Consider the following 54,114-nt stretch of genomic DNA (forward strand, 5'->3'; position numbering starts at 1 on the left):
TTGCTACCGCCATCGGGGGAGGGTGCATAGGCTATGCTCGGGGTGCGAGCGCCTCCAGCACCTGCTGTTGGACCGCCGCCGTATTACTTGCCACCAGGGACACCGGATGCACGCCGGAGACTGAAACGCCCGCGTGCTCGGGCAGGTCACCCTCCAGGGTGGAGGCGACGCCGCCAGCCTCACGAATCAGTGGTAGAAGCGCCGCCACCTCGTAGAACGACAGGGACGGATCAACCACGGTATCCACGGCACCCTCAGCGAGCATACACGCCGCCCAGAACGAACCGTACGCACGGGAACGACCAACTGACCCCAGAAGCTGTACAAGCTCGCCAGAGCGGTCCACAGCGCCTTCAGAAGCCCCCTTCCAGGAGGCGAGGTCGGTGTACGCGGCAGACAGCTGATCCAGCTGAGTCAGCGAGGACACCTCAAGACGAGTCGCTTGTGCCAAGGACTTACCCGTGTACGCGCCCGAACCGCGAGCAGCCCACCATCGGCGACCCAGCGCGGGTGCAGACACCACACCCACCACCGGCTCACCCTGATCCAGCAGAGCGATCAGAGTCGCCCACACCGGCACGCCGCGGCGAAAATTATCCAGCTCAGCAATCGGCGCAATCACCCACTGGCGCGACGCCTGACCGTTATAGCCGGCATGCTCACCGGCAATACCGTCACGAGTACGCACACGCGACAGCTGAGCGCGCAGAAGCTCCTCAACCTCCTGCGCCACACCCGAAGCGTAATCGGCAGGTTCCTGCTCCTGTACTTCCGGTTCTGCGGGCTGCTGAGTAGCCTGCTGCCACGGAGCCAACGGTGCCGCGGCGGGTGCCGCCTCAGTGGGCTCTACCACCTCAGAAACGGGGGAGAAGACCGGGCGGTCACGAAAACGCATAGCGCTCACACGATCGACGCTATCGGCAAGAATATGCGCAAGACGCAAATCGTCGGTGTACTGCTGGGGACGGCTCATAGTAATGCTCTTCTTCAGTATCGGTGATGTAGTCAGCAAAAATGTGTGTGCGGGAGGGGCAGAGAACCCTGCAGAGAACCCTAGACGAGAGCGCCCAGTTCCTTCTCCGAATCGCCCTCTTCAGGAGTCAGCAACAGCAACTTACGCAGCGACTCCAGGCGGGCGGGGCCGCTCTCACCGGCGTGACCGGCGGCAACGTACGCCTCCAGACCGCACTCGGGAGCCTGCGCCGCGTGAGTACACGCCTTCGGGCAATCCGCCGCGCCGGGTGCCAGGTCCACGAACGCCTCCACCACGGTCTCCGGGGGCACATGCGCCAGACCGAACGAACGAATACCAGGAGTATCAATAATCCAGGTGCCCGGCTCCAACGGCTCGCCATTCGCATTCACCGGACGCAACGCCAACGCCGACGAGGACGTGTGGCGGCCACGGCCCGTCACCGCGTTCACATGGCCAGTCGCACGCTCAGAGCCGGTCAGCGCATTCACCAGGGTAGACTTACCCACACCCGAGTGGCCCAGAAGCACCGACACCTGACCCAGCAGCTCCTGCAGAAGCTCCTGAACAGGCGCAGACTCCAAACCCTTCGCGCCCTCCTGGCTCGGAGCCAAACCATCCGAAGACGAAGACAACACAATCTTCAAACCGCTCGCCGCATAGTAATCCAGCAGGTTCTGCGGGTAGCGCACATCGGTCTTCGTAATGCACAGAATCGGCTCAATCCCGGCATCAAACGCCGCCACCACGGCACGGTCAATGAAACCGGTACGCGGCTCCGGGTTCGCCGCAGCAACCACAATCACCAGCTGCTGAGCGTTCGCCACAACCACGCGCTCCGACGGGTCAGTGTCATCGGCGCTACGGCGCAGAACGGAGGTGCGCTCGCCCAGCCGCACAATGCGCGCCAGGGTATCCTTCGCGCCGGAGGTGTCACCCACCAGATCCACAAAGTCACCGGTCACAATCGCGGTGCGGCGCAGCTCCTTAGCGCGCGCCGCAACGAGGGTACGCTCCTTCTCGGTACCCTCATCAACGACGACCGACCAGCGGCCGCGGTCCACCGTAATGACCCTGCCACGAATCGCTTCTTTGAAGGTCGGGCGGTCCTTCGTGCGGGGGCGGGAACCCTTCTTGTTCGGGCGCACGCGCACATCCGACTCATCCCATTCGGAGAAATCGCGCACGTTCATGCGGGAAGAACCCATTTAGATGACCTCCTGGTCAGCGGTAGCATCAGCGGTGGAGACGCCGGCCTGCCATTGCGCCAGCATGTCCTCCCACATTGCGGTAAATTCGGGCATGGTCTTAGCGACGGTGGCTACGTTCTGTACCACCACATTGCCGCGGCGCAGACCAATAATCGCCGCGAAGGTCGCCATGCGGTGATCGTCGTAGGTGCGCGCCAGAACCTGCGCAGCCTCAGTGTCAGCGGGGATGGGCGCCTCAATCACCAGCGAATCAGCGGTGTCGTGGGCGCTACCTCCCAGACGGTTAATCTCGGCGGCAAGCGCTGCGAGGCGGTCCGTCTCATGACCGCGCAGATGCGCAATACCGGTCAGCTCCACGCGGCCCTTCACGAAAGCACAGGCAGCCGCCATGGTCGGCGCCAGCTCACCACCGGCAGACAGATCAAAGGAGAAATCGCCCTCGGGAAGCTGCGCCGGACCGGTCACGGTCAGACGGCCCTCAGCGTAGCGAACCTGCGCACCCAGCGCGGGCAGAAGCTCACGCCACATATCGCCCACCTGGGTCGTACCCGCCGAAGAATCAGCCGCGGGTGCAGGCCAATGAGGAATAGTCACCGACTCGCTAGTAACCACGGCAGCGGCAAGGAACGGACCGGCATTCGACAGGTCCGGCTCAATGGTCATCTCAAAGCCGGGGAAGGAACCGGGGTGAACCGTCCAACGGTACTCGCCACCCTCTGCTTCGTTGCCTTGGTTCGGGTAGTGCTCCTGCACCCGGATACCCATCTGGCGCAGCGCCTCCACGGTCATCTGAACGTGCGGGATGGACGGCACCGAAGAGCCCTCATGCACCAGCACCATGCCCTGCGGCAGGCGAGGCGCCATCAGCAGCAGAGCCGAAACGAACTGGGAAGACGTCGAAGCATCAATACGAACCACGGGCGCCTCAGAGACACACTCAGCGGAAGCCAGGCCGGGGGAGCGCAGCACAAAGGGCAGAGCGTTTTCGCCCTGCTCACAATCCACCTGCACACCCAGCTGACGCAGACCCTCTAGGACCGGACCCATCGGACGCTGACGGGCGTGCGGGTCACCGTCAAAAGCGAACTCACCCGGCAGAAGCGCCGCCAGGGCGGGCACAAAACGCATCACGGTACCGGCAAGACCGCACTCAATCGACACGGTGCGCGGCTGGGCGGAATTTGCCTGCGCGAAGCTCAGGGGAGTGACTTTTACATCCGGACCGAACGGCGAATCGGTCGGCACCAGCTCAATACCCGCACCCAGCTGGCGCAGCGCCTCAATCATCAGCGCCGAATCGCGCGAATGCAGCGGCGCACGCAAATACGAGGGGGAATCAGCCAGAGCAGCAAGCAACAGATAACGGTTCGTGAGCGACTTAGAACCCGGAATATGCACCAGCGCGTTCTTGCCAGCGGCTTCGCTGGAGGCGGGTGCCAGGGGAGCGGACCAATCACCGGGGGAAAGCTGCACTGCTGCGTCGCTCATACATCCTCTTCTGGTTCAAATTATGGGGAGGGCGCAGACTCAGAGACGCTGCGCCGGTTGACGTCTACCCCTATTCTACCGGTTGAGGGTTTGCGAGCCGCTGAGGGCTCCAGCGGTGAGATAGGCAGCGCGAACCAGACAGCGCGAACCAAACAATACGCGTAAAGGCGGCGCACCGTTATTGGTGCACCGCCTTCACTCATCATCAGATGTCTATACCCCCAGCGGGGTAAGAGCCTGAGGCAGCTTAGAGGTTAGCCTCGGCGCAGAACTTCTGCACATCCTGCAGCAGACGCGCCTTCAGCTGCTCGGGCGCCTGCTGAGCGCACGAAGAACGCATCTTCTCACGAATCATCAGCTCAAAGTCCTTCACATCCGCGCACTCGGGGCAGGCATCCAGATGCGACTGAACCGTGCGCAGCTGCTCGGGGCTCAGCTCCCTATCGAGGAATTCGTAGAGGCGCTTGAGGGCCGCCGAGCAGGGCTGGCCGCCGCAATCCTCCAGCGGCTCAGAAGCCGCGGAGGCTTCAGGGACAGAAGAATTCTTGTCTGTGGTTGACATCGGGGTTCCTTTCACACGGAAGGTATAAAGCGTTAGGGGAGTCTAGCCCCAACCTCATGGGGCTAGCTCACGTGTAGAAGAGCGAAGCTAAGAATCCGCAGGCGCCTCGGAGCCAGAGCCCGCCGGAGGGGACTTTACGCCCTTGGCCGCCTTAGCGCCCTTGGTAGCCTTTGCAGGTTGCGCCTTAGCGCTCGCCTTTGCAGCGGCTTTCGCCTCAGCCTTCGCTTCTACCTTTGCGATGGTTGACGGGCGCAGACCGTTCTCACGCGCATAATCGAGCAGCTTCTCACGCAGAATACGGCGGCCACGATGCAGGCGAGACATCACCGTGCCCAGGGGGATATCCAGAATCTCCGCAATATCCTTGTACGCGAACCCCTCCACATCGGAGTAGTACACCACCATGCGGAAATCCTCAGAGAGCTCGTTCAGAGCCTCACGAACCTCCGTATTCGGCAGGGCACTCAGCGCCTCCGCCTCGGCAGAACGCAGACCCACCGCATCATGCTCACCGGCCTGAGCCAGCTGCCAATCCTCCACCGTCTCACCCTGAGACTGCTGCGGCTCACGCTGACGCTTACGGTACAAATTGATGTACGTATTCGTCAGGATGCGGTACAGCCACGCCTTCAGATTCGTACCCTCGGTGAACTGGTGGTACGAAGCAAAAGCCTTCATGTAGGTTTCCTGCACCAAGTCTTCAGCATCGGCAGAGTTGCGGCTCATCCGCAGGGCGGCAGCGTAGAGCTGATCCACATACTGCATAGCGTCCGCGGTAAAGCGTTCGCGTAGCTCGCGGGTATCCGCCGCGGTGTTGGTTTCAGCCATGTTTCTCCTCTACAGGAACGCGCCAGGCGTTCACTTCCATAACGTAGAATTCTTCTCTTTATTCCGCAGAATGCGCACAAACATCTGCGGGTAAAGCAAAACCCCGGGTCCGAATAATATCCGAAACGCCGGGGTTTTAAAGTGTATGCAAGATACCTTATGCGTTGGGGCGCTTACCGTGGTTTGCGCCGCCCTTACGACGGTCCTTGCGCTTACGACCGCGCTTGCTCATCAGAGCCTCCTTATAGTGTTCATGGATGCACGCCCCACCTTCGCGGTGCGTGCTCCCTATTACCTGCCCTAGCAGAGGCGGTCACCGAAACCGGTGGTCCACGCTATAAGGGCAACGCCGTCTATTTTTTCATAGAAACGGCATGATTGCATCTTGGAACCGGGATATGAGCTAAAAAACACGAACTTTCTTCGCCTCAACTCACCGTCCCAGCCGGGGGAGCGGGCTCTTAGCCGTGCTCAGGAATGTTCAGCCAGTTGTACCAGCCGCGGTGCAGAACCAGCCACGCCATCAGACCGTAACCGGACTGACCCGGGCGGCCGTCATTAGCGGCAAGGTCGTTGCGCCACTGCTCATGGTGAAGCAGCGGGTTGAACGTATCCACGTACACGTGGTTACGGCGGGTCACCACATCCGCGTACGCCGCCGACAGGTCAGCGATACGGCGGTTACGCTCAGCGTCCAGGGTCGGCGGAGGACCAACAACCAGAACCTTAATATTGTTCTGCGACGCCATGTCCACAATGTTCGCCAGGTTCAAACGCGAACGAGCGCTGGTCAGACCCAAATCAATGTCAAAGGTCGACGGAGCAATAATGAGGCGGTTATCAGCCCCGGGAACGAAGCGGCGGCGCGCCTCCTCGAACCAGCGTGCATTCAGCTGCTCGCTACCTTCATTGGGTGCGGCAAGGTTATATGCCGCAATGGATGCAGTGGTCTGCGGGGTGCGCGCCATAACACGGCCAAACCAGCCGAGGGTACGGGGATCGCCAACACCGGCGAGCAGGTCATCGCCGACTGCCACAATTCGAATATTGCGTTGCTCCACGGAATTCTTTCTTCTGCAGTATGCGCCCGCCGTGAGAGGCGGCAAGGCACGTGAGTAATAGTCTTTATATCTAGGATAAGCGCTTACCGGCCTCTTTTCGAACTTAATACCCTATCCGGCAAGTATCCGAGACTAAAAAACCCGTCTTCCCGCCAGAAACATCTGACGGGAAGACGGGTTTTGAAGAGCTAAATCATGAGCCGATCAGCTATAGAAGACCTTAGCCTTCGAAGACCTGCTTGAGCAGAGCCTCAGCCTCAGCTGCGTGCAGCTTACCGGTACCGGCAGCCGGGGAAGCAGCTGCGGGGCGGGAAGCCAGGCGCATACGGCGGTCAATCAGCGGCTGCAGGTTGAGAGCCATGAACGGCCACTGACCCTGGTTAGCAGGCTCGTCCTGAGCCCACACAACGTCGGTAGCGTTCGAGTACAGAGCCAGCTGCTCCTTAATCTCCTGCTCGGGCAGCGGGTACAGCTGCTCCACCGAGACAATAGCAGTCTTGGTGTCGCCGCGGCGCTCGCGCTCCGCCTCCAGATCGTAGTAGAGACGACCGGATACGAAGACCACACGCTCAACCTGAGCCGGGTTAATACCCGAACGGTCACCAATCACCGGCTGGAACGAACCCTCGGTGAAGTCCTCGATGGAGGACGCAGCAGCCTTCAGGCGCAGCAGCTGCTTGGGGCTGATCACCACGAGCGGCTTGTACGGACGGTGCTGCGAGTGGCGACGCAGCAGGTGGAAGTGCGAAGCCGGGGTCGAGGGGCAAGCCACAGTCATGTTGTTCTCAGCGCAGAGCTGCAGGTAACGCTCAACACGAGCCGAGGAGTGGTCAGGACCCTGACCCTCGTAGCCGTGAGGAAGCAGCATGACCAGCGAGGAGCGCTGGCCCCACTTCTGCTCGGAGGAGGACACGAACTCATCAATGATGGTCTGAGCACCGTTCGCGAAGTCACCGAACTGAGCCTCCCATACCACGAGCGAGTCGGGGCGCTCCACCGAGTAGCCGTACTCGAAGCCGAGAACGCCGTACTCAGAGAGGAAGGAGTTGTAGATGCGGAACTTGCCCTGGTTCTCAGAGAGGTGCTCCAGCGGCGACCACTCTTCATCAGTGATGTGGTCGTGCAGAACAGCGTGACGCTGAACGAAGGTACCGCGCTGAACATCCTGACCGCTCATACGAACGTCGGTGCCCTCCATCAGCAGCGAACCGAAGGCGAGCAGTTCACCCATACCCCAGTTCACGTTGCCGGTGCGGCCCATCTCAACGCGCTGCTCCATGAGCTTCTTCAGCTTCTTGTGGATGGTGAAGCCCTCAGGAGCCTTGCCGAACGCATCAGCAATGTGCTGGAAGGTCTCCAGCGAGATGGCGGTCTTGCCAGCGTGAACGACCTCGGTGTTCTGCTGAGCAGCCGGCAGTTCCAGACCGGAAACGTGCGGAGCAGTCGGAGCCGGTGCCGAAGACTGAGTCTCGACGAAGATAGCGTCCAGCTTCGAGTGGTAGGAATCCAGAACCTCGTCTGCCTCCTCCTGGGAGACATCGCCACGACCGACCAGGTCCTGTGCGTACAGGGTGCGGGTCGAAGGCAGAGCGTCGATGTCCTGGTACATCTTCGGCTGGGTCATCGACGGATCATCAGCCTCGTTGTGACCGCGGCGGCGGTAGCAAATCAGGTCAATGACAACGTCGCGACCGAAGCGCTCACGGTACTCGAATGCCAGGCGTGCGGCGCGAACCACTGCATCCGGGTCATCAGCGTTGACATGGAAGACCGGAGCCTTAGTCATACGCGCAATGTCGGTAGCGTGGGTTGCGGTGCGGCCGTCGTTGGGCAGGGTGGTGAAGCCAATCTGGTTGTTCACCACAACGTGTACGGTGCCGCCGGTGGTGTAAGCCTTCAGGTCAGCCATCTGCAGGGTCTCCATGACGATGCCCTGGCCAGCGAACGCTGCGTCACCGTGAATCAGGATCGGCAGGACCGGGTGGCCCTCAACGCCCTGCTCGCGGTAGACGTCCTGCTTAGCGCGGACGATACCCTCGAGCACGGTGTTTGCAGCCTCAAGGTGCGAGGGGTTAGCGGCAACGTACACCTGGGTCTGCTTACCGGAATCGGAGGTGAAGACACCCTCGGTACCGAGGTGGTACTTCACGTCACCGGAGCCACCCTCGTAGGGTGCTGCGGTGCCGGAGAACTCACGGAAAATCTGAGCGTAGGACTTACCAGCAATGTTGGTCAGCACGTTCAGGCGACCGCGGTGTGCCATACCAATGGCAACGCCCTTCAGGTCGTTGTTAGCGGCCTTGTCCAGAACAGCGTCCAGCAGCGGAATCAGGGACTCGCCGCCCTCCAGGGAGAAGCGCTTCTGACCCAGGTACTTGGTCTGCAGGAAGTTCTCGAATGCCTCAGCCTCAACCAGCTTGGAGAGAACACGCAGCTGCTCCTCGCGGGTGGGCTTAGCAGCACCGCGCTCCAGGCGCTCCTGGAACCATGCACGAACCTCGGGGTCCTCAGAGTACATGTACTCAACGGACAGGGAACCGGAGTATGCCTCGTGCAGGCGCTCCAGGATGGTGCGCAGCGGCAGACGCTCGGAACCGCCGAAGCCACCGGTCGGGTAGACGCGGTCCAGATCCCACAGGGTCAGGCCGTAGTTCTCCAGCTTCAGGTCCGGGTGCGAACGCATCTTGTAACCAACGGGGTTGGTTGCTGCGGTCAGGTGGCCGTGCACGCGGTACGCGTGAATCAGCTGCTGGATACGTGCAACCTTGGAAATCTCGTGAGCGTCATCGACGTGGTTGTCGCGTGCCCAACGAACCGGCTCGAAAGGAACCTTCAGATCGCGGAAGATTGCGTCGTAGAAGTCGTCGCCGCCGAGCAGGTAGTGCTCAACCAGCTTCAGGAACTCACCGGAACCTGCACCCTGAATGACGCGGTGGTCGTAGGTGCTGGTCAGGGTGATGATCTTGGACAGACCCTGCTGGGTGATGAGCTTCTCGGACAGGCCGCGGAACTCAGCCGGGTACTCCAGAGCACCCACACCGATGATGGCTGCCTGGCCCTTAGAAAGGCGGGGCACCGAGTGGACGGTACCAATACCACCGGGGTTGGTCAGCGAAACAGTGGTGCCGCGGAAGTCCTCAATGGTCAGCGCGCCGTTACGGCCACGCTTAACGATGTCGTTGTACGCATCCCAGAACTCGCGGAAGCTCAGCTGCTCAGCACCCTTAAGGTTCGGAACCACCAGGTTGCGGGAACCGTCGGGGCGGGGCAGGTCAATAGCCAGACCAAAGTTCACGTGCGCGTTGTGGATTGCAACGGGCTTGCCCTTCTCATCCACGCCGTAGGTTACGTTCATCGAGGGCATCGCTGCCACTGCGCGAATCACAGCGTAACCAATGATGTGGGTGAAGGAAACCTTGCCGCCGCGGGTGCTTGCCAGGTAATTGTTGATCGCTGCGCGGTTCTCGATGAGCAGCTTTGCGGGGACCGCACGAACGGTGGTTGCGGTGGGGACAGTCAGCGACTCTTCCATGGTCGTGACGACTGCCTTAGCAGGGCCGCGGAGGGGGACAATCTTGTCTTCAGCAGGTTCCACAGTTTCAGCCTTCTTGGTAGCAGCGGGAGGGGTGGGGGTAGCAGGCGCAGCCGCAGGCTTCGGTGCCGCGGGAGCGGGAGTTGCAGCAGGTGCGGCAGGTGCAGCCGGTGCGGCGGGTGCCGCAGCAGGAGCTGCACTAGCGGTACCGGCACCTCCCAGCGCCTTGTCGATGGTCTCAAAAATGGGCCACCATGAAGGGTCCACGAGGTTCTTGTCCTTCTGGTAACGCTCGTACTGTTCTTCAACGAACCATTCGTTACCGGCAAATTCCTCAGGCACCAGATGTTCTGGCAGATTTGGCACGTTAAACGCCTCTTCCAATTAGTGTGAATTTATCCGTCGCGTCCGGGACTCTCCCCGGCATAGACGACCCGCGTCTTCGAGGGGCGAATCATCACGCTGAGCATGTGCGCATCGCCTATGGTGGTGGCCGTATGTGCGGGGTGTGCACCGTACAAACCTGCCTAGCGTGCCGTGAACGTCGGAGTTCATCCGCTTGCATGGCGGCACACTCATGCTCCTATGTATAAGTGTAAAGAGAATCACGGTGAACTTTCCAGCTCATCGCGCCATATCCGCAATGCAATTTTTCACTGTACGCGGTTCAAAGGGTGTTGAAGGTGCACGCGGCCCACGCGTGTGCCTGTGAGAGGGCACCCTAAGACGGGGGATAAGGGCGAAACCTTCGCTAAAATATTGGGTATGGATGACCCTTTGAGTAAGACCCTGAATACTAGTCAACGCAGAATACTGCCCGAATACTCGGCGCTCCGTACCGTGATGTTCCGTGCAGCTACCCGTGAAAACACCCCGCTTTCGAGTGCCCAGCATCTGGACACCTCCCGCGCGGTGGTGCTTCACCAGAACCGAGTCGCCGCACACCAGTCGATGGAGGCGGTGGCTGAGTGGATCTAATCCTCCTGCTCATCGGCCTACTCCTCATCCTGGGAACGGGCTTTTTCGTTGCCGTAGAGTTCTCCCTCGTGGCGCTCGAAACCGCCACCGTGCAGCAGGCAAAGGACTCCGGTGATAAAGCCGCCGACGCCGTCCTGCGCTGCCTCAAGACGCTCTCTACTCAGCTCTCCAGCTGCCAGATTGGTATCACCATCACCACGCTGCTGACCGGTTACACCCTCGATGCCGCCATCAAGGCGCTCACCACCGGTGCCATCAACAGCTTGGGTCTGCCCACCAGCGTGACCGACGTGCTCACCCTGGTACTGGCGATGCTCATCGCAACCCTGCTCTCTATGGTCGTCGGTGAGTTGCTCCCCAAGGGCCTCGCCATTGCCGAACCCTACGACGTGGCACGCCGAGTTGCCCCCGCGCAGCTCGCCTTCACCCGCGTCATGTCCCCGCTTGTGCGCGTCATGAACGGCTCCGCCAACTGGATTCTTGGACGCTTCGGCATGGAAGCCAAAGAAGAACTCTCCGCGGCACGCACCCCCGAAGAGCTCTCCTCCATGGTGCGCCGCTCCGCAGAAGAAGGCACCCTCGACTCCGATGCGGCACGCTTCGTGGACCGCACCCTGCGCTTCTCCGAGCTGACCGCTTCCGAAGTGATGACCCCGCGCGGCCAGGTCGCCATGCTCGAAGACACCGCACCCGTCACCGAGGTCATCGAACTGGCACGCTCCACTGGCCACTCCCGATTCCCGCTCTACAAGGGCGACCACGACAACATCGTGGGCGTCGTGCACGTGAAGAAGGCAGTCGGCGTACCCCCGGAAGTTCGAGAAACCCTCGAAGCCGGAGCCCTCGCAGAAGACGTGCTGCAGGTCCCCGAAACCCTCCACCTGGACGCGCTGCTCACCCAGCTACGCCAGGGCGCACTGCAGCTCGCCGTGGTCCTCGACGAATACGGCGGAACCGCAGGCATTGCAACCCTCGAAGACCTCGTTGAAGAAATCGTCGGCGAAGTCTCCGATGAGCACGACCGCGGCCGCACCGAACGCCCCCTGCGCTACGGCAATGGCGACTGGGTGTTCTCCGGCCTGCGCCGCCCCGACGAAATCAACGCGCTCATCCCCGGACTCGAGGTTGAAGAAAGCCCCGAATACGAAACCGTCGGCGGCTTCATGATGGAACGGCTCGGCCGCATCCCCGAAGTCGGCGACAGCGTCCCCGTACCCGGCGGCACCCTGCGCGTCGATACCCTCGAAGGCCGCCGCGTCGACCGCATCCGATTCACCCCCGCACCTAGCGCACAGGAACAGACCGAGAAGGGAGGCAACGCATGAACGACTGGGTAGCCATCGCACTGCTCGTCATCCTGCTCGCCGGAAACGCCTTCTTCGTCGCCGGTGAATTCGCCATCATGTCCACCCGACGAGCGCAAATCGAACCGCTCGCCGAAGAAGGCAATAAGCGAGCGCAGACCGTCATCTACGCCCTAGAGAACGTCTCGCTCATGCTCGCCACCTGCCAGCTGGGCATTACCATCTGCTCGTTGCTGATTCTGAACGTCTCGGAGCCGGCGCTGCACCACCTGCTGGAAGTGCCCCTGCATCTGGTCGGCCTGCCCCACGCCATCGTGGACGTGCTCGCCTTTGGCGTCACTCTGATTCTGGTCACCTACCTGCACGTGATCTTTGGCGAGATGGTTCCCAAGAACGCCGCAGTGACCCTCGCCGCTCGCGGTGTCGCTCTCTGGATTGTGCCGACCCTGGTGACCTTCTCCAAGATTTTCGCCCCCGTGGTCGCCCTGCTGAACAACCTGTCCAATAAGCTACTGTCGCTCATGAAGGTTGAAGCGAAGGACGAAGTCGCCTCCACCTTTACTCTGGGTGAGCTGCAGACCATCGTGGCAACCTCAACCGCGGAAGGCACCGTGGAAGACGACGCCGGCGTGATTGAAAGCGCCCTCGAATTCACCGAGAAAGACGTCTACGAAATCATGGTGCCCGGCGATAAGCTCGTCACCCTGCCCTTCGGCTGCACCCCCGCCGAACTGGAACGTGCCGTGGCACGTAGCGGCTACTCCCGCTTCGTCATTACCGATAGCGACGGAACCTACATGGGCTACCTGCACGTGAAGGACGCCCTCGCCATCGCCCCCGAACGGTTCGAGGAGCCCTTCCCCTGGTACAAGCTGCGTTCCCTGGACACGCTCACCCCGACCACCGATATTGACGATGCGCTCGCCTCCATGCAGCGCAGCCGCACCCATATCGCGCAGGTTATGGACGAGCACGGTACCACCCTCGGCGTGGTCTTCCTGGAAGACGTGCTGGAGGAGCTCGTCGGCGAAATCAACGACACCACCCAGGACGCGGTGCGTGAGCGTCTACGCCGCCAGCAGGCGCGCGAAGCGCAGTAATAAGCCCAATAGCCGCATCGTGAGATATTCCGAGTAAATCAAGGAAATCTTGAGGCATACAGCCCGCCCGGTGCCCTCGTCAAGGAGGGCTCAGGGCGGGCTGTTTTGCGGTCAAAAACGGCTTATGGATGCACCCCAGGGGCACTCTCAGACGGCGGGATGAAGCGGCAGTATAAAGTAGCGGTGGGGGAGCGCAGTAGGCTGAGCTAACTATCCCTGTTGCATAAGCTACTGACAGGGAAAAGGGTTGCCTAACAGCACCCAAATGACACCAATAAAGAGTTGTTTATACGGGTGTGCGCATGATGTAGTTAAGGAACCTACAGACTAGAACGAACCGAAAGAGAGCCCTCATGTCGCACCCGAAGATCACCCGCAAGCACTTCCTCACCGCAATGGGCTCACTCGCCGCGTCCTCCCTGCTGCTGGCAGGCTGCGCAACCGAGAACAAGACCTCCTCCGGTTCGTCCTCCTCGGCTGGCTCCAACAACGGCAAGGTGAAGGTCGTCGCCTCCACCGACGTCTACGCAGACATCGCCAAGCAGGTCGGCGGCGACTACATTGAGGTCACCGCGCTCATCTCCTCCACCAGCACCGATCCCCACTCCTACGAAGCCACCAGCGCCGACCGCCTCAAGGCAAAGGACGCATCCCTGATCGTCATCAACGGCGCAGGCTACGATCTGTTCCTCGAAGACCTCGCCGGCAAGGACAACGCCTCCCAGAAGATCGTGAACGCGGTCAAGGTCAGCGGCAAGCTCACCGACGCCGAATACACCCACCTGGTCGAGGACCACCGCGGCGGCGAACACCACGAAGACGGCGGCGACCACGCCCACGCACACGAGTTCAACGAGCACCTCTGGTACGACTTCGAAACCATGAAGAAGGTCGCCCAGAAGATCGCTGAAGAGCTCGCAGGCCTCGACTCCGCACACGCTGAGGCATTCCGCACCAACGCATCCACCTTCTCCAAGGAACTGGACGCACTGGACACCACCGCCAAGGCAATCGCCGGTGAAGGCAAGAAGTACATGTCCACCGAGCCCGTGCCGGACTACCTGATCTCCTCCACCGGCGCAGAGAACGCAACCCCCAGCGAATTCGCTGAGGCGGCAGAAGCCGGCAACGACGTTCCCGCCCTCGTCCTGAAGGAAACCAAGGACATGGTCACTGAGAAGAAGGTCCAGCTGCTCGCCTACAACGAGCAGACCTCCACCTCCCAGACCAACGAGGTGCTGCAGGCAGCTAAGGACGCATCGGTGAACTACGTATCCTTCACCGAAACCCTGCCCGAGAACACCAACTACCTGGCATGGATGAAGACCAACGTCAGCAACCTCGAAAAGGCGCTCTCCTAAGTGACTGACAACAATAACGGTGCCGCCCCCGCGATTTCCATTCGCGGGGGTAGCCTCGCTTTCGGGGCCCGCACCCTCTGGAAAGATCTAACCCTCGACATCGGCGCAGGCGAATACTTCGCTGTGCTTGGCCCCAACGGCTCCGGCAAGTCCACCTTCCTCAAGGTCGTCCTCGGCCTGACCGGACTCAACGCCGGCGAAATCTCCGTACTTGGCAAGCCCGCACGCCTGGGCAACGCCGGCGTCGGCTACGTGCCGCAGCAGAAGTCCATCCCCACCTCCACCCCGATGCGCGCCCGCGACCTCGTGGGACTGGGCGTGGACGGGCACCGCTGGGGCATCCGCCTGCACGGCAGAAAGTACCGCGCCAAGGTTGACGAACTCCTCGAAGCCGTCGGCGCGACCGAGTACGCGAACGTGCCGGTGGGTCTGCTCTCCGGTGGCGAGCAGCAGCGTCTGCGTATCGCTCAGGCGCTCGCGAACGATCCGAAGATTCTGCTGGCTGACGAGGCGCTACTCTCCCTGGACCTGAACCACCAGTACGCGGTGGCTGAGCTGATTCACCGTTTCAACCGTGAACGCGGAGTAGCGGTGGTGTTCGTGACCCACGAAATCAACCCCATCATCGAGCATGTGGACCGCGTGCTCTACCTGGCGAACGGTCGTTTCACGGTCGGCTCGGTCGAAGAGGTCATGACGAGCGAGACCCTCACCTCCCTGTACGGAACCCCGGTGAGCGTGCTCAAGTCCAATGGCCGCTACGTGGTGGTGGGTGAGACCCACGCCAGCGACCACTGCCATATTGAGGGCACCGACCAGAACATTCACGGATCCCACCTGAAGTCTGGCCCGTCCGAGACGCAGCGCACCCTACACCTTCCGGGAGGAACCACTCGATGACCATTCTTGCTTCCCTCCCCGCTCTGGCACCGGTTGCCGCCGCGCAGAATGATTTGCTCTCCCGTATCTTCGTTTTTGACCGCTACGGCGAGCTGCTGCAGATGCTGCAGAACTCCATTTTTGCTGGCGCTGTTCTGGGCCTTATCGGTGGTTTCGTCGGTATTTTTGTGATGATGCGCGACCATGCCTTTGCGGTGCACGGCGTCTCTGAAATGTCTTTCGCGGGTGCCGCCCTTGCCCTGTTGCTCGGCTATGACGTGGTGACCGGCTCCATGGTCGGTTCGATTGCCTCGGCTCTGCTGATTGCCTTTCTGGGCTCTAAGGCGAGCAATTCGAACTCGGTCATTGGTGCGCTCATGCCGTTCGGCTTGGGCTTGGGTATTCTCTTCCTCTCCCTGTACCAGGGCCGTAGCGCGAATAAGTTTGGTCTGCTGACCGGTCAGATTGTGTCCGTGGATGCCGACCAGCTGCACACCATGATTATTGGTGCGGTGGTTATTATTTCCCTGCTGGTGATGGTGTGGCGTCCGCTGAGCTTTGCTTCCCTGGACCCGGAGGTCGCGCGCGCTAAGGGCGTGCCGATGCGCTTTTTGTCCCTGGTGTTCATGGTGATTCTGGGTATTGCTGTGGCGCTGTCTGTGCAGGTGGTCGGTTCGCTGCTGGTGCTGGCGCTGCTGATTACTCCGGCGGCTGCGGCGATGCAGGTGACTGCCTCTCCGGTACGCACCCTAATCCTGTCGGTGCTGTTCGCGGAGGCGTCCATTGTGGGCGGTATTCTGCTGGCTCTTGCCGGTTCGCTGCCGATTAGCCCCTACGTGACCAGCATTTCCTTCCTGATTTACGTGGTGTGCCGTGTGATTGGTGGCGTGAAGCGCCGCCATAGCGCGTCGGGCCGCCAACTGGCTGAGAAGGCATAAGACCTATAGAAAGAGCCCCACCTCGGGAATGAGGTGGGGCTCTTTCGTTGTCGTGCTGTGTTAGCGCTACGGGTCATGTACCCGGTGCGCAATGCGGGCTCAACCTGTGTGGCGTTGTGTTGCCTTGTCCAGATGCCCTGTGTGTCGTGCTGTAGCGGCGTCGAAGATTTTTGAAGGCGCCGTATCCTTCGTTGAGAAGGTTTTCCCCGGTGGGGGGAGAGCTCCTCAGATTGAGGGGCTTAGAGGTTGCGGCTTAGCCTGCAACGTTAGCGTGCAGCGCCGCCCTGCGATTCTTCCTCGCGACGTGCCAAAGTGCAGTCCGGGCAGTAACCGGTCACTTCAACCACGTGCTCCAGCTCCGAGAAGCCGTGCTGCTTACCCATCGCCAGTGCCCAGTCCTCAAGGGCGGGTGCTTCCAGCTCAATGGCGGTGCCGCATCGGCGGCAGAGCAGGTGGTGGTGGTGATCTTTCACCCGGCAGTGGCGGTACAGGGTCTCACCCTCAACGCCCTTGACCGAGTCGAGCTCACCGGCGTTAGCCAGCGACTGCAGCACGCGGTAGGTGGTTGCGAGAGAGACCTGTTCCTTGCGGTTCGCGAGGGTCAGGTGCAGATCCTGTGCTGAGATGAAATCGCCGAGCTCTTCCATGGTCGCCTTGATGATGCGACGCTGGCGGGTATTTCGGGCTTCGGCGGGCTTCGTAATTCTCCGTACGGGAATATGAGTGTCCATTGCTGAACCTTTCGGGGCGGAAATCCGTCCCATTGTGTGGTCGATCTTGTCTTACGACTTTACACTAGAGGCGTTCAAAAGGTGGTTGATTTGCGCTTTATCTCAAAAATTGAAGTCATCAACAGGCACGAATGAGGGTTAACGGTAGACTAAAACTATGAAAATGACGAAGTACACCCACTCATGTATCCGCCTTGAGAATGAGGGGCGCACCCTCGTTCTTGACCCCGGCAACTTTGCTGCAGAAGGCGAACACGCCACCGCGCTGGAAGGCGCCGATTACCTGTTCGTGACCCACGCGCATCCGGACCATTTTGACGGCCCGTCGGTGCTGCCGCTGATTGCTCAGCGTGCCGAGTCGCAGACCCCGTTGAAGATTTGGGCTCCCGAGGCTGTTGCCCAGGTCATTAAGGAGGCTGTGCCCGCTGCCGAGGTTACCGTTGTTTCCTCTGATTCTGAGTTCAGCATCCCCGGTTTTGAGGTGAAGACCTACGGCGGTCAGCACGCACTGATTCACCCGCTGATTCAGACCATCGCCAATGTCGGTTACCTGATTAACGGTGCCTTGTACCACCCGGGTGACTCGCTGGTGGTTCCTCACCGCGTGCGTGCGAATACCGTTCTGGTGCCGATTCACGCGCCCTGGTCGAAGGTTCAGGAAGTCATTGATTTTGTGATTGCGACCGGCGCTCAGCGTGTGGTTCCGATTCACAATGGCATGATTAACCAGAACGGCACCGGCATTATTGAGGGTCTGGTGACGAACTTCGGCGCGAAGTACGGCACTGAGCTGAAGCACCTGAACCCCGGTGAGAGCATTGAGGTTGAGGCGTAAGCCTGACCACTGAGCTTCAAACGTGCCGGTGACGGCGCATGAAGGAGATTATTGTGAGCACGATTTTTACCAAGATTATTGAGGGTGAGATTCCCGGCCGCTTCGTCTGGAAGGACGAGCACTGCGTCGCCTTCCTGGACATCATGCCCCTGTCGGAAGGTCACCTGCTGCTCGTTCCCCGCGCAGAGATTGACCGTTGGCCCGACCTGCCGGCTGAGCTGGCGGCGCACCTGTTCGCTGTGGCGCACAAGATTTCTGGTGCCCTGGATCAGGCGTTTGATAAGGACCGTGTGGCTCTGATGATTGCGGGCTTCGACGTTCCGCACACCCACATCCACCTGTTCCCGGCTGACGGCATGGCTGACTACGATCCCGCTAACGCGAAGAAGGATGCTACCGCCGAAGAGCTGGATGCGGCTGCTGAGAAGGTGCGTGCTGCCCTGCGCGAGCGCGGCCACGGCGAGTTCGTGCCGGAGGCATAAGCGCCCTTTACAGCGTGTATAAACACGACAGCGCGTATAACCACGAAGGAGCCGCCCTCTACACAACAGTAGAGGGCGGCTCCTTCGTTGCTATATCCCGTTGCTATGTTCCGGCGGGAAAGAAGCTTAGTGCTTTTCAGCCTTGGAGATCTGCTCAGCCAGGTCCTCGGGGGAGAGGTTAGCGGAGGAGAACTCGGGGGTCAGCGGCAGGTGCAGCTGCAGGCCGGTACCGGGGCAAATCTCGACCTTTGCCGAGCGCAGCTTGAAGTCGACCACGTGGCCGCCCTGAACGCGCTCATCATCGATAAAGTGGGCGTGGCAGCCGGGCACCGAGATGCCCTGCTCGTAGATCGGGGTGCGGAAGCCAACAATCGTGCCGGTCACGTTATCGAACTGGACAATGTCCTCGTTCTCGGTGGCCGCAACCATCTTCGGGTAGGGCTTCTCCTGCTTGATGACGGTGCGGGTGCGGACCCATTCGAACTCGCCGTAAATCTTGATGGCGTACATGTAGTTCTTGGAGACGGTGAAGTCATCCAGAATCTGCGAGGCAGACTTACGGAGTAGGTTATGCGGTAGTTCGCGCTTAATCATGGGCACGAAGTTGGTGACCACGGCGTAGGGGGTCTGCTGGCGCAGGTCGGGCAGGGATACGGAGCCGTCGTGGCGCACCTGGTAGCAGACGCCGTCGAGGACGACCATTTCGCCGTCGAGGCCGTTGAAGGTACCCACACCGAAGTTGCCGTGGCTCAGAAGCTCACCGATGGTCATCTCGCCATCGTAGATGCCGTCCAGCAGCTGGGACATGAGGCCGGTCTGAAAAACTTCGTTACGGAAAACAGTTTCACCGTTTAGGATGGTCGGCTGATATGCCATGAGATTTCTCCTCGTTACAGTGGATGCGGCGTCAGACGGGTCGGTCGGTCATCGGCGATACTCGCCCTAGCTGATGCTAAAAAGGGGAAGGGCGGCGGGGAGAACACGGCGTTGTGATGTCGTTTCTCGCGGAATTCGTAGGTGCCGCCGGCCGGGCGCACGCACTTTCATTGTACGCCCGTGCAGGAAGAACCCCGGGACTAGCGGGTACGACATCTTATGATGTGACCCTTGAACGGATCACCCTGGCGTGAATTACCCAAGTGCGGCTGACTTAGCGCGGCTGATATACCGCAAGCAACGCGAGGGCATAAAAATAGACTGGCGTTCCCTCCGGTTGCACGACAAAAAGGGAGGGAACGCCAGCACCAACAGCTTAGCCCTTAGAGCCGCTCTAAGCGCAACTAAGGCACACGAAGCTCAACAAGGCAGAAAAATATTAGACACGAACCGTCATCAAAATAGTCCGGTGAGCCTGCACCCCGTAGAAACCCTGCAGACACCCAGCAGAAAACACAACAACGGCCTATACGCTCCCAAAGGAACGTATAGGTCGTTGTGCGCTATCTAGAACTTGCCCCAGAACCCACCCCGGAATTTACCTCAGTGCGGGTGCGGGGCAAAGCCCAGAAGGAAAGATGAGACGCCAGCGAATTAGACGCCAGCGAATTAGACGCCAGCGAATTAGACGCCAGCGAATTAGACGCCGTAGTACAGCTGGTACTCAAGCGGGTGCGGAACCAGCGAGAGCGGCTCCAGCTCGTTCTTACGCTTGTAGTCAATCCAAGCCTGAATCAGGTCCTCGGTGAAGACGCCGCCCTCGAGCAGGAAGTCGTGGTCAGCCTCCAGAGCCGCCAGCGCCTCCTCCAGGTTAGCCGGAGCCTTCTTGATGTCCTTAGCCTCTTCAGCGGGCAGCTCGTACAGGTCCTTATCGATCGGTGCCGGCGGCTCAATGCGGTTACGGATACCGTCCAGACCAGCCATCAGCTGAGCAGCAAACGCGAAGTAGGGGTTAGCGGAGGGGTCCGGTGCACGGAACTCCAGACGCTTAGCCTTCGGGTTGGTGCCGGTAATCGGGATGCGGATACCGGCGGAACGGTTACCCTGCGAGTACACCATGTTGATGGGAGCCTCGTAGCCGGGAACCAGACGCTTGTAAGAGTTCACGGTCGGGTTGGTGAACGCCAGAACAGCGGAGGAGTGCTCAATCAGACCGCCAATGTACCAGCGTGCGGTGTCAGAGAGGTTAGCGTAGCCGCGTTCGTCGTAGAACAGGGGCTCGCCGTTCTGCCACAGCGACTGGTGGCAGTGCATACCGGAGCCGTTGTCACCGAAGACGGGCTTGGGCATGAAGGTTACGGACTTGCCCCATGCGTCAGCGGTGCCCTTGATGACGTACTTGAACTTCAGCAGGTCATCGGCGGCCTTGGTGAGGGTGTCGAACTTGTAGTTGATTTCTGCCTGGCCGGCTGCGCCCACCTCGTGGTGGCTACGCTCAACCTCGAGGCCAACCTCATCCATGGCAACGCACATGGCGTCGCGCAGGTCAGCCTGCTTGTCGACGGGGGAGACGGGGAAGTAGCCGCCCTTGACGGGGGTCTTGTTGCCCAGGTTGCCGCCCTCTTCCTTGCGGCCGGTGTTCCAGGGAGCCTCGTCAGAGTCAATCTTGTAGAACACAGAATTCGGCTCAACCTGGTAGCGGACGTCCTCGAAGACAAAGAATTCAGCCTCGGATGCGAAGAACGCGGTGTCTGCAATGCCGGTGGACTGCAGGTATGCCTCGGCGCGCTCAGCAACGCCGCGGGGGTCACGGTGGTAGGGCTCACCGGTGCGGGGGTTCACGATGGAGCAGATGATGACCAGGGTCTTCTCAATGCGGAAGGGGTCAACGTATGCGGACTGAACATCGGGGATCAGCTGCATGTCGGACTCAGCAATGCCCTGGAAGCCGCGAATGGAGGAGCCGTCAAAAAGCTGGCCGTTGACGAAGAAATCGTCATCAATCGCCTTGGCGGGCAGGTTGAAGTGCTGCTGCACGCCGGGCATGTCGGTGAATCGGATATCAACGAAGACTACTTCTTCGTTCTTGATAAAGTCGAGAACTTCCTGGGGGCTGGTAAACATGAGGACTGCTCCTTGTTCGACTGACGGTGCAGGAGGGTATCTTCCCTCATCACATTCAGTCTTTGGTTTAGTTTTTGGCCGCGGGCAAAACCCTGTGACATATCAAGCATAGTGGTTATTTTTTGCGCGTGCGTGACTATCGTGTTTCGGTAATGTTACAAATTGTGGAAAGGGGCTACATCTGTGTTGCCCACCGCGAAGAAGCGGAGGCGCCCGCGCCGCCCTCCAAACCGCATACCGCCCCTCACGCCGCGTGCAGTCACCTGACGCAGGCACACAAAAAGGCCCCGGCCCTCCCCACACGGGAAGAAGCCGGAGCCTTCAAAAGCTTATATCAGCGCCTCGTTTAGCGGCCGCGCATCGCACGACGATCGGGGCGTGCACGCATCGGGTCAACACCCTTCGGCAGGCCGTTCATCGGGTTACGCATAGTGTTCAGGGTGCTCAGACGGCCCGAAACAACCTGCATCTCCTGCTGAGTCAGAGCCTTCGGAAGCTTGTTCATGGTCTTCACAACGTCCTTGAGCTCAACCTGACCCTCATCGTGACCGGTCTCAATCACGTGAACAGGAACGCCAGGAGCCACACGAGCCAGGTGCTTCTTCTCAGTGTTCACCAGCGAGTTCACACGGCTGTGAGGGCCCTCGGTCACCAGCACAATACCGGGACGGCCCAGCGCACGGAACACCAAATCCTGGTGGCGGTTCGCCGCAACGGGCTGCTCCTCAACAATCCAACCGCGACGCACCGAGTTCATCGCCGCACCACTACGACCGGGCTGATTCTCAATCTGAGCAAAAGCCGCAGTCTGCGCGCGGCGACCCAGCAGAAGCATCGCCACAATCGCGGCAACACCCAGACCCAGAATCAGGAAAGTAATCCAGTTATTCAGGGCAATACCGATGAGGAGGAAAACCAAAAGGGTACCCAGAGCCGACAGACTCAGAACCCAACCAATATTCGGGTCGGACTTCTTGGTCATCTGGTAGACCTGCTTCATTTGGGCGAAAGTGCCCGGAGTGCGTTCCTTCTTCTTTTTCTTCTCTTCGCGCTTATCTGCCACGATTCTTCCTCGGCTGGTTCTTCCGCGGCCCCGAGAAGCGCCTCAAACGCTCACGGAACCATAGTGACGTAACGATGCAGTGTATGCCTGCAATTTTTCTAGTTTACCCTACCCGCACAAGGGGCGGGTATAAGGGGAGGGGTATAAGGGGAGGCTCCCCGAACACCGGACGAACACCGGGTTCGAGGAGCCTCAACGCTCTCAGAAAGATTCTGAAAAGGCTTAGTAGCCTGCAGCCACCAGGGAGGAGGCTTCCTGCAGAGCAGCGCCCTCACCCTCAATGTGAGCCAGGTTCTCGGGGATCGGGTAACCGTTCTTGCGCATTGCACGAGCCCACAGGCGACCTGCACGGTACGAAGAACGAACCATCGGGCCCGCCATAACGCCAGCGAAACCAATCTCCTCAGCCATGTTCGCAAAATCCACGAACTGCTGCGGCTTCACCCAACGCTCAATCGGGTGGAAGAGCGGGCCGGGGCGCAGGTACTGGGTGAGGGTAATGATGTCACAGCCAGCATCGTGCAGATCGCACAGCGCCTCGTAAATCTCGTCGTCGGTCTCGCCCATACCCAGAATCAGGTTGGACTTGGTGACCATGCCGCCTTCCTTAGCCTGGGTAATAACATCCAGGGAACGCTCGTAACGGAACGCCGGGCGAATCTGACGGAAGATACGGGGGACGGTCTCCAGGTTGTGCGCGAACACCTCAGGCTTAGCGTCAATCACCTTCTGAACATGCTCGGGAACACCCTTGAAGTCGGGGACGAGCATCTCAACGCCGGTGTTCGGGCACATCTTGTGAATCTGGCGGGTGGTCTCTGCGTACAGCCACGCACCGCCGTCTTCCAGATCGTCACGAGCCACACCGGTCACGGTGGCGTAACGTAGACCCATGACCTTTACGTTCTTCGCAACCTTGAACGGCTCAGCGTAGTCAACAGCAACGGGCTTACCGGTCGCAATATTGCAGAAGTCGCAACGGCGGGTGCACTCGGAGCCACCAATCAGGTAGGTTGCCTCACGGTCTTCCCAGCACTCGTAAATATTGGGGCAGCCAGCCTCTTCACACACAGTGTGCAGACCCTGACCGCGAGCCAGCTCGCGCATCTCGTTGTATTCGGGGCCAACAATAGCCTTGGTCTTAATCCAGTGAGGCTTCTTCTCAATGGGAACCTCAGCGTTGCGGGCCTCCACACGCAGTAGCTTGCGTCCTTCAGGTGCGGTGCTCAAAAGTCTTCTCCTTGGTCTCGGTGTGCCCTCTGTGCAGGTGGGCCACCTTCTATTTTACGCCCGCTCAGGCGTAGGTGAAACTGATTTTCGTATATGACGAACGAACCCGGATGCGCGGTGCGCGGCTCGTTCAGCGTCTAGTTCTGCGCTCTAGCCCTGCGGCTGGTCTTGTGCTTAGTCCTGCGTCGCGACGGGCTCGAAGGACTCCGCCAGACGGTCCTGGTACTTCACCAGCTCCGCCTCCAGCGGCTCCAAAATATCGGCGGGGGTCACCGTGCGACCCAGCTGCTCCGAAATGGAGGTGACACCCGCATCGCTAATACCGCAGGGAATGAACTGCGCGAAAGGCGCCAGGTCGTTGCAACAGTTAATCGCGAAGCCGTGCATGGTGGTGTTACGCGAAACGCGCATGCCCAGGGCGGCAATCTTCTTGTCTTGAGTGATGCCATCGCCCAGAATCCACACACCGCTACGGCCCTCAACGCGCTCACCCTTAATGCCCAGACCGGCAAGGACATTAATGATGATCTCCTCAACGATGCGCACATACGCCACCACGTCAATGGGCTCGGGCAGGCGCAGAATCGGGTACGCGGTCAGCTGGCCGGGGCCGTGCCAGGTCAGCTTGCCGCCGCGGTCAATCTTGACGACGGGGGTGGACTTGTCTGCGGGGTACTCGTGGTCTTCGGTGCGTTTACCCGCGGTAATCACGGCCTCATGCTCAAGCAGAAGAATCGTATTCTGGCGGGTGCGGTTAGCCACCTCATCGTGGATGCGGTACTGCTCATCCAAGCACTCAACATAGTTCACATAGTTCGGGGCGAAGCCCACGCGTTCAATCGTCACAGACATACTTTCTACCTTAGTACTGCCGGTGAAGGGAAGAAAATTAGGGCGCCCTGAATCACGTGATGAGCGAACATGTAGGAATGTTACGGACGGGTGTGGTGGGTTGATAGGGCGAATATTTCGGGTGTTGATTTTAGGGTTGCATGGTTTATTTATGGTGTTTTATTGAGTCTAAACATATTGTTTGATGTTATTTGATAACATGATGGTATGAGAAGCAAAGAAGCACACGTTCTGGAAAGCATCGCCAACCCGGCACTGCCCACCCTGCAGATTGTCGAGTACCGGGGTGGAACCACTGAGAGCGCACCCTCCGTAACTCCCGTATCCCCGGCAACCTCCGTGCGCCCCGGACGCTACACCCTGCGCACCATTTCTGCACCCGAGGGCGCCGCTCCCTCCGCGCCCACTCTGCGCGCGGCAGCCAACGGGTACGGATTCGAGGAAAGCACGGATGCATCCGCTCACGCCCAGACCCCGCAGGTAGCCGCCGCCCTGCGTAACGCGCCCGGACTCGCCAAGCTCCACGCCGTCACCAGCGAGGAACACGACAGCAAGCTGTGCCTCTGGTACGAGCCCCTCGACGCGGGCACCCTCGACAAGCTCCTACGCGCTCGCACCCTCAACCCTGCCGAACTCATGACCCTGGCACGCACCCTGCACCGGGCGCTCGGCAGCCTTAAAAAGGTGGGGGAGGGGCGTGCCGAGCTGAGCTCCGAATACATTGCCCTGAGCGCCTCCGGAGTGCCCAAGCTCCTTCTGCCTGACGTTCTCTATTGCGAGGCGGATACTCTCGACGCTGAACAGCTCACAGCCGCTTACGGTGACTACGCACGTTCCGCCGCCGCCCTGCTCTGGCGTGCCGCCTGCGGCCACAAGCCGGAACCTTCCGCCGCCCGTGTACCCCTCTCGCTGCGCATGGGCGCCACCGGCACCGTCACCGATGGAGCACACAGCGCTGAGTGGATTGAACGCCTCGGCAGAGCCCTCGAATACCTGCTGGATGCACCCGCCCAGGAGGCGGCAGCTGCTGGACTGAGCTCCGTGGTCGCGCTCGCGGAGGAGGTGCCGCCTCGCCCGCTGAATGTGTACCTGAGCTGTTCCGAACGTGCCCGCGCCCTAATTCCCGCTGCAGTAGATCCCGCGCCGGTGCAGAAGCCCTCAAAGCTCCAGAAGACGCAACGCTATCTGGCAGAACGTTTGCCTCGCGTGAGGAAGCCGGTAGCTACCGTAGGCTCTAAGCCGTTGAGCCCTGTGGCGAGATTAGCAAAGAGCGCACCCGCCCCGAAGAATGCAGATGCCGCAAAGAACGCAGAAGCGACGGGTACATCCCGACTGGCGGCGCTACGCGGTGCGCTGAGCCGCCCCTCCGTACGCCTGGGCGTAGCCGCGCTCGCCCTGGGGACTATCGCCCTGCCGCTCGGATTCACCGTCTACGGGCAGAACGCCCCGGCAACGGCACAGCCCGTATCCGCGCAAGCCGCGAACGCAGCGGGGGAGCAGGCACCCGACGGCGCGGAAGAACAGAATCAGGCTGTGCAGAGCGAGCAGATTCTACGCGCCCTCATCGACCAGCGGAACCAAGAACGCCGTGCTCGAGGCGGTGCAGAGCTAACCGTCGACACCACCGAAGAACTCAGCCGCGACGGCGAGAACATCCGCGTCATGGCGGTAGTCTCCGCACCAGGCTACCGAGCCGACAAAACCGAGCAGGAAGCCCGCAAACTCAGCGAAGACAACGGCGTCACCCGTCAGAAAGTCATCTTCGACCTGCACCGCGGGGAGAAAGGCTGGGAGATAGCTCGCGCCGAACCCGTCACGGCATAACCACGGTACACGCTCCGCACCATGGAGCATTCAACGGACATAACAAAAGCGGCGGCCCCACCCACCGAAGTGGATGGAACCGCCGCCTTTATGCTCACTGTCCGGGAAACCCCGGAGAGCTACGCTCGGTTACCCGTCAGGGTACCGCCACAAGGAAACTTCCTTGAATCTATGCAGGTCTTAGAGGCCCAGCTCAGACTCGAAGTTTGCCTCCTCCAGGCGGGTCTTGAGGGTGTGCAGGAAGCGACCAGCGTCCGCACCGTCGACCACGCGGTGATCGTAGGTGAGGGACAGGTAGCACATGGAGCGGATAGCGATAACGTCGTTACCGTCTGCATCCTGGATAACCATGGGGCGCTTCACGATGGAACCGGTACCGAGGATTGCAACGTTCGGCTGGTTGATAATCGGGGTGTCGAACAGTGCACCGAAGGAACCAATGTTGGTGATGGTGAAGGTCGAACCCGACAGCTCCTCGGGGGAGATGTCGCCGGTACGTGCGCGGCCACCCAGGTCGCCAATAGCCTTTGCCAGGCCAGCAATGCCCAGGTCGGAAGCGTTCTTGATGACGGGAACCAGCAGACCCTTGGGGGTGTCCACAGCAATAGCGATGTTCTCGGAGCCGTGGTAAGTAATCTGCTTGTAGTCCTCGGTCATGGACGCGTTCAGAGCGGGGTGCTGCTGCAGAGCCTCAGCGGTTGCCTGGACGAAGAAGGGCAGGAAGGTCAGCTTTGCGCCCTCACGAGCAGCGAAGCCGTCCTTAGCCTTTGCACGCAGCTGAACGATGCGGGTCACGTCAACCTCGGTGACCTGGGTCAGCTGGGTGGAGATGTCCAGGGACTCACGCATGCGCTTTGCAATAACCTGGCGGATACGTGCGGTCTTCTCGACGGTGCCACGCTTGGGGGAAACCTCGAAGGTGTGCGGTGCCTTTGCGGAACCAGCAGCCGGAGCAGCAGCTGCAGCGGGTGCAGCAGCGGCGGGAGCAGCGGAACCCTTAGCAGCGATAGCAGCCTGAATATCCTGCTTGCGGATGCGGCCACCAACACCGGTGCCCTTGACGGTGGACAGGTCGATGCCGTTGTCCTTAGCGAGCTTACGGACCAGCGGGGTCACGTATGCTTCACCCTCAGCAGCTGCCGGAGCGGCAGGTGCAGCGGGAGCTGCAGGAGCTGCGGGTGCAGCCGGAGCAGCAGCGGGTGCTGCGGGAGCGGCAGGAGCCTCAGCAACCGGAGCGGGAGCTGCGGGAGCAGCCGGTGCAGCTGCAACGGAAGCGTCGCCGATGATAGCCAGAACCTGGCCAACCTCTGCGTCCTCATCCTCGGGGATGCGGATCTCGAGCAGGGTACCTGCTACGGGGGAGGGAACCTCGGTGTCAACCTTGTCGGTGGAAACCTCAACCAGGGGCTCGTCAACCTCAACCTGCTCGCCAACTTCCTTCAGCCAGCGGGTAACGGTGCCCTCGGTGACGGACTCGCCCAGTGCGGGCAGTACGACCTCGATGCCTGCAGCAGCAGCTGCGGGAGCAGCCGGAGCAGCGGCGGGTGCTGCGGGAGCAGCAGGAGCCTCAGCAACCGGAGCGGGAGCTGCGGGAGCCTCAGCAGCTGCGGGAGCAGCAGGAGCAGCAGCGCCGGAACCGTCGCCAATGATAGCCAGAGCAGCGCCGACCTCGACGTCCTCGTCCTCGGGGACGAGAATCTGCTCAACAACGCCTGCTACGGGGGAGGGAACCTCGGTGTCAACCTTGTCGGTGGAAACCTCAACCAGGGGTGCGTCAACCTCAATGGTGTCGCCGACCTCAACGAGCCAGCGGGTAACGGTACCCTCGGTCACGGACTCGCCCAGTGCGGGCAGTACTACGGTGTGGGACATAATCTTTCCCGTTCTCCTTGTGAATGCTTGAACTAGAAAAATGTGAGCGGTGACCCGGATACGCGTCGCATGCATCGAAGCACGTCGACGCGCATCCGGATAGGGGCGTTGTTCAGCGGATACGCCCGGCAACCGCTAACGACCAACGGTCGTCAATACTAAGCTGACGCGCTAACGCCAGTCAGCAAAATTTATGCGCTGTGCAGCGGGGTGCCGTTCAGGACCATTGCAGCCTCACCCAGGGACTCGTTCTGAGTCGGGTGTGCGTGGATGAACTTAGCGACGTCCTCGGGGAATGCTTCCCAAGCAACCCACATCTGAGCCTCACCAATCTGCTCACCCATGCGCTTCCCAATAGCGTGAACACCAACGATGGGGCCGTCCTTCTGGCGGACAACCTTCACGATACCGGTAGCACCGAGGATAGAGGACTTACCGTTACCAGCCAGGTTGTACTCAGCGGTCTCAACGTTCTCAGCGCCGAACTTCTCCTTAGCCTTGGGCTCGGAGTAACCAACAGAAGCAATCTCCGGGTCACAGAAGGTGACCTTGGGGATGTTGATGTCTTCAACGATGGTGGGGTTCAGGCCAGCGATTTCCTCAGCAACGAAGATACCCTGCTGGTAACCGCGGTGAGCCAGCTGAACGCCGGGGACGATGTCACCAATAGCGTAGATGTTGCCAACGCCGGTGTGCAGGCGCTCGTTAGCCAGGACGAAGCCGCGATCCATGGGGATGCCCTGCTCCTCGTAGCCCATGTTTGCGGTGTTCGGGCCGCGACCAACAGCGACCAGAACGATCTCTGCCTCGAAGACCTTGCCGTCAGCCAGGGTGACCTTAGCACCGTTAGCGTCCTGCTCAACCTTCTCGAAGAGGGTGCCGGTGTTGAACTTGATGCCGCGCTTCTTGAACGCACGCTCCAGAACCTTGATGATTGCCGGGTCCTCGTTGGGAACCAGGTTCGGCAGGCCCTCGATGATGGTGACGTCAACGCCCATAGCGTTCCACATGGATGCGAACTCGCAACCAATCACGCCGCCGCCGAGCACGATAGCGCTCTTGGGCAGGTAGTCCATCTCCAGTGCCTCAGTGGAGGTCAGCACGCGACCCTCAATGGGCAGACCGAAGGTCTTGGAGACCGAACCGGATGCCAGGATAATGTTCTTACCCTTGTACTCAACACCACCGACGGTGATGGTGTCCTGAGCGGTCAGCTTACCCTCGCCGGGGATAACCTCTACGCCCTTCATCTTCAGCAGGCCTGCAAGACCCTTGAACTTACCGGAGACGATGTTGTCCTTGTAATCGCGAACCTTGCCCATCTCGATGGACTGCAGCACAGCGTTAACGCCAACCTTGGACGCCTCGCGTGCCTCTTCAGCCAGCTCAGCAGCGTGCAGGTACGCCTTGGTGGGGATACAGCCGGTGTGCAGGCAGGTGCCGCCGACCTTTTCCTTCTCGATCAGGCCGACGGTGAAGCCTAGCTGGCGTGCGCGAATAGCTGCGGAGTAGCCAGCGGAACCGCCGCCGAGGATGAGGATGTCGAATTCTTGAGCCACGATATTGCTCCCTTGCATAGTTGTGGGGGCTAAAGACCCCTGCAATGAGTTCTTTACCAATTTATTGGTAGGTTTCCCCAGCATGCGCAGGAGGCCCGCGACCAACAAAAATCGCGCGCCCCTCCGCGTACGCAGAAAAACACTTAATACAACAATACCCCCGTTGAGGGTCGTTTAAGTTCACTCAGGGCGGTTTTAGCCGATTAATCACCCAAACAGCGCAAATTTTTCACCACGCAAGAAAAGAGGCGCGTCATAGAACAGCCAGATGACAGCGCCGGCACAGCGCTATTACAGCGCAGCATCAACGAGCGCACAGAATCGGTCAAGAACAGACAAAGAGGAGGGCTTCCCGGTGTGAAATACCGGAAAGCCCTCCTCTGAGAATCTCCATACCGGGCGGCTACGCGCCAGTGCTATACGCCAGCTAGGATGCGCGCCCAGCGAGATGACAGGCTACTTAGCGTAGGACTGGATGAAGTTCACCAGGGTAGCGGTACCGAAGCCGGTACCCTCCTTCGGGGTGAAGCCGTAGGGAGCCTCCTCGTTGAACGCGGGACCCGCAATGTCCAGGTGAGCCCAGGGGATACCCTCGCCCACGAACTCCTTCAGGAACAGGCCCGCGGTCAGCGCACCACCGTAGCGGGAACCGATGTTCTTGATGTCAGCGACCGGGGACTCCAGGCTCTTACGCAGGTAGGACTCCAGCGGCATCGGCCAGTAAGCCTCACCCGCAGCTGCACCGGCTGCAATCACGCGGTCGCGAATCTCCTCGTCACCGAGCAGAGCCGCAGTGCGCAGACCCAGAGCAGCCATAGCGGCACCGGTCAGGGTAGCGATGTCCAGGATGACGTCCGGGTTCGACTCGGAAGCCAGGGCGATACCATCAGCCATGACCAGGCGGCCCTCAGCGTCAGTGTTCAGCACCTCAACGGTACGGCCATCACGCATGGTGATAATGTCCTCCGGGCGCAGTGCGTGACCGCCGGGCATGTTCTCAGCCAGGCACAGGTAGCCGGTGACAGCAACCGGAACATCCAGCTCAGCAGAAGCAACCACAGCGCTCAGAACCGATGCCGCACCAGCCATATCGCACTTCATGGTCATCATCGAAGCGGCAGGCTTCAGCGAGTTACCACCGGTATCAAAAGTAATGCCCTTACCCACCAGAGCCACGTGAGCCTTCGGGTTCTCCGGAACGTACTTCACAACAGCAAGAACCGGCTTGCGGGGCGAACCCTGACCAACACCGGAAATGCCGCCGAAGCCCTCCTCAGCCAGGCGGTCGTGGTGGAACAGTTCAATCTCAACGTTCGAGTAATCCTCAGCGACCTCAGCCACGAACTCAGCGAAAGTCTCCGGGTACAGGTGCGACGGAGGCAGGTTCACCAGGCGGCGAGCATCCTTAGCGGTCTCGCCCAGAACCAGGGCGTGAACCAGAGCCTCCTCAGCCTCTTCCTGCTCAATCGAGGAAACAATCAGAATGGACTCGATCTCTTCCTTAATCGAGTCCTGAGTCTTGCCGCGCAGGCCCTCCTCAACGAAGTTACCCAGCACGGCGCCGTGAGCAATAGCCTCAATTTCCTCTACCGAAGAAACGCCGAAATCGAAAGCGACCTCCTCAGCAGAACCAACCAGCTGACGAGCCGCAGAACCAGCCGCGTAACGCAGAGCATCCAGGCGCTCCTGACCCTCAGCAGTATCAGAGCCCAGACCCGCCAGCGCCACAATGCCGGCGCCGGTGTCCTCAAGGCCGGGCAGACGCAGCAGCTGATCGGGGGCACCCGAGGCGCCCAGCGCCTCCAGCAGCTCGTTAATACCCTCAACAGACTCCTCAGACAGAGAGCTCGGCGCCAGGTAGGCACCGTCATCGCCCTTCAGAACGCCCAGAACCAGAACGTCAGCTTCGAGCGCTTCAAGGTCGGTGCTGTGAATAGACAGAGACAGAGACATCGTTACTCCTTTGCGTATGTCTTCTCGAAATAGTCGGGGCACATCCTCGCGCCCGAAAAACTCAACTGTAGGCCCTCGAAGAGTGAGGATGAATACCGCCGCGCAAAGCCGCGCGGACTACTGCTTCTACTCTACACGGATATGTAGGAGGGCGTGAGGTTCAGCTCTCACCCCGAGCCGCTGGAAGGGCATGAAAAACGTGCAAAAAGCCGAGCTGTAGCGTCTTAAGAACGTCGGTACAACACTCAACAAGTTCACCTACTGCGAGAAAACCCCGCACACTGTCGATACGGGGCAGTAGTGGCATAAAATGAAAGACTACGGAAAGCGTCAGATAACAGAAGACGCCCCTTCGCCCCAAGCCCAGAACCGTTTAGCTCAACAAGCCCCTGCGCGCGGCGCGAACCAGATAAAAGTGAGGAGGCACGATGCTCAACCCCGAAGATCTCTACTTAGCCAACACCAAAATATTGGACGACCCCCGGATGCACGGGCTGACCCTCGTCATTGCCCTCTCCAGCCCGCAGGACGCAGGCTCCACCGCAGGCCAGCTCGGACAGGTGCTGCTCAGCGAGCTCAAGAACATTGAAATCGTTGAGTTCGACAGCGACCAGCTGCACGACTACCGTGCCCGCCGCCCCTTCATCCGCTACGAAAAAGACCACTTCGAAAAGCCTCAATACCCGCAGCTGAAGCTCTACGCCGTAGAAGACAGCCTCAACAAGCCGTTCCTGCTGCTCACCGGTGCCGAACCGGACCTGCAGTGGCAGCGCTTCGAAAAGGCGGTGCTGACCATCGCCCAGCGGGTCAAGCCCTCCCTGGTCGTGCTGGTCTCCGCATTCCCCATGCCGGTGCCGCACACCCGCCCCTTCCCGATTACCGCGCACGGCTCCCGCAAGGACCTGATTCGCGGCATCTCCCCGTGGAAGCCCAGCGCCGACGTGCACGCCACCGTCACCAACCTGCTGGAAGTGCTCTTCACCGAAAACGGAATCGACACCGTCGGCTTCGGTGTGAACATTCCCCAGTACATTTCGGAGGCGGACCTGCCGCAGGGCACCCTCACCGCCCTCGAACACGTGGGCATGGCGGCGCACCTCTCGCTACCCACCGAGAACCTGCGCGAAGCCGCACGCCACGTGCACAGCCAGATCAACGACCAGGTCAAGCAGAACCCCGAAATTGGTCGCATGATCACGACCATGGAAGAGAACTACGACGAGAACTTCCGCACCTCCGACATTGCGGTTCCCCTCTCGCGACGCGACGCGCACAACGTGCCCAGCCGCGACGAGATTGGTGCGCTCTTCGAGCGGTTCCTCGACGAACAGTAGGGCGTGTGCAGTAAAGTGCGTGCAGTAAAGCGCGCACAGTAGGGGAAAGTACCCGGTGCGCCCTTACTCTGCATGACAGATTATGACGCGGCACCCCGCACCGCTGTGGACAAACCCCGGCGTACAAACGAACAATACGAATAAATCTGTGGAACCTTCGGACCTATGAACCGAAGTATCCACAGATTTATTTGTATAACCTGCGCACCCGTCCAAACCATGCCACCGTGAAGGCATGAACGCAAACAATATCTCCAACGGCAACACCCCCAACAGCAACCGCCTCAACAGCGACCACTTCAACAGCGGCAACTACGACACGCCCCCGCCCATCCGCAACGAATACGACGTGCTCAGCAGTGCCCTCCACCAGCACGGCTACTGGCCCGACCACTCACTCATCATCCTCACCGCAACCGAAGATACCCTCGGCCCCAGCCTGCGTGTCAACCTACCCGACGAACCCTGCACCCTGGCCGAACGCGCCGACTTCCTCCACGAAACCTTCGCCAAACTACCCACCTGCCACAACGGCGAAACCCTCACCCGCTTCTACACCGTCATCGTCGATGGCGACAACACCGTACGCCAACGCCAACTCAACCCCGACACCGCACAACTTGCCGCCATCGAAGAAATCCAACAGGACGTCGACACCCAAATCAACATCAACACCTGGCTCCACCTGCTCCACGACCCGCGCATCGTCAGCGAACTACGTTGCGAAGACGTCATCTACGCAGGAGGCGCCAGCATCTGGGCGCTCGACCCCGAACAGCAAGCGCTCACCCTCCTCGCACCCATCGAAGAAACCCTCCACAGCGGCTACTACACCTGGCTCACCCGCCAGGGCGACACCATCGCCCCCAACGCCCACCACAACTACGCCCACAGCCCCTGGGACACCGACCCCACCGGCAACTCCGAAACCCGCCACGACTGGGAAAACGCCGTAGAACTTTGGGACCACACCCGCACCAACACCGCGCGGGGCGACGACGCCCGCCGCACCAACGTCCACGCCATCTACCACCAAGCCCAAATCGACCTCTGCTACTGGGACGCCGCCATCAACGCCGCCGCCCACCTGCTCACCACCCACCAAGTCGACGACACTAACGCGCCCACCATCGGTGATGCGCTGCGCGACCTCATCCCCGCCGAAGTCGCCGGGCACCTACGCGCCTCCATCGCACCCGCAACCCTCAACCCCATCACCGCCGAAATGCTCACCTACCTCGCCGGCTACGGGCTCAACCACGCCCAAAAAGCGCTCGCCCACATGCACTACGCCGCCCAACACACCAACTACGCCCTCGGCGGTCCCCGACCCGTCGCCCTCCCAGACATCGACCCGCTCGAACCGCCCCACTACGGCACCCGCATCACCCGAAAAACCTACATGCCCGAAAGCTTCACCCGCATGCTCAGCACCGCACCCGGCGCCGACCAGACACACGTACGTGCCGTGCCCGAAAAATGCGTGCAATGGCAAGACTGGATCCGCCGCACCCACCGCGCTATTCAGCAAAACCGCAGCGTCCAACAAAACCGCGGCATCCAACAGGTCAACCTCGACCACTGGGCACTCCAAGAACTCAGCCCCGCCGACCTCGCCGTCACCACCGAACTCAACACCATCAACCGAGAAGTGCTCCCGCGCCTGCTCAAACAAAGAGACTCCAACGACCACACCGCCGCACGCAAACTCGAAGAGATCAGCCAACAAATCGACGACGCCTACACCAACAGCGAATACCTCGCCAACCCCAACCACCAAGCCGTCTACACCCACTACCTCGACGCCCTCAAAGGAGAACTAGGCAGCCCCCACTGGGAGCGCCTCAACGGGCTCGAACTACTCACCAGCCTGCTCACGCCCCACAGCACCGACGGCGAATACGCAACGCTGCGCAACACCCAAGCCTGGGCCAACTGGTACAAGGGATACAGCACCTACGCCCGCCTGCTCCGCCAAGAAGCCCACCGCCACACCACAGGAGAAGACCTCAACATCCTCGACGTACACCTCAACGCCGGAGGCCTACCCGCCTGGATCAAACACACCATCTGCGGCGAACCCGGCGCAAACCGCCAACCCATCAGCACCCTCAAACCACGAAAGGTCTAAAGCTCGGTACCCATAAAGCGAGGCACAAAACAGGGGAGGGGTGCGCCACCACTCGGCATGCCCCTCCCACACACCTCGTACAGGCCTCTCACACACAGCCGCACCCACCCAAAACCAAGCCCACAAGCCACCCAAACAGCGCGTCAAGTTGAAAGCAACCAAAAATCTGCAATACTTATATATTGACCCCGTACAGTCAATGCGCTATAACGCGCCCTCAAACCGCTCCACACAACGAGCAACGGAACCCTGCAAACCGCCCAACGCACGCGGAATAAAACCCGCCCCCACAGCGTTAAACCGGACAAACGCAGCAAACACCCCGACCGAGGACGCCAGCACAGACTTGACAGGGTCTTAGGTGTTTTGCAAACAAAACACCCCACCACAAGCCAGAAAGGGTTCTAGTGGCACCTGCAACCAGCAAGAAGACCGCGACCGGCGACGCAACCGAAGAAACCGTCGCAAAAACAACCACCAAGACCACCCGCACCAAGAAGGCAACCACCAAAGCCGCAGCGGCAACCGAAGACACCACCGGCGCAACCGCCGAAACCGGTGCTGAAACCACTGCCGAAACTACTGCCGAAACCGAGGCAGACAAGCCCAAGCGCACCCGCAAAACCACCACCACCAAAACCGCAACCAAACGCAAGACCGGTGGCCGCCGCAAAAAGAGCGACGACGAATTCGACCTCGGACTCGACGAAGAACTCGAAACCACCGACGGCGAAGACGAAACCGACGAAGAAGACGAAGAAACCGCAGCCAAAATAGAAGAAAAGAAGGCCGCAGAAGCAGTAGCAGCCAAGGGCTCCGGCTTCGTCCTCACCGCAAACGACGACGACGACGCACCCGCACAGCGCGTCGTCACCCCCGGCGCAACCGCCGACCCCGTCAAGGACTACCTCAAGCAGATTGGTAAGGTCTCCCTGCTCAACGCACAGCAGGAAGTCGACCTCGCCATGCGCATCGAGGCCGGCCTCTACGCAGAACACAAGCTCGCCGAAAACCCCGACATGGACAAGGACCTCAAGAAGGCCATGCGCTGGGTCGTCCACGACGGCAAGCGAGCCAAGAACCACCTGCTCGAAGCCAACCTGCGACTCGTCGTCTCCCTCGCCAAGCGCTACACCGGCCGCGGCATGCTCTTCCTCGACCTCATCCAGGAAGGCAACCTCGGCCTCATCCGCGCCGTCGAAAAGTTCGACTACTCCAAGGGCTTCAAGTTCTCCACCTACGCAACCTGGTGGATCCGCCAGGCCATCACCCGCGCCATGGCAGACCAGGCCCGCACCATCCGCATCCCCGTGCACATGGTCGAGGTCATCAACAAGCTCGCCCGCGTGCAGCGCCAGATGCTTCAGGACCTCGGTCGCGAACCCACCCCCGAGGAGCTCGGTAAGGAACTCGACATGACCCCCGAAAAGGTCATCGAGGTTCAGAAGTACGGCCGCGAACCCATCTCCCTGCACACCCCCCTCGGCGAAGACGGCGACTCCGAATTCGGCGACCTCATCGAGGACTCCGAGGCAGTCGTCCCCGCAGACGCAGTGTCCTTCACCCTTCTGCAGGAACAGCTCCACTCCGTGCTCGACACCCTCTCCGAGCGTGAAGCCGGCGTGGTCGCAATGCGCTTCGGCATGACCGACGGCCAGCCCAAGACCCTCGACGAAATCGGCAAGGTCTACGGCGTGACCCGCGAACGAATCCGCCAGATCGAGTCCAAGACCATGTCTAAGCTCCGTCACCCGTCGCGTTCGCAGGTACTGCGCGACTACCTGGACTAGGAAACATCACCTAGATTGAGCGGACGTAGCCGGTTCCCGCTCGCGGGGGAGTGCCCCCTCTGCGGCGCTGAGCGCCTTGAGGACGGAGCCCCCGCTCCGCGTGACCGGCTACTCCGTAAAGGCTTAGTTTTGCTAGTTCTAGCACATACAGAAAAGGCTCTCCGAGATACCGGAGAGCCTTTTCTGCGTATATAAATAGTTTGTATATGCGGCACGCGGGCGATGCTCGCGGCACCGTTCTGTATGGCCGGCTTGCGGACGATGCTCGCGGGGGAGTGCCCCCTCTGCGGCGCTGAGCGCCTTGAGGACGGAGCCCCCGCTACGCATGTCCGCTATGCCGTCAACGTTCAGTTCCACAGAGGCTGAGTATGTCAGGTTGGCTCTGCGGACAATGCTTGCGGCACAGTTCCGCACGACCGGCACGCGGACGATGCTCGCGGGGGAGTGCCCCCTCTGCGGTGCCCCAATAAGTAAATGGGCCAGCCGCCTTGAGGACGGAGCCCCCGCTATGCATGTCCGCTGCGCCGTTGAGGTTCAGCGCCGCTACAGGCTCAGCTGGCGCAGATAGCGGTCCGCCACCGCCTCCACCTGATCCAGCCCGCGCACACGACCCAGCGCCTCCGACCACGCATCAGCTTCACCGCCGCCCACCGGGAAACCAGCCGCCGCCCACAACGCCGCCGTCATCGCACCCACCGAATCCGAATCCGAATCCACCGACACCGCACGGCACAACCCCTCAAACAGGGCACCACGCACCGTCGCATCATCAGCATCAGCCGACAGACTCTTCACAGCATCCGCCGCGCACCAGAGAGCCACACCCAACAGCTCAGGCGCCGTCCAACCCGTACCAAAATGCTCCGCCACAGCCTCCGGCACCGGCACCGTACCGCCCTCCAGCAGCTCGACGGCACGACTCAGCGCCGCCGCCGTACGCGAAGCATCACCCGGAATCGAATCATCCGCCGCCACCGTGCCGCACCAGTCAAGCACACGGCGGGCAGAATCCAACAACGCATCAAACGAGCCAGCCGGAGACGCCAACAAATCACGAACCAACAACGCATACGCCGCCGCCGAAGCCAACGCCTCCGGATGCCCATGCGTCAACGCCGCCGCACGCACCGCCAACAAAACCACCGTACGCTCCTGCGCCACCGGCAACACACCCAACGCCGCCGAACGCACCAACGCACCACTACCCAAAGCATCAGGATTCAACGACTTCGACACCAACTGCATCTCACCCGAACCCAACGCCCGCAACGTCGCCGCACCCGGACCACGACGAGCCGTCAACTCCGACGAACCATCAATCTCACGATCCAACGAAAACGGCGCAGACTCCGGCAGAACCTCACCAATACCGCGGAACCACCGCAAATACGCCAACCACAGACACGCCAACTCATCCGCCGCCGCGCCCTCATTATTCCACTCCAAAACCTCCGTCAGGCCATCCAGAGTGAAACACATCAGCTGCGTATCATCACTGACCAGCAGCTCACCAAACGCCGACTCCCACGGCTTAGGGGCACGCTCCGCAATCTGCTCAGCCGACAACAACTCCAACGGATAACCCAGCGCATCACCCAACGCAGACGCACACAACAGGCCGCGCACCCTGCCCGCAAACTCAGCCGAAACCTCAGGTGCATGCGTGAACTCAACAGAAGAAAAACTCATAGGGCGATTATCCCACGGGTGCTTAGGATGCGTGGGGGATGTACCAGTCGACTTTGTGCTCAGGATGTGCGGGGGTACCAAGTGGCTTCGTGCTCATGCTCGCGGGGGAGTGCCCCCTCTGCGGCGCCGGGGCGCCTTGAGGACGGAGCCCCCGCTCCGCATGAGCACTTACGCCGCGGTAGGATGCCTACTCCGCGGATGGGGAGACACCGGGGAAGGAGCCCTCGCTCCGCATGAGCACCTACGCCGAGGATGGTTGGCTACTCTTCCTCGCCGGGAATGGAGAGGCTTAGACAAAAACGGCTTTGCACTCACGCTCGCGGGGGGAGTGCCCCCTCTGCGGCGCTGGGGCGCCTTGAGGACGGGAGCCCCCGCTCCGCATGAGCACCTACGCCGCTGTGGGGCTCCAACCCCTGAATGACGAACTGTGAGGCGCAAAACATGACGCAGTGCCATACTGAAACCATGAAGATTCTGCACACCTCCGACTGGCACCTCGGCCGCACCTTCCACCGCAGCCCCCTCACCCGCGAACACCAGCAGTTCATCGACGAACTGCTCGAATACGTGCACGCCGAAGGCATCGATACTCTCCTCATCAGCGGCGACGTCTACGACAGCACCATCCCCACCGCCGAAAGCACCACCCTGCTCGACCAAGCACTCACCCGCCTCATGCGCGCCGGCGTGCAAGTCATCCTCAGCTCCGGCAACCACGACTCCTTCCGCCGCCTCAGCTACGGCGCCGCCTTCTTCGAAGCCTCCGGCGTGCACCTGCGCACCAGCCTCGAAGACGCTACCCGCCCCGTCGAACTCACCGACGGCACCTTGCGCGTACACGTCTACGCCATCCCCTACCTCGCGCCGCGCCTCCATGCCACCGCCCTCGGTGTAGATCCCACCCACCACGCCGTCCTCGGCGCCGTCACCGACGCCATCCGCACCGACGCCGCAGAACGTCACGCCCGCGGCGAAGGCGCCGACCGCATCATCGTCATGAGCCACGCCACCGTCAGCGACACCGCCAGTAGCGCTGATACCACGCCCCGCAGCGACTCCGAACGCGACATCAGCGTCGGCGGCATCGACTGGGTACCCGCCTCCCTCTTCGACGGCTTCGACTACGTAGCGCTCGGCCACATCCACAAGCGCTACCCCGTCACCCACACCATCCGCTACAGCGGCTCCCCGATCGGCTTCTCATTCAGCGAAGAACACAACCGCAACGGTGCCTACCTCATCGAACTCAACCCCGGCGAAGAGCCCGCCATCAGCAGCCACGAATGGGCAACCCGCGTACATATGAAAACCCTGCGCGGCACCATGGAGCAGCTACTCAACAGCCCCGAACACACCGACTACGAACACGGCTACTACTGCCGCATCGAGCTCACCGACGAAACCCTACCCGTCGGTGCCGTCGACCGCCTGCGCAGCCGCTACGAAACCATCTCCCACTTCAGCTACCGCAGCACCCAACCCGCCGCCGACAAACCCGCCGCCGCACAACCCACCCGCGACGCCGACCCCGTCGACACCTTCGACCAATTCCACCAATACGTACGCAACCGCCCCCTCACCAGCGAAGAACGCGACGTCATCACCACCCTCAGCGACCACATCAAAAGCCACAAGGACAACGCATGATCCTGCACACCCTCGAATTCGAAGCCTTCATGGCATACCCCAAGCGCCAAGAAATCAACTTCGACACCCTCAACAGCGCCGGCGTATTCCTGCTCAACGGCCCCACCGGCGCCGGTAAAACCACCATCCTCGACGCCATCTGCTACGCCCTCTACGGCGAAACCAGCAGCGACCGCGAATCCGCCAAACTGCACTCCACCTACGCGGCACACAGCGGCACCAAACCGCGCGTGCTGCTCGACGTGACCCTCCACGGCAAGCGCCTGCGCATCGACCGCACCCCCGCCTACAACAAGCCCATCACCCGCGGCGCCCGCAAAGGCCAGATGCGCGAAGAAAGCGCCAAAGCAACCCTCGCCGAACTCGCACCCGGCGCCGACCCCGCCGACGAAAAAGCCTGGACCCCCATCTCCAGCAGCGTCGCCGAAGTCAACCGCACCATCGCCGAACGCACCCACCTGACCAAAGAACAATTCCTCAAAGTCGTACTCCTGCCGCAGGGTCAGTTCGCGCAATTCCTCAAGTCCAAGCCCAAAGAACGCAAAGAACTGCTCAAAAAGATGTTCCCCGTCGAACACTACGAACAGCTCTTCGCCGCACTCACCGAAGAAGCGAAAACCGCCCAGCAGGAAGTCGCCCAGGACGAAAACACCCAGCGCGGCTACCTTGAACGTGCCCGCGTAGAAATGCTCGCCCTGCAGGCGCTACTGGATGTTGCGGATCCGGACGCTGAAGATGCTGCAGGGGAGGGCTCCGCTACCGAAGACCCTGTGGAGGCGGAGACTTCCGAACAGCTCACCGCTGAGAGCGTCACTGCCGAGAATGTCACTGCCGAAACCCTCGACGCATGGATCGCCGGCGGGGTAGAACGCGCCCGCGAAACCTCCACGCGCGAAAAGCAGGAACAGCAGCGCCTCACCGACGAAGCCGACCGGAACACTCGCCTACTCGCCGAACGCGCCCAGCTGCAGGCCGACTGGCGCGAATACGAGCAGCTCTGCGAGCGCCGTACCCGCCTGACCGAACGCGCCGATGAGCATAAGGCGCAGCGTGAAGAGCTGGCGCAGGCGCGTGCTGCCGCGCCCCTGCACGCGCAGTACGCGCAGGTCCATGCCGAATCGCAGGCGCTCGCCGCCCGGGAACAGGAACATTCGGCGTGTGCTTCCGCGCTGGAGGAGAACGGCCGCGCCCTGCTTGCGGCGCTCCGCGATGAGGAAACCGCGGAAGACGTCACCTTCCCCGAAGAGACGACCTTCGCCGCGCTCCCGGATCTCGAACCCGCCGAGCAGGAAGTCCAGCTCGAAGCGCTCCTCGACACCCTGCGCGCCCTGCAGAAGAAGGACGCACAGCTTACCGACGAGGAAGCTGCCGTTGCCGCCCTGCTGAAGCAGGCTAATGCCCTCGAGCAGGACAAGGCGCGTGCCGAAAAGACCCTGAGCGACCTGACCGCCGCCGCCGAGCAGCTTGCCGAAGAACTCGCCGGCTACAGCACCGCCGACGAGGAGCGTACCCTCGCCGCGCACCTGGTCACCGAGGCGCAGCAGAAGCACGATGCAGCCCAGCAGATGCAGCAGAAGCTGGATGCCGCCTCCGCCGCGGTTGCTGCGGCCCAGAAGCAGAGCAAGCGCACCGCCACCGCCGAGCAGAAGGCACAGGAAAAGTGGCAGGCTTCGGCTCAGCAGGCGCTCGCCGCTACGGAGGAGTTCAAGAACCTGCAGGTGCTGCGCCTCGCCCAGGCGTCCTCCCTGCTGGCGCGCGAGCTCAAGGACGGTGAACCCTGCCCGGTCTGCGGTTCAGTGGAGCACCCCGCTCCGGCGCGGATTGCCGAGGGTGAGCAGCTGGTTGAGCGTGCCGACCTGGACGTCGCCAAGGAGCGTGAAGACAAGGCCCACAAGCAGGCGCGTACCCACGAACTGGCTAAGGACCGGGCAACCAAGGCACACCAGGAAGCTTCCGAGGCGCTTGCCGCCGTCCGCACCCAGTACGAGACCCTGGCTGCCCAGGGCGAATGCGATGTTGAGCAGACTGCCGCGCAGCTGCAGGAGGCGCAGACCCGCCTCACGCAGGCTCAGTCGCGCGTGACGGCGCGTGACGGCGTGCAGGCGAAGGCTGAGCGGGTGCGGGTTGAGCTGCAGAAGGCTCAGGAGGCGCTACGCACCATCGAGGGCGCGGCGGTTGAGGCTCAGACTCGTCACCGTGACGCTGCGGCGCGCTGTGAGGCGGCTGCGGCGCAGTTGGCGCCTGCGCGTGCGGCGGTGGGTTTTGCGCAGCGTGTTGAGGCTGTGGAGGGCTACCGTGCGGCGCATCAGCGTCTGGCGCGTGCGGTGTTGCTGCTGGGGCAGGCGCGTGAGCGTCACGCCCTGGCTGCGGCTGCGGCGGAGCGTCTGTTGGGCGAATCTGCGTTTGAGAGCGCGGAGCTGGTTCATGCGGCGGTGCGCACCCCTGAGCGCGTCGACGCCCTGGAACAGGCTGTTGCCGCGTATGAGTTGGAGCATGCCCGCCTCCTTGAGGGCTTTGGTCGTGAGGCGATTGTTGCGGTGGCGGCTCGTGCCGCCGCTGGTGAGCAGGCACCGGATGACCTGCAGGGCGTGCGTGAGCAGGTTGAGCAGTTGCGCGCGGCGGTTCACCGTTTGACTCTTCGTGAGGGTGAGCGGGAGAGCCTGCTGCGTTCTTTGCAGGCACTGCGTGGTGAGTATGCGGCGTTCCGTGCGAAGACGGCGCAGCGTTATGACCGTGCGCAGATGTTGGCGAACCTGGCGGCGGCTGCCCGCGGTGATACGCTGGGCGGTTATGAGCATCAGGTTGACCTGGTCAGCTATGTGCTGGGTGCCGAGTTCGAGCGGATTCTGCACTCGGCGTCGCTGCACCTGGACCGTATGAGTGAGGGCCGCTACGGCATGGTGTTTAGCGATCACCGTGCGAAGGGTAGCCGTTCCGGCGGTGGCCTGAACCTGGAGATTACTGACACCTGGACGGGCGAGCCGCGTGAGGCGTCGTCGCTGTCCGGCGGCGAGTCGTTCTTGGCGTCGCTGTCGTTGGCGTTAGGTCTGGCGGAGGTCGTACAGGCGAATAACGGCGGCATCGAGCTGGACACCCTGTTCATTGATGAGGGCTTCGGCACGTTGGACGCTGAAACTCTGGACATGGTGATGGGCACGATTGAATCTCTGCGTGATAGTGGCCGCACTATTGGCCTGATTTCGCATGTGGAGGAGATGAAGAACCGTATTCCCGCCCAGATTGTGGTTGAAAAGGGTCAGAACGGCTCGTCGGTGAGGGTAAACTCCTAGTAGGCATAAATTCGCTTCCGGGCTGCTGTTATGGCATGTCCGGCGGCTTATACGTGAAAGAGATGATGACCTCGACACCTCAGGACAGGGCACCGAATTCAACGTATCGTGTGGAACCTTCGGCTGATGCGCGCGCTAACGCATCCGCGCCGGAGGTTCCTCCGCGCACCATGAAGGTGGCACCCGCCTCCGATTCGCCGGATAAGTCGTGTGCTTCGGGCACGGGTATTCCAACGGTTCCGGGTACGTCCTTGACGGATGTGGTGCGCAGTAACGACCACGTGTTGCAGGAGTTGCCGCCGCGACCGGTTCCTACTGCGGATGAGGTTAATACGAACGCCTCGGTGCCGGATATTTTGCGTCAGCATTGGGCGTTGTTCCTGCGTAACGGTAAGGAGCAGCGTTACCATCTGCGCGGTGTGCTCCGTGATGAGGGCTTTGCCCGTAATGTGTTGACGATTCTGTTCCATATTCCGGCGGCTTCTTCGGCGTTTGCGCTGTATATTCTGTTGGCGAGCCACCTGGGTAGTGTGCATGATGGCGGCTATGCGGTGGCGGCGTTTGCTGGCGCGTATTCGGTGCAGATTATGCTCGGCCCGATGCTGGTGCGTGCCCTGGGTTTGAGGGCGTTGCTGGCGATTACGTCGGTGCTGAATATTGCTGCGGTGCTGAATATGCTGGTCATTGGTTGGCGTTTGACGGTTGACCCGAATAACGTGAGTACGACATACCATGCGCTCTCTTGCGTGGCGATGGGTTTTACGACTCCGCCGTGGACGCCGTTTGCGTTGGAGTCGCTGTACCGCCGCAACTATAAGTACAGTGATGTTCGCTTGTCGACAGCTGTTTCTTGGGGGACGACGGCGAACCTGTCGATGTACCCGCTGGCTGCTCTGCTGGTGCGGCTGGGCGATGCGTACCTCACCCCGAATCATGAGTATGCGGGCTTCTGGATCACGATGATTCTGGATGCGCTACTGTTCATTGTGGTTCTGGCCGCGCCGATGTGGCTGCCGGATATTTCGCGTATTCGCATGTCTCCGCCGAAGAATCTGGTCCGTCCGAATAAGCAGACGGTGGTGTTGATTCTTGGTCTGGTGCTGCTGGGTGCGTGTATGGGCGCGGTCGGTTCGGGTCTGCTGGGCTTCTCGCTGATTCACGGTTCGATGAACCTGTTCATGGCGATGGTTGCGACCGGTACCGGCGCGATGGTGCTTGTGTCTTTCCCCGTGGTTTTGGGTGCCCGTTCGGTGAACCCGTGGCATGGTTGGTTGGTGAGCGGCGTTCTGCTGATTATGGGTGCCCTGTATTTGCCGGCGAGTGATGATACGTCCACGATTTTCTATGCGTTGGTGCTGTGTGGTGCGGTGCTGGGTGTGGCGTTTGGCGGTCATGAGCTGTGGCTGAACCGTTCGCTCAAGCATATTCCTGATGCGCAGGCGAGCTTCTTTACCCGCTCGATGCTGGGTATTGGTCTTGCGATGGGTAGTATGTGGGGCGGCTATATGGGTGACGCTCCGTATTACCGTAATGCGTTTATGGTGCCGGTGATTATTGCGACGCTGTATTTTGCGTTGGGTCATTTGTACGGCTACCTGTGGCGTTCTGAGCATGAGGAGCAGCTGACTCCTCTGTCTGAGACGGCACGTAGCTAGTTCGGCGTGTGGCTAATTCAGTGCACTGCTAATTCGGTGCGCGGCTCGACCGAACGCATCTGAGCTTGAGCGTTGTGAGCGCATACTAAAGGCGGATGCCCCGCCACCTTCTGCAGGTGGTGGGGCATCCGCCTTTTTGTGTACCGGTTTTTACGCCTCAGCGTGAGGCTACAGGTTTAGTGACCGCGCTTGATCCATGCGGGAAGCTCGGGCGCCTCCAGACCGATGCCGGTGCTGTCGCCGTGGCCGGTGAGGACCGCGGTGGACTCGGGCAGGGTCAGCAGACGGGTCGAGATCGACTCGATGATGGTGTCGAAGTCACTGTAGGAGCGTCCGGTTGCGCCGGGGCCGCCGTTGAAGAGGGTGTCGCCGGAGAAGACGACGCCTTCGCTGTTCTCCCAGCTGAGGGTGGGTGCGTAGAAGCACACGGAGCCGGGGGAGTGGCCGGGGGTGGCAAGTACGGTCAGCTCGGTCTCGCCGATGCGCAGCACGTCGCCGTCAGCGAGTTCGTGGTCGAAGTCCCAGGAGGGGTACACCATTTCCCAGAGCACACGGTCCGCGGGGTTCAGGTAGACGGGTGCGCCGAAGCGTTCTGCCGCCTCCTTGGCGCTACGGATGTGGTCGTCGTGGGCGTGGGTCAGCAGAATCTTCTCCACGGTGCGGCCTGCGACGGTGCGGGAGATCTTGTCGACGTCGTGGGCGGGGTCAATGATAATCACGGAGGAGTCATTGCCGATAATCCAGACGTTGTTGTCGACGTCCCAGCAGCCGCCGTCCAGCGAGAAGGTGCCGGAGGTGACGACTCGTTCAATACGTTCGCTCACGTTACGCTCCTAGAGTTCCACGACCGAGCGCAGCACGCGGCCGGTCTTCATGGTTTCGAATGCTTCGTTGACGTCTTCGAGGCTGATGCGCTCGGAGACGAAGCCGTCCAGGTCGAGGCGGCCGAGCAGGTACTGGTCCACGAATTCGGGGAAGTCGCGGGAGGGCAGGGTGTCGCCGTACCATGCGCTCTTGATGGAGCCGCCGCGGCCGAAGACCTCGTCCAGCGGGATGTTCCAGGTGGTGCCGGGTGCGGGCACGCCGACGAGGACGACGCGGCCAGCCAGGTCGCGTGCTTCGAATGCCTGCTTGAAGGTGGGGGCGATGCCGACAGCGTCGATGACGAGGTCTGCACCGAAGCCGCCGGTGAGTTCCTTGATGGCCTCGACGGGGTCGACCTTGGAGGAGTTCACGGTGTGGGTTGCGCCGTGCTCGCGTGCACGTGCCAGCTTCTCTTCGTCGATGTCGACGGCGATGATGGTGGTTGCGCCACCGAGCTGTGCGCCCGCGATTGCTGCGGTGCCGACGCCGCCGCAACCGATGACTGCGACGGACTCGCCGCGCTTGAGTTCACCGGTGTTCAGCACAGCGCCCAGACCTGCGGTGACGCCGCAGCCGAGCAGACCGATTGCTGCGTACTGTTCGGGGCTGATGTCGGCGGTAATCTTGGTGCACTGACCTGCCGCGACGAGGGTCTTCTCGGCGAAGGAGCCGATACCCAGCGCGGGGGTGAGTTCGGTGCCGTCCTCGAGGGTCATCTTCTGGGTTGCGTTGTGGGTTGCGAAGCAGTACTGCGGCTGGCCCTTGCGGCATGCACGGCACTCGCCGCAGACGGCACGCCAGTTGAGGATGACCAGGTCGCCGGGGGCGATGTCGGTGACGTCCTCGCCGACAGCCTCGACGATACCTGCAGACTCGTGGCCGAGCAGGTAGGGGAAGTCCTGGCCGACGCCGCCGGTGACGTAGTGGTGGTCGGTCTGGCAGACGCCGCAGGTGAGGACATTGACGAGTGCTTCGCCCTTGCCGGGGTCGGGTACGTTGATGGTGGTGACGGTGACGGGTGCGTCCTGGGCGAGGGCTACAACGGCCTTGACCTTGTGCATGCTGTTCCTTTGTTTGGGGGAGCGCGGTTGAGGCTCAACCGCTAGATAAAGGTTTTTTGATATGTTCCCATTCTAAGAGCTAAGGCATACCTGACGCACCCCGGGGCTGAGCGTGAAGCCCCCAGGGGAATATGACGATTTATGACGTCGCCGCCGACCCCGCTTCTACCTCTGCCGCGAAGGCGAGCGCACCGCGTCGGAATGCACCCGAGGTCAGTGCGTTCACGTGGTCGCGGCCGGGCAGGGAGATGAAGCGGTTGAGCGGGTTGTTGCCGCGCACCATGTCGTAGAGTTCGGCGCCGTCGGCGGCGATGGTGTCCGCGTCACCGAGCACGACAGCAACGGGTGCGTGCGGATGCGCGCCCGGGTGACCGGCAGGTAGGTTCGGGGATCCGGTACGCAGGGCGGGCACGTCGAAGAACGGGCCGAAGGGAATCCGCACGAACTTCAGCAGTGCGTCGGGCTGAATGGGGGAGTTGTCAATAATCGAGGTGAAGGAGGCAATCGCCTCGTCGGTGGAGTCCGCCGCCGGGGTTTCACTATCCGCCGTGACGCTGGTTCCCTCGTGCGCTTCGAGCATGGAACGCAGGGTAATGAGGTGGTCGTGTAGGGGCAGGCCGCCCAGGGTGAGGGACGCGACCGCCTCCGGGTGGGTGAGGGCGAGCTCCCAGCCGACGCGGGCGCCGAAGGAGAAACCGATAACGTGCGCGCGGGGCTCCAGTTCAACGCCGAGGTCGTTCTCGGTGGCGACGGTGCGCAGCAGCTGGGCGAGCAGATTGGTGAACAGGTGCATGGGGGTCAGCGGCTGACCTGCAGCGTCGACAGGGGGCACCGAATCGAACGGAATTGTGCGGCTGCGCACGCTCGTGTTGTCGGGGAGCTTGCAGTCGATGGCGTGCATGGATTCGGGGTCTTTGAGGTATTCGTCTGAGTGGTAGGGCAGGGTAACGATCAGCACGGGGTATCCGGCGCGTAGGTATTGGCGGATCCAGCTGGTGCCGCCGTAGAGCTGTTCGCCGCGGGTGGCGAAGCCGTGAATCATGAGGGCGGGGACGCGGCTTTTGAGTTGCTGCGGCTGGTATAGGGTGTACTCGAGGTCGGGCATGGTAGTGCCGGGTACAACAGCATTTGGTACGGCAAAGGGCGCGGGAGAGAATTCTGCACTGGTCATAGTTCTATCTTAGTGACCAGCGCAGGGTTTCTGTCCTGCGCCCTTTTCTATCTCGTGCCCTTTTCTGTCTCGCGTCCTTGATACTTTGAGGCGGTACGCGCTCAGCTGAGCTGCCGCTTAGTTCTTCTGTGCCGCATCGGTTGAGTTATCGGTGCCCAGGTCGAAGAGCGCCTCCTGCTGAGGTTCAGCCTTTGCGCTCGCTTCTGCCTTCGCCGCGGTTGCCTCAGAAGCCTGAGTTTCGGTGGCGTCTGCCTTCGCCTGCTTCTGCTGCAGCTGTTCCTTGCCGTTTTCGATGCGTTCCTTACCGTCGGCAATGAGCGTGCGAATCATGGTGGTGTTGGTGTCCACCGCCTTCTGCACGCGATCCGCAATGGAGGGGCCCTTCGGCTTGGGGAGCATGCCCTGGCCTGCCGCCTGCTGCTGCAATTCGCGTCCGGCGGACATGAGGCGTTCGCGCTGTTCTTTCATCGCACGGGATGCGGTGGTGCTGCGCGGCTGAACCTTCAGGTGTCCGTGGTCGTCTTCGCCGGCGAGTACCTGGCGCATGAGCATGATTTCTGCGTCCAGGTGCGCACCGAAGAGAAGCATATTGTTCATAATCCAGATGAACAGCAGCATCACGATCACACCACCAATGAGGCCGTAGGTGGCGTTGTACTTGCTGAAGTTGTTGGCGTAGAGGGTGAAGCCGAAACCGCCCAGGCCCATGCCGAAGAGGGCGAGCGCCGCACCGGGGGAGAGTTTCCACTGTTTGAAGCGGCGCACGTTCGGGGTGGCGGCGTAGAGTAGAGTGATCAGGGCGATTGCCATGAACAGAATCAGCACCCAGCGGCCGTTCAGCCAGATGAGCTTGATGAGCTCCATATCCACGGTTTCGGGTACATACCGACCGACCATGTCCAGGACGGTTACACCCAGCAGCATCATGAGCATCATGAGTACCACGAGGATGATAATCACGGTGGTGACGAAGACGTTCAGCGGCTTGAGAATCCAGCCGGGGCGGCCTTCACGCACGTTGTAGACCGTGTTGAGAGCTCGGCCGAAGGATCCGGTGTACCCAGAGGCGGACCAGAGTGCACTGAGGATACCGGTCAACAGCACCAGGCCTGCGCCATGGTCGCCTGTAATCTGCTTGATGGGGTCTTCCAGAATGGCGTACATCTGGGCGGGCGCGTTGTCCTTGAGGAAGGCGAGGATGACGGCGGCGCTTTCCTCACCGTGACCGAATACGCCCAGTAGGGAGACGATTGCCAGCAGGGCGGGGAAGATGGACAGCACGGTGAAGTAGGTGAGTGCTGCCGCCATGTCGGTGCCGCCGTTTGCGCCGAATTTGTAGATGGCACGGCGCAGAATGTAGAGGATGCTGCCCTTAGGGAAGTCACGCAGTTTCACGCTTGCGTACTTGGGGGCTGCGGGCTTCTTCTTACGGGAGAAGAGTCCGCGTCGAGCTCCGGCGGGTACCTGGGTTGAGGAGGTGTCCGTGGAAGAGCCGGTGTGTGCAGCCAATGGGGCTCCTTGAATGAGTGGGGTGTACACAGTGGTGCGCCTATGAGCTTCAGCGTGTGGGCGCACAGAAGGGGCGAGGAGAACAATGAGCTGTCCTTCCCGCCCCTGCGGTGACATTATAGGGTTTTCTAACCCTCCCGCATTTTTCTGCGAGTGCAGATAGCTGACCTGTCGGTCAGTTAGAGAGGGTCACCGCCCAGAAAAGCCTCAAAAAAGGCTTGTCAGCTAGGGTATAAAGCTACCTGCTGAGCCTAACTGAAAACTAGTTGTGAATACCCAGAACCTTAGCGGTGTGAGCCATCAGCTCATCAGCCAGATCCGGGTTGTCGTTGAGCTTCACGCCGTAACCGGGGATAAGCTCCTTCAGGCGAGGCTCCCAACCGGCAATCTTGGAGGGGAAGCACTTAGCCAGCAGGTTCAGCATAATCGGAGCCGCGGTGGAAGCACCGGGGGATGCACCCAGCAGAGCCGCGATAGAGCCGTCCGCTGCGGAGACAACCTCGGTACCGAACTGCAGGATGCCGCCCTTCTTCGCGTCCCTCTTCATGATCTGGACGCGCTGACCAGCCTCGATGAGCTCCCACTCGCCGCCGTCAGCCTCGGGGTAGTACTGGTACAGCGACTCCAGGCGTGCGTTCTTGTCCTTGACCAGCTCGGAGAGCAGGTACTTGACCAGGGAGAGGTTGTCGATGCCTGCGCGGGTCATCGGGTAGATGTTGTGCGGGCGCAGGGACAGCGGCAGGTCCAGCAGGGAGCCCTGCTTCAGGAAGTTGGTCTTGAAGCCAGCGTAGGGGCCGAACATGAGGGCGCGCTTGCCGTCCACGTAGCGGGTGTCCAGGTGGGGCACAGACATGGGAGGTGCGCCCACCGAAGCCTGACCGTACACCTTAGCGTTGTGCTGGTTTGCGGTTGCCTCGTGGGTGTTGCGCAGGAACAGACCGGAGACGGGGAAGCCGCCGTAGCCCTTGCCCTCTTCAATGCCGGACTTCTGCAGCAGGTGCAGAGCGCCACCACCGGCACCCAGGAAGACGAACTTCGCGTTGATGGTCAGCGGCTCTTCCTTGTTGATGCGGTTGAAAGCGTCAACGGTCCAGGAGCCGTTGGACTCGCGGTTCAGGTTGGTCACCTGGTAGCCGTAGCGAACCTCAACACCCTTGGTCTGCAGGTAGTCAATCAGCTGCTGGGTGAGGGCGCCGAAGTCAACGTCGGTACCTTCGGGGGACCAGGTGGCGGCAATCGGGTCGTTACCCTTGCGGCCGTTGACGGTCAGCGGTGCCCACTCGGCAATCTTTGCGCGGTCGGTGGAGAACTCCATACGCTCGAAGAGCTTCTCCTTGCGGAAGGAATCGTAGCGTGCAGCCAGGTACTTGGAGTGGTCCTCACCGAAGACCAGGGACATGTGGGGGACCGGGTTGATGAAGTCTGCGTTGCCCAGGATCTTCTCTTCAACCAGGGATGCCCAGAACTGGCGGGAAATCTGGAACTGCTCGTTGATGTTCAGCGCCTTAGCTGCCGAGACGGTGCCGTCGGGGCCAGCGGGTGCGTAGTTGAGTTCGCACAGTGCCGAGTGGCCGGTACCTGCGTTGTTCCAGGGGTTGGAGGATTCCTGAGCGGCCTTGTCGAGGCGTTCGAGCAGGACGATGTTCCAGCTCGGTTCGAGTTCCTTGAGGAACACGCCGAGGGTGGCGCTCATGATGCCGCCGCCGACCAGGACGACGTCGGTTCGTTCAGTACGTGCTGCCACTGAATTCTCCCTTAGGGGTGCGGGTGCCCGGCCTGGGCACAGTGAATGTGGGGTACATCATCTAGCCTACTCCTTTTAGCGGGGTTGGCATAGTCAGAATCCACAAAACGAGAGAGAGTGTTGCAGTTCATATCAATAAATCTCTTAGAGTCGAAAAGACCCGTAATCGCGTGCATTTGCTACACTCGCCGGCAACAACCCAAAAACGGCTCCAGAAACACCCCTCCACCGGCTACCCTAACGCCCCAAACGCGGCGAAAGGGGCGCATCCCAACCGGGATGCCCCCTTTCCACAAAAGCTAAAAACGCAGGCTACGACTTACGCAGCTTACCGAACAGCTCAATCGCATTCTGCTCCGTCTGATAGCCCTGAACCTCACGGCTCACCGCCACCTTCGACGTCACATTCAGCAACGGAACCGCCGGCATGAACTGACCCAGCTGAGACACAACCTTCGCGTACAGTTCACGCTGCGAATCCACCGAATCGGCAGAATCCGCGGTGCGAATCGCCTCCAAAATCTCCGTAAAACGAGGCGACGGCGCCACAGCCACAGCAGTAGGCTGCGGCGAAGGAGTCGCCGAAGGGCTCGGCGAGGCAGAAGCCGAAGCCTCCTCCTCAGGCGTCAACGGATCCGGCGAATAGCTCGGCTGCGGGCTCGGAGTCGCAGAAATCCGCACATTCGAATCCGAACCACCCGACGAGGGTACATCAGAACTCTTCTTCGTCAAACCCGTCGTCATATCTGCCGGCGCGTTAGCAATCAACGAACGCACCTGATGCTCAGCAATTAGCGGCGCCAACACCGGACCAAAGAACGCATACGGGTCACGGTACATGCCGTAGAAACCAGCCAGAGTAATACCGCGCTCCGACGAAACCTCGCGGCTCTTCGGCAGATACTCAGCCCACGGCAGAGGCACCGGCTTAATATTCAGACCCACCTCAATCAGCGAAGCCACCATCTCCGAATACACCTTCTGCGGAGTATCCATCCACGGCAGAGACACATCGGCAGGGTAGTAGCACTCAATCACCTGATTGTCGTACCCAGCCGTCGCCAACAGCGAGCGCGCCGTATCCTGATTGCGGTCCGTGTAATCCTTCGCGTCATCAGCCTTAATACGGAACGACGGCGAAATCAGCGTCTGCGCATCCGAGGTGCCCTGCGGGTAATACTGACGTAGTGCACCACGATCCACCGCATGCGAAATAGCGCGACGCACCGAAATATTCTTCAACACCGGATGCGCCGTATTCAAACCCAAATACACCAGCGAGAACGGGTCACGGCCCGGAGTCTGATAACCATCACGCGCCAACTGACCCAGATCAGAAGAATTCACCTGATCACACGCATCAATATGACCCTCCATCAGCGCAAAATAACGCTTATCCGACGAAGTGAGGGTCGAAATCTGAATCTCATCCAGCTCAGGTGCCTGACCGTCAAAATGAGTATTCTTCAGCAGACGCACCGTGCCGTCCTTGAAAGAATCCACAAGGAACGCGCCCGTACCCACCGGGTTACCCGTCAACTTCTGATCAGAACCAAACAGCGACGGATCAATAATGCCAAACGCCTGCTGCGTCAAAATACGCGGGAACGCCAACGAAGGACGCGACAGCGTCACCACCACAGAGTTACCCTTCGCCACCACCGACGAAACCAGTGGCAAGAATGACTGCACCGCAGACGACTGAGTTGCACCCGCCTTCGGTGCATTCTTATCACCCGGTTGAGCCGGTTCAGAAGCTACGGCAGAAGCACTAGCCGAGGCGGTAGCCGACGGGGTAGCGGACGCACTCGCAGAAGCACCCGGAGTAGCCGCACCCGACGGAGATGCCTGAACCGGCGCAGGCTCCACCGCCGAAGGATCAATAGAACCCGGCTTCGGTACACCAAAACCCCACGCAAACAACGGCTGAGCAGGCACCGCCAAAGCAGCAGTACCCTCACCCGTAGCCAACGCCTGCCACCTCTGGAAATTCTGCACCACAGCATCCGCAGTCAACGCAGCACCGTTACTAAAATGCGCCTCACGCAACACAAACGTATGCACCAAACGGTCATCAGAAACCGTCCACTCACTACACAACGAATCCTGAACCTCAGGATCACCCGTGTAATGATTCGCCACCAACAACGTCTGCAAAACCTGCGCCGTCACCTGATACGTACTCGCCACAGGAAACAACGCCGGATCCAAACCCAACGGCGCCGCACCCTGCGCAAAACGGAACACACGACGCGCATCAGCAGAGGACTCGCTCGCACTCGCAGACGAACTAGCAGGCGAACCAGAAGAAGACTGACCAGAACACGCAGAAAGCGCCAAACCAGCACTAAAAAGCGCGCCAAAACGCAAAACGGCGCGTCGACTCAAGCCACTCGAGCCAGCAGTGGCTCGCAGCAGCGCATCAGAATTGCCAACAGCTGACGATGCATGAGGCTGATGCTGCACGGGAGGGTCCTCTCTTCCGTCGCGGATGCTTATCTCTCAGGATAACGGTTCAACACCCATCCGGGCGAGACACCCCACCCGGGCAAGATACATACAAGAGGACCCGCCGCCACGACAACCGTGACGGCGGGTCCAATGTAAATGTGT

Annotated in this window: 39 protein-coding genes; 15 read left to right on the forward strand and 24 right to left on the reverse strand. The window is 61.0% G+C overall.

Annotated features, from left to right (window positions below):
• Nucleotides 1–31 precede the first annotated feature (31 nt).
• The 8 genes from AB8C10_RS06240 to AB8C10_RS06270 form a co-directional block, all read right to left on the reverse strand.
• Nucleotides 32–973: an inositol monophosphatase family protein gene (locus tag AB8C10_RS06240; protein WP_368867195.1), complete on the reverse strand. Its 942-nt coding sequence runs from the start codon at nucleotides 971–973 to the stop codon at nucleotides 32–34.
• Nucleotides 974–1,053: 80 nt separating this feature from the next.
• Nucleotides 1,054–2,181 (reverse strand): ribosome small subunit-dependent GTPase A, encoded by a 1,128-nt coding sequence (rsgA, locus tag AB8C10_RS06245; protein ID WP_368867196.1) that lies wholly within the window; start codon nucleotides 2,179–2,181, stop codon nucleotides 1,054–1,056.
• The gene (aroA, locus tag AB8C10_RS06250; RefSeq protein WP_368867197.1) at nucleotides 2,182–3,672 is read right to left on the reverse strand and encodes a 3-phosphoshikimate 1-carboxyvinyltransferase; all 1,491 of its coding nucleotides are present in this window, start codon (nucleotides 3,670–3,672) and stop codon (nucleotides 2,182–2,184) included. It lies immediately after the preceding gene.
• A gap of 247 nt (nucleotides 3,673–3,919) precedes the next feature.
• On the reverse strand, nucleotides 3,920–4,234 hold the full coding sequence (rsrA, locus tag AB8C10_RS06255; protein WP_368867198.1) for a mycothiol system anti-sigma-R factor: 315 nt from the start codon (nucleotides 4,232–4,234) through the stop codon (nucleotides 3,920–3,922).
• A gap of 87 nt (nucleotides 4,235–4,321) precedes the next feature.
• Nucleotides 4,322–5,062, reverse strand: coding sequence for a sigma-70 family RNA polymerase sigma factor (locus AB8C10_RS06260; RefSeq protein WP_368867199.1), 741 nt, complete (start codon nucleotides 5,060–5,062; stop codon nucleotides 4,322–4,324).
• Nucleotides 5,063–5,219: 157 nt separating this feature from the next.
• Nucleotides 5,220–5,294, reverse strand: coding sequence for a 50S ribosomal protein bL37 (locus AB8C10_RS09265; RefSeq protein ID WP_095343185.1), 75 nt, complete (start codon nucleotides 5,292–5,294; stop codon nucleotides 5,220–5,222).
• Between the two features lie 229 nt (nucleotides 5,295–5,523).
• Entirely contained in the window at nucleotides 5,524–6,123 is a 600-nt protein-coding gene (locus AB8C10_RS06265; protein ID WP_005505446.1) for a GDSL-type esterase/lipase family protein, read from the reverse strand.
• 220 nt (nucleotides 6,124–6,343) lie between these two features.
• On the reverse strand, nucleotides 6,344–10,021 hold the full coding sequence (locus AB8C10_RS06270; RefSeq protein ID WP_368867200.1) for a multifunctional oxoglutarate decarboxylase/oxoglutarate dehydrogenase thiamine pyrophosphate-binding subunit/dihydrolipoyllysine-residue succinyltransferase subunit: 3,678 nt from the start codon (nucleotides 10,019–10,021) through the stop codon (nucleotides 6,344–6,346).
• A gap of 411 nt (nucleotides 10,022–10,432) precedes the next feature.
• Between AB8C10_RS06270 and AB8C10_RS06275 the strand changes: the two genes are divergently transcribed.
• The 6 genes from AB8C10_RS06275 (at nucleotide 10,433) to AB8C10_RS06300 (ending at nucleotide 16,215) form a co-directional block, all read left to right on the forward strand.
• On the forward strand, nucleotides 10,433–10,633 hold the full coding sequence (locus AB8C10_RS06275; RefSeq protein WP_368867201.1) for a hypothetical protein: 201 nt from the start codon (nucleotides 10,433–10,435) through the stop codon (nucleotides 10,631–10,633).
• Nucleotides 10,624–11,958: a hemolysin family protein gene (locus tag AB8C10_RS06280; RefSeq protein ID WP_368867202.1), complete on the forward strand. Its 1,335-nt coding sequence runs from the start codon at nucleotides 10,624–10,626 to the stop codon at nucleotides 11,956–11,958. Before AB8C10_RS06275 ends, AB8C10_RS06280 begins: the two co-directional genes overlap by 10 nt.
• Nucleotides 11,955–13,037 carry a hemolysin family protein gene (locus AB8C10_RS06285; protein WP_368867203.1) on the forward strand — a complete coding sequence of 361 codons (1,083 nt, stop codon included), beginning with the start codon at nucleotides 11,955–11,957 and terminating at the stop codon, nucleotides 13,035–13,037. Before AB8C10_RS06280 ends, AB8C10_RS06285 begins: the two co-directional genes overlap by 4 nt.
• 353 nt (nucleotides 13,038–13,390) lie before the next feature.
• Nucleotides 13,391–14,398 carry a metal ABC transporter solute-binding protein, Zn/Mn family gene (locus AB8C10_RS06290; protein ID WP_368867204.1) on the forward strand — a complete coding sequence of 336 codons (1,008 nt, stop codon included), beginning with the start codon at nucleotides 13,391–13,393 and terminating at the stop codon, nucleotides 14,396–14,398.
• Nucleotides 14,399–15,298 (forward strand): metal ABC transporter ATP-binding protein, encoded by a 900-nt coding sequence (locus tag AB8C10_RS06295; protein ID WP_368867205.1) that lies wholly within the window; start codon nucleotides 14,399–14,401, stop codon nucleotides 15,296–15,298. It abuts the gene before it with no gap.
• Entirely contained in the window at nucleotides 15,295–16,215 is a 921-nt protein-coding gene (locus tag AB8C10_RS06300; RefSeq protein ID WP_005505453.1) for a metal ABC transporter permease, read from the forward strand. Before AB8C10_RS06295 ends, AB8C10_RS06300 begins: the two co-directional genes overlap by 4 nt.
• 266 nt (nucleotides 16,216–16,481) lie before the next feature.
• Here the strand turns inward: AB8C10_RS06300 and AB8C10_RS06305 are convergent, their stop codons facing one another.
• Nucleotides 16,482–16,946 (reverse strand): Fur family transcriptional regulator, encoded by a 465-nt coding sequence (locus tag AB8C10_RS06305; RefSeq protein ID WP_005505454.1) that lies wholly within the window; start codon nucleotides 16,944–16,946, stop codon nucleotides 16,482–16,484.
• Nucleotides 16,947–17,103: 157 nt separating this feature from the next.
• On the opposite strand from AB8C10_RS06305, the gene AB8C10_RS06310 reads away from it, so the two are divergent.
• Both AB8C10_RS06310 and AB8C10_RS06315 read left to right on the forward strand, forming a co-directional pair.
• On the forward strand, nucleotides 17,104–17,781 hold the full coding sequence (locus tag AB8C10_RS06310; protein ID WP_005505455.1) for an MBL fold metallo-hydrolase: 678 nt from the start codon (nucleotides 17,104–17,106) through the stop codon (nucleotides 17,779–17,781).
• Nucleotides 17,782–17,834: 53 nt separating this feature from the next.
• Nucleotides 17,835–18,263 carry an HIT family protein gene (locus tag AB8C10_RS06315; RefSeq protein WP_005505456.1) on the forward strand — a complete coding sequence of 143 codons (429 nt, stop codon included), beginning with the start codon at nucleotides 17,835–17,837 and terminating at the stop codon, nucleotides 18,261–18,263.
• 126 nt (nucleotides 18,264–18,389) lie between these two features.
• Here the strand turns inward: AB8C10_RS06315 and budA are convergent, their stop codons facing one another.
• The 5 genes from budA to lipB all read right to left on the reverse strand — a co-directional run bounded on the left by budA (nucleotide 18,390) and on the right by lipB (nucleotide 24,561).
• Entirely contained in the window at nucleotides 18,390–19,139 is a 750-nt protein-coding gene (budA, locus tag AB8C10_RS06320; protein ID WP_005505457.1) for an acetolactate decarboxylase, read from the reverse strand.
• A gap of 699 nt (nucleotides 19,140–19,838) precedes the next feature.
• Entirely contained in the window at nucleotides 19,839–21,263 is a 1,425-nt protein-coding gene (gene glnA, locus AB8C10_RS06325; protein ID WP_070831363.1) for a type I glutamate--ammonia ligase, read from the reverse strand.
• A 346-nt stretch (nucleotides 21,264–21,609) separates the two neighbouring features.
• Nucleotides 21,610–22,326: a DUF4191 domain-containing protein gene (locus AB8C10_RS06330; RefSeq protein WP_314938014.1), complete on the reverse strand. Its 717-nt coding sequence runs from the start codon at nucleotides 22,324–22,326 to the stop codon at nucleotides 21,610–21,612.
• A gap of 222 nt (nucleotides 22,327–22,548) precedes the next feature.
• Entirely contained in the window at nucleotides 22,549–23,556 is a 1,008-nt protein-coding gene (gene lipA / locus AB8C10_RS06335) for a lipoyl synthase (RefSeq protein WP_005505472.1), read from the reverse strand.
• 174 nt (nucleotides 23,557–23,730) lie between these two features.
• The gene (gene lipB, locus AB8C10_RS06340; protein ID WP_368867220.1) at nucleotides 23,731–24,561 is read right to left on the reverse strand and encodes a lipoyl(octanoyl) transferase LipB; all 831 of its coding nucleotides are present in this window, start codon (nucleotides 24,559–24,561) and stop codon (nucleotides 23,731–23,733) included.
• 54 nt (nucleotides 24,562–24,615) lie between these two features.
• On the opposite strand from lipB, the gene AB8C10_RS06345 reads away from it, so the two are divergent.
• Entirely contained in the window at nucleotides 24,616–26,232 is a 1,617-nt protein-coding gene (locus AB8C10_RS06345; RefSeq protein ID WP_368867206.1) for a peptidase, read from the forward strand.
• A 180-nt stretch (nucleotides 26,233–26,412) separates the two neighbouring features.
• Here AB8C10_RS06345 and sucB read toward each other — a convergent pair whose 3' ends face one another.
• From sucB to AB8C10_RS06360, 3 genes are all read right to left on the reverse strand, one after another.
• On the reverse strand, nucleotides 26,413–28,104 hold the full coding sequence (sucB, locus tag AB8C10_RS06350) for a 2-oxoglutarate dehydrogenase, E2 component, dihydrolipoamide succinyltransferase (protein WP_368867207.1): 1,692 nt from the start codon (nucleotides 28,102–28,104) through the stop codon (nucleotides 26,413–26,415).
• A gap of 191 nt (nucleotides 28,105–28,295) precedes the next feature.
• The gene (gene lpdA / locus AB8C10_RS06355; protein ID WP_368867208.1) at nucleotides 28,296–29,681 is read right to left on the reverse strand and encodes a dihydrolipoyl dehydrogenase; all 1,386 of its coding nucleotides are present in this window, start codon (nucleotides 29,679–29,681) and stop codon (nucleotides 28,296–28,298) included.
• A 438-nt stretch (nucleotides 29,682–30,119) separates the two neighbouring features.
• Complete coding sequence (locus AB8C10_RS06360; protein WP_368867209.1) at nucleotides 30,120–31,616, reverse strand: leucyl aminopeptidase; 1,497 nt, start codon at nucleotides 31,614–31,616, stop codon at nucleotides 30,120–30,122.
• 428 nt (nucleotides 31,617–32,044) lie between these two features.
• Between AB8C10_RS06360 and AB8C10_RS06365 the strand changes: the two genes are divergently transcribed.
• The 3 genes from AB8C10_RS06365 to AB8C10_RS06375 all read left to right on the forward strand — a co-directional run bounded on the left by AB8C10_RS06365 (nucleotide 32,045) and on the right by AB8C10_RS06375 (nucleotide 36,871).
• Nucleotides 32,045–32,950, forward strand: coding sequence for a PAC2 family protein (locus AB8C10_RS06365; protein WP_294642127.1), 906 nt, complete (start codon nucleotides 32,045–32,047; stop codon nucleotides 32,948–32,950).
• Nucleotides 32,951–33,185: 235 nt separating this feature from the next.
• Nucleotides 33,186–35,081 carry a metal-dependent hydrolase gene (locus AB8C10_RS06370; protein WP_368867210.1) on the forward strand — a complete coding sequence of 632 codons (1,896 nt, stop codon included), beginning with the start codon at nucleotides 33,186–33,188 and terminating at the stop codon, nucleotides 35,079–35,081.
• A gap of 407 nt (nucleotides 35,082–35,488) precedes the next feature.
• Nucleotides 35,489–36,871, forward strand: coding sequence for an RNA polymerase sigma factor (locus AB8C10_RS06375; RefSeq protein ID WP_368867211.1), 1,383 nt, complete (start codon nucleotides 35,489–35,491; stop codon nucleotides 36,869–36,871).
• Nucleotides 36,872–37,414: 543 nt separating this feature from the next.
• Here AB8C10_RS06375 and AB8C10_RS06380 read toward each other — a convergent pair.
• Nucleotides 37,415–38,560 (reverse strand): ADP-ribosylglycohydrolase family protein, encoded by a 1,146-nt coding sequence (locus AB8C10_RS06380; RefSeq protein ID WP_368867212.1) that lies wholly within the window; start codon nucleotides 38,558–38,560, stop codon nucleotides 37,415–37,417.
• Nucleotides 38,561–39,001: 441 nt separating this feature from the next.
• Here AB8C10_RS06380 and AB8C10_RS06385 point away from each other — a divergent pair, with 441 nt between their 5' ends.
• From AB8C10_RS06385 to AB8C10_RS06395, 3 genes are all read left to right on the forward strand, one after another.
• Nucleotides 39,002–40,207, forward strand: coding sequence for an exonuclease SbcCD subunit D (locus AB8C10_RS06385; protein WP_294642119.1), 1,206 nt, complete (start codon nucleotides 39,002–39,004; stop codon nucleotides 40,205–40,207).
• Entirely contained in the window at nucleotides 40,204–43,497 is a 3,294-nt protein-coding gene (locus AB8C10_RS06390; protein WP_368867213.1) for an AAA family ATPase, read from the forward strand. Before AB8C10_RS06385 ends, AB8C10_RS06390 begins: the two co-directional genes overlap by 4 nt.
• A 110-nt stretch (nucleotides 43,498–43,607) precedes the next feature.
• Nucleotides 43,608–45,152 (forward strand): MFS transporter, encoded by a 1,545-nt coding sequence (locus AB8C10_RS06395; RefSeq protein ID WP_368867214.1) that lies wholly within the window; start codon nucleotides 43,608–43,610, stop codon nucleotides 45,150–45,152.
• A gap of 176 nt (nucleotides 45,153–45,328) precedes the next feature.
• On the opposite strand, the gene AB8C10_RS06400 is transcribed toward AB8C10_RS06395, so the two are convergent.
• From AB8C10_RS06400 to AB8C10_RS06425, 6 genes are all read right to left on the reverse strand, one after another.
• Nucleotides 45,329–45,976, reverse strand: coding sequence for an MBL fold metallo-hydrolase (locus AB8C10_RS06400; protein WP_303971901.1), 648 nt, complete (start codon nucleotides 45,974–45,976; stop codon nucleotides 45,329–45,331).
• A gap of 9 nt (nucleotides 45,977–45,985) precedes the next feature.
• The gene (locus AB8C10_RS06405) at nucleotides 45,986–47,077 is read right to left on the reverse strand and encodes an S-(hydroxymethyl)mycothiol dehydrogenase (RefSeq protein ID WP_368867215.1); all 1,092 of its coding nucleotides are present in this window, start codon (nucleotides 47,075–47,077) and stop codon (nucleotides 45,986–45,988) included.
• A 139-nt stretch (nucleotides 47,078–47,216) separates the two neighbouring features.
• Nucleotides 47,217–48,248 (reverse strand): alpha/beta fold hydrolase, encoded by a 1,032-nt coding sequence (locus AB8C10_RS06410; protein WP_368867216.1) that lies wholly within the window; start codon nucleotides 48,246–48,248, stop codon nucleotides 47,217–47,219.
• 117 nt (nucleotides 48,249–48,365) lie between these two features.
• Nucleotides 48,366–49,757 (reverse strand): YihY/virulence factor BrkB family protein, encoded by a 1,392-nt coding sequence (locus tag AB8C10_RS06415; protein ID WP_368867217.1) that lies wholly within the window; start codon nucleotides 49,755–49,757, stop codon nucleotides 48,366–48,368.
• Nucleotides 49,758–50,019: 262 nt separating this feature from the next.
• Complete coding sequence (locus AB8C10_RS06420; protein ID WP_368867218.1) at nucleotides 50,020–51,501, reverse strand: malate:quinone oxidoreductase; 1,482 nt, start codon at nucleotides 51,499–51,501, stop codon at nucleotides 50,020–50,022.
• A gap of 312 nt (nucleotides 51,502–51,813) precedes the next feature.
• The gene (locus AB8C10_RS06425) at nucleotides 51,814–53,967 is read right to left on the reverse strand and encodes an ABC transporter substrate-binding protein (RefSeq protein WP_368867219.1); all 2,154 of its coding nucleotides are present in this window, start codon (nucleotides 53,965–53,967) and stop codon (nucleotides 51,814–51,816) included.
• Nucleotides 53,968–54,114 lie beyond the last annotated feature (147 nt).

It is taken from the genome of Rothia mucilaginosa (genome assembly GCF_964210535.1).
In the GTDB taxonomy this organism is placed as follows: domain Bacteria; phylum Actinomycetota; class Actinomycetes; order Actinomycetales; family Micrococcaceae; genus Rothia; species Rothia mucilaginosa_F.

Bases quoted from the DNA above. Each gene is read 5' to 3' on its own strand.
- AB8C10_RS06240 (WP_368867195.1), bottom strand. From the start codon at position 973: ATGAGCCGTCCCCAGCAGTACACCGACGATTTGCGTCTTGCGCATATT.
- rsgA (WP_368867196.1), bottom strand. From the start codon at position 2,181: ATGGGTTCTTCCCGCATGAACGTGCGCGATTTCTCCGAATGGGATGAG.
- aroA (WP_368867197.1), bottom strand. From the start codon at position 3,672: ATGAGCGACGCAGCAGTGCAGCTTTCCCCCGGTGATTGGTCCGCTCCC.
- rsrA (WP_368867198.1), bottom strand. From the start codon at position 4,234: ATGTCAACCACAGACAAGAATTCTTCTGTCCCTGAAGCCTCCGCGGCT.
- AB8C10_RS06260 (WP_368867199.1), bottom strand. From the start codon at position 5,062: ATGGCTGAAACCAACACCGCGGCGGATACCCGCGAGCTACGCGAACGC.
- AB8C10_RS06285 (WP_368867203.1), top strand. From the start codon at position 11,955: ATGAACGACTGGGTAGCCATCGCACTGCTCGTCATCCTGCTCGCCGGA.
- AB8C10_RS06290 (WP_368867204.1), top strand. From the start codon at position 13,391: ATGTCGCACCCGAAGATCACCCGCAAGCACTTCCTCACCGCAATGGGC.
- AB8C10_RS06300 (WP_005505453.1), top strand. From the start codon at position 15,295: ATGACCATTCTTGCTTCCCTCCCCGCTCTGGCACCGGTTGCCGCCGCG.
- AB8C10_RS06305 (WP_005505454.1), bottom strand. From the start codon at position 16,946: ATGGACACTCATATTCCCGTACGGAGAATTACGAAGCCCGCCGAAGCC.
- AB8C10_RS06310 (WP_005505455.1), top strand. From the start codon at position 17,104: ATGAAAATGACGAAGTACACCCACTCATGTATCCGCCTTGAGAATGAG.
- budA (WP_005505457.1), bottom strand. From the start codon at position 19,139: ATGGCATATCAGCCGACCATCCTAAACGGTGAAACTGTTTTCCGTAAC.
- glnA (WP_070831363.1), bottom strand. From the start codon at position 21,263: ATGTTTACCAGCCCCCAGGAAGTTCTCGACTTTATCAAGAACGAAGAA.
- AB8C10_RS06345 (WP_368867206.1), top strand. From the start codon at position 24,616: ATGAGAAGCAAAGAAGCACACGTTCTGGAAAGCATCGCCAACCCGGCA.
- sucB (WP_368867207.1), bottom strand. From the start codon at position 28,104: ATGTCCCACACCGTAGTACTGCCCGCACTGGGCGAGTCCGTGACCGAG.
- lpdA (WP_368867208.1), bottom strand. From the start codon at position 29,681: ATGCAAGGGAGCAATATCGTGGCTCAAGAATTCGACATCCTCATCCTC.
- AB8C10_RS06360 (WP_368867209.1), bottom strand. From the start codon at position 31,616: ATGTCTCTGTCTCTGTCTATTCACAGCACCGACCTTGAAGCGCTCGAA.
- AB8C10_RS06365 (WP_294642127.1), top strand. From the start codon at position 32,045: ATGCTCAACCCCGAAGATCTCTACTTAGCCAACACCAAAATATTGGAC.
- AB8C10_RS06370 (WP_368867210.1), top strand. From the start codon at position 33,186: ATGAACGCAAACAATATCTCCAACGGCAACACCCCCAACAGCAACCGC.
- AB8C10_RS06380 (WP_368867212.1), bottom strand. From the start codon at position 38,560: ATGAGTTTTTCTTCTGTTGAGTTCACGCATGCACCTGAGGTTTCGGCT.
- AB8C10_RS06385 (WP_294642119.1), top strand. From the start codon at position 39,002: ATGACGCAGTGCCATACTGAAACCATGAAGATTCTGCACACCTCCGAC.
- AB8C10_RS06390 (WP_368867213.1), top strand. From the start codon at position 40,204: ATGATCCTGCACACCCTCGAATTCGAAGCCTTCATGGCATACCCCAAG.
- AB8C10_RS06405 (WP_368867215.1), bottom strand. From the start codon at position 47,077: ATGCACAAGGTCAAGGCCGTTGTAGCCCTCGCCCAGGACGCACCCGTC.
- AB8C10_RS06410 (WP_368867216.1), bottom strand. From the start codon at position 48,248: ATGACCAGTGCAGAATTCTCTCCCGCGCCCTTTGCCGTACCAAATGCT.